The sequence below is a fragment of the Halomonas salipaludis genome (assembly GCF_002286975.1).
Taxonomy (GTDB): Bacteria; Pseudomonadota; Gammaproteobacteria; order Pseudomonadales; family Halomonadaceae; genus Franzmannia; species Franzmannia salipaludis.
The window spans coordinates 168,997-224,069 of the sequence record NZ_NSKB01000008.1 but is presented as its reverse complement, the minus strand read 5'-3'; the positions used below and the strand labels follow the sequence as shown (position 1 = coordinate 224,069).

General features: G+C 64.8%; 54 protein-coding genes (1 of these 54 running past the window's edge). 25 read left to right on the top strand and 29 right to left on the bottom strand.

The genetic code is table 11. The features are described from left to right. Positions 1 to 69 precede the first annotated feature (69 nt). The 5 genes from CK498_RS20570 (at position 70) to CK498_RS20550 (ending at position 7,560) form a co-directional block, all read left to right on the top strand. Positions 70 to 663, top strand: a complete 594-nt coding sequence (locus tag CK498_RS20570) for a hypothetical protein (RefSeq protein ID WP_095622737.1) — start codon at positions 70 to 72, stop codon at positions 661 to 663. Positions 664 to 680: 17 nt separating this feature from the next. Then, a complete protein-coding gene (locus CK498_RS20565; RefSeq protein WP_456064530.1) occupies positions 681 to 2,234 on the top strand; it encodes a DUF6094 domain-containing protein in 1,554 nt (517 codons plus the stop codon). A gap of 94 nt (positions 2,235 to 2,328) precedes the next feature. After that, positions 2,329 to 4,593, top strand: coding sequence for a DEAD/DEAH box helicase (locus tag CK498_RS20560; RefSeq protein WP_095622735.1), 2,265 nt, complete (start codon positions 2,329 to 2,331; stop codon positions 4,591 to 4,593). 271 nt (positions 4,594 to 4,864) lie between these two features. Next, the gene (mobH, locus tag CK498_RS20555; RefSeq protein WP_095622734.1) at positions 4,865 to 6,622 is read left to right on the top strand and encodes a MobH family relaxase; all 1,758 of its coding nucleotides are present in this window, start codon (positions 4,865 to 4,867) and stop codon (positions 6,620 to 6,622) included. Then, positions 6,619 to 7,560 (top strand): tyrosine-type recombinase/integrase, encoded by a 942-nt coding sequence (locus tag CK498_RS20550; protein ID WP_095622733.1) that lies wholly within the window; start codon positions 6,619 to 6,621, stop codon positions 7,558 to 7,560. Before mobH ends, CK498_RS20550 begins: the two co-directional genes overlap by 4 nt. A gap of 588 nt (positions 7,561 to 8,148) precedes the next feature. Here the strand turns inward: CK498_RS20550 and CK498_RS20545 are convergent. Then, entirely contained in the window at positions 8,149 to 8,598 is a 450-nt protein-coding gene (locus CK498_RS20545; RefSeq protein ID WP_095622732.1) for a hypothetical protein, read from the bottom strand. Positions 8,599 to 8,631: 33 nt separating this feature from the next. After that, complete coding sequence (locus CK498_RS20540; protein WP_217987821.1) at positions 8,632 to 8,925, bottom strand: hypothetical protein; 294 nt, start codon at positions 8,923 to 8,925, stop codon at positions 8,632 to 8,634. A gap of 503 nt (positions 8,926 to 9,428) precedes the next feature. Between CK498_RS20540 and CK498_RS26905 the strand changes: the two genes are divergently transcribed. Continuing rightward, entirely contained in the window at positions 9,429 to 9,713 is a 285-nt protein-coding gene (locus CK498_RS26905) for a helix-turn-helix transcriptional regulator (protein ID WP_095622731.1), read from the top strand. A gap of 298 nt (positions 9,714 to 10,011) precedes the next feature. On the opposite strand, the gene CK498_RS20530 is transcribed toward CK498_RS26905, so the two are convergent. The 5 genes from CK498_RS20530 to CK498_RS20510 form a co-directional block, all read right to left on the bottom strand. Further along, positions 10,012 to 10,836: an ATP-binding protein gene (locus CK498_RS20530; protein WP_095622730.1), complete on the bottom strand. Its 825-nt coding sequence runs from the start codon at positions 10,834 to 10,836 to the stop codon at positions 10,012 to 10,014. 6 nt (positions 10,837 to 10,842) lie between these two features. Further along, a complete protein-coding gene (locus CK498_RS25920; RefSeq protein ID WP_141246987.1) occupies positions 10,843 to 11,484 on the bottom strand; it encodes a hypothetical protein in 642 nt (213 codons plus the stop codon). Between the two features lie 554 nt (positions 11,485 to 12,038). After that, entirely contained in the window at positions 12,039 to 12,356 is a 318-nt protein-coding gene (locus tag CK498_RS20520; RefSeq protein ID WP_217987820.1) for a helix-turn-helix domain-containing protein, read from the bottom strand. A 17-nt stretch (positions 12,357 to 12,373) separates the two neighbouring features. Continuing rightward, positions 12,374 to 12,673 carry a BrnA antitoxin family protein gene (locus tag CK498_RS20515; protein ID WP_095622727.1) on the bottom strand — a complete coding sequence of 100 codons (300 nt, stop codon included), beginning with the start codon at positions 12,671 to 12,673 and terminating at the stop codon, positions 12,374 to 12,376. Further along, the gene (locus CK498_RS20510) at positions 12,633 to 12,917 is read right to left on the bottom strand and encodes a BrnT family toxin (protein WP_095622726.1); all 285 of its coding nucleotides are present in this window, start codon (positions 12,915 to 12,917) and stop codon (positions 12,633 to 12,635) included. Before CK498_RS20510 ends, CK498_RS20515 begins: the two co-directional genes overlap by 41 nt. 205 nt (positions 12,918 to 13,122) lie before the next feature. Between CK498_RS20510 and thpD the strand changes: the two genes are divergently transcribed. Both thpD and CK498_RS20500 read left to right on the top strand, forming a co-directional pair. Next, entirely contained in the window at positions 13,123 to 14,064 is a 942-nt protein-coding gene (thpD, locus tag CK498_RS20505) for an ectoine hydroxylase (protein WP_095622725.1), read from the top strand. 134 nt (positions 14,065 to 14,198) lie between these two features. Continuing rightward, positions 14,199 to 14,864 carry a fumarylacetoacetate hydrolase family protein gene (locus CK498_RS20500; RefSeq protein WP_095622724.1) on the top strand — a complete coding sequence of 222 codons (666 nt, stop codon included), beginning with the start codon at positions 14,199 to 14,201 and terminating at the stop codon, positions 14,862 to 14,864. Between the two features lie 75 nt (positions 14,865 to 14,939). Here the strand turns inward: CK498_RS20500 and speA are convergent, their stop codons facing one another. The 3 genes from speA to CK498_RS20485 form a co-directional block, all read right to left on the bottom strand. Next, positions 14,940 to 16,862 carry a biosynthetic arginine decarboxylase gene (speA, locus tag CK498_RS20495; RefSeq protein WP_095622723.1) on the bottom strand — a complete coding sequence of 641 codons (1,923 nt, stop codon included), beginning with the start codon at positions 16,860 to 16,862 and terminating at the stop codon, positions 14,940 to 14,942. Further along, positions 16,859 to 17,821, bottom strand: coding sequence for a homoserine kinase (locus CK498_RS20490; protein ID WP_095622722.1), 963 nt, complete (start codon positions 17,819 to 17,821; stop codon positions 16,859 to 16,861). Before CK498_RS20490 ends, speA begins: the two co-directional genes overlap by 4 nt. Positions 17,822 to 17,906: 85 nt before the next feature. Further along, complete coding sequence (locus CK498_RS20485; RefSeq protein WP_095622721.1) at positions 17,907 to 18,203, bottom strand: DUF2782 domain-containing protein; 297 nt, start codon at positions 18,201 to 18,203, stop codon at positions 17,907 to 17,909. Positions 18,204 to 18,387: 184 nt separating this feature from the next. On the opposite strand from CK498_RS20485, the gene polA reads away from it, so the two are divergent. Beyond that, positions 18,388 to 21,168 (top strand): DNA polymerase I, encoded by a 2,781-nt coding sequence (polA, locus tag CK498_RS20480; RefSeq protein WP_095622720.1) that lies wholly within the window; start codon positions 18,388 to 18,390, stop codon positions 21,166 to 21,168. 277 nt (positions 21,169 to 21,445) lie between these two features. Here polA and CK498_RS20475 read toward each other — a convergent pair whose 3' ends face one another. The 3 genes from CK498_RS20475 to CK498_RS20465 form a co-directional block, all read right to left on the bottom strand. Further along, positions 21,446 to 22,516: an ABC transporter ATP-binding protein gene (locus CK498_RS20475; RefSeq protein WP_095622719.1), complete on the bottom strand. Its 1,071-nt coding sequence runs from the start codon at positions 22,514 to 22,516 to the stop codon at positions 21,446 to 21,448. Next, the gene (locus CK498_RS20470) at positions 22,513 to 24,123 is read right to left on the bottom strand and encodes an ABC transporter permease (RefSeq protein WP_176475856.1); all 1,611 of its coding nucleotides are present in this window, start codon (positions 24,121 to 24,123) and stop codon (positions 22,513 to 22,515) included. Before CK498_RS20470 ends, CK498_RS20475 begins: the two co-directional genes overlap by 4 nt. Before the next feature lie 109 nt (positions 24,124 to 24,232). Further along, entirely contained in the window at positions 24,233 to 25,228 is a 996-nt protein-coding gene (locus tag CK498_RS20465) for an iron ABC transporter substrate-binding protein (protein WP_095622718.1), read from the bottom strand. A gap of 179 nt (positions 25,229 to 25,407) precedes the next feature. Here CK498_RS20465 and CK498_RS20460 point away from each other — a divergent pair, with 179 nt between their 5' ends. Both CK498_RS20460 and CK498_RS20455 read left to right on the top strand, forming a co-directional pair. Further along, positions 25,408 to 27,576, top strand: a complete 2,169-nt coding sequence (locus CK498_RS20460) for a tRNA(Met) cytidine acetyltransferase TmcA (protein ID WP_095622717.1) — start codon at positions 25,408 to 25,410, stop codon at positions 27,574 to 27,576. A 234-nt stretch (positions 27,577 to 27,810) separates the two neighbouring features. Next, positions 27,811 to 29,298, top strand: a complete 1,488-nt coding sequence (locus tag CK498_RS20455; protein WP_095622716.1) for an aminoacyl-histidine dipeptidase — start codon at positions 27,811 to 27,813, stop codon at positions 29,296 to 29,298. A 9-nt stretch (positions 29,299 to 29,307) separates the two neighbouring features. On the opposite strand, the gene CK498_RS20450 is transcribed toward CK498_RS20455, so the two are convergent. From CK498_RS20450 to CK498_RS20440, 3 genes are all read right to left on the bottom strand, one after another. Next, positions 29,308 to 29,649 (bottom strand): hypothetical protein, encoded by a 342-nt coding sequence (locus CK498_RS20450; protein ID WP_095622715.1) that lies wholly within the window; start codon positions 29,647 to 29,649, stop codon positions 29,308 to 29,310. A gap of 206 nt (positions 29,650 to 29,855) precedes the next feature. Then, a complete protein-coding gene (locus tag CK498_RS20445) occupies positions 29,856 to 30,329 on the bottom strand; it encodes a Dps family protein (protein WP_095622714.1) in 474 nt (157 codons plus the stop codon). A gap of 155 nt (positions 30,330 to 30,484) precedes the next feature. After that, a complete protein-coding gene (locus CK498_RS20440; protein WP_095622713.1) occupies positions 30,485 to 31,621 on the bottom strand; it encodes a glycerate kinase in 1,137 nt (378 codons plus the stop codon). Between the two features lie 136 nt (positions 31,622 to 31,757). On the opposite strand from CK498_RS20440, the gene CK498_RS26235 reads away from it, so the two are divergent. Genes CK498_RS26235 through CK498_RS20420 form a run of 4 tightly spaced genes read left to right on the top strand, consistent with a single transcriptional unit; the run spans position 31,758 to position 34,499 of the window. Beyond that, entirely contained in the window at positions 31,758 to 32,351 is a 594-nt protein-coding gene (locus tag CK498_RS26235) for a hypothetical protein (protein WP_176475855.1), read from the top strand. Continuing rightward, complete coding sequence (locus CK498_RS20430) at positions 32,348 to 32,719, top strand: hypothetical protein (protein WP_095622711.1); 372 nt, start codon at positions 32,348 to 32,350, stop codon at positions 32,717 to 32,719. Before CK498_RS26235 ends, CK498_RS20430 begins: the two co-directional genes overlap by 4 nt. A gap of 44 nt (positions 32,720 to 32,763) precedes the next feature. Beyond that, positions 32,764 to 33,441, top strand: a complete 678-nt coding sequence (locus CK498_RS20425) for a DUF1007 family protein (protein ID WP_176475854.1) — start codon at positions 32,764 to 32,766, stop codon at positions 33,439 to 33,441. Then, the gene (locus CK498_RS20420) at positions 33,429 to 34,499 is read left to right on the top strand and encodes a nickel/cobalt transporter (RefSeq protein WP_407645880.1); all 1,071 of its coding nucleotides are present in this window, start codon (positions 33,429 to 33,431) and stop codon (positions 34,497 to 34,499) included. Before CK498_RS20425 ends, CK498_RS20420 begins: the two co-directional genes overlap by 13 nt. On the opposite strand, the gene CK498_RS20415 is transcribed toward CK498_RS20420, so the two are convergent. Further along, positions 34,496 to 34,921: an HIT domain-containing protein gene (locus CK498_RS20415; RefSeq protein WP_095622710.1), complete on the bottom strand. Its 426-nt coding sequence runs from the start codon at positions 34,919 to 34,921 to the stop codon at positions 34,496 to 34,498. The genes CK498_RS20420 and CK498_RS20415 overlap by 4 nt on opposite strands. Positions 34,922 to 35,016: 95 nt before the next feature. Between CK498_RS20415 and CK498_RS20410 the strand changes: the two genes are divergently transcribed. The 4 genes from CK498_RS20410 (at position 35,017) to CK498_RS20395 (ending at position 36,672) form a co-directional block, all read left to right on the top strand. Beyond that, the gene (locus CK498_RS20410) at positions 35,017 to 35,763 is read left to right on the top strand and encodes a sulfite exporter TauE/SafE family protein (protein ID WP_095622709.1); all 747 of its coding nucleotides are present in this window, start codon (positions 35,017 to 35,019) and stop codon (positions 35,761 to 35,763) included. Positions 35,764 to 35,850: 87 nt separating this feature from the next. Continuing rightward, on the top strand, positions 35,851 to 35,982 hold the full coding sequence (locus tag CK498_RS20405; protein WP_095622802.1) for an entericidin A/B family lipoprotein: 132 nt from the start codon (positions 35,851 to 35,853) through the stop codon (positions 35,980 to 35,982). Positions 35,983 to 36,111: 129 nt separating this feature from the next. Then, positions 36,112 to 36,243, top strand: a complete 132-nt coding sequence (locus CK498_RS20400) for an entericidin A/B family lipoprotein (protein ID WP_095622708.1) — start codon at positions 36,112 to 36,114, stop codon at positions 36,241 to 36,243. A gap of 96 nt (positions 36,244 to 36,339) precedes the next feature. Continuing rightward, a complete protein-coding gene (locus tag CK498_RS20395; RefSeq protein WP_095622707.1) occupies positions 36,340 to 36,672 on the top strand; it encodes an I78 family peptidase inhibitor in 333 nt (110 codons plus the stop codon). On the opposite strand, the gene CK498_RS20390 is transcribed toward CK498_RS20395, so the two are convergent. Continuing rightward, positions 36,669 to 37,274 (bottom strand): LysE family translocator, encoded by a 606-nt coding sequence (locus CK498_RS20390; protein ID WP_095622706.1) that lies wholly within the window; start codon positions 37,272 to 37,274, stop codon positions 36,669 to 36,671. The genes CK498_RS20395 and CK498_RS20390 overlap by 4 nt on opposite strands. 95 nt (positions 37,275 to 37,369) lie before the next feature. Here CK498_RS20390 and CK498_RS20385 point away from each other — a divergent pair, with 95 nt between their 5' ends. Then, positions 37,370 to 38,758, top strand: coding sequence for an aminotransferase-like domain-containing protein (locus CK498_RS20385; protein WP_095622705.1), 1,389 nt, complete (start codon positions 37,370 to 37,372; stop codon positions 38,756 to 38,758). A 53-nt stretch (positions 38,759 to 38,811) separates the two neighbouring features. On the opposite strand, the gene CK498_RS20380 is transcribed toward CK498_RS20385, so the two are convergent. From CK498_RS20380 to CK498_RS20350, 7 genes are all read right to left on the bottom strand, one after another. Beyond that, entirely contained in the window at positions 38,812 to 39,807 is a 996-nt protein-coding gene (locus CK498_RS20380) for an ion transporter (RefSeq protein WP_095622704.1), read from the bottom strand. A 34-nt stretch (positions 39,808 to 39,841) separates the two neighbouring features. After that, on the bottom strand, positions 39,842 to 40,369 hold the full coding sequence (locus CK498_RS20375; RefSeq protein WP_095622703.1) for an acyl-CoA thioesterase: 528 nt from the start codon (positions 40,367 to 40,369) through the stop codon (positions 39,842 to 39,844). A gap of 93 nt (positions 40,370 to 40,462) precedes the next feature. Beyond that, positions 40,463 to 41,773: a short-chain fatty acid transporter gene (locus CK498_RS20370; protein ID WP_095622702.1), complete on the bottom strand. Its 1,311-nt coding sequence runs from the start codon at positions 41,771 to 41,773 to the stop codon at positions 40,463 to 40,465. A 62-nt stretch (positions 41,774 to 41,835) separates the two neighbouring features. Continuing rightward, a complete protein-coding gene (locus tag CK498_RS20365; protein ID WP_095622701.1) occupies positions 41,836 to 43,173 on the bottom strand; it encodes an MATE family efflux transporter in 1,338 nt (445 codons plus the stop codon). A 37-nt stretch (positions 43,174 to 43,210) separates the two neighbouring features. Then, a complete protein-coding gene (locus CK498_RS20360) occupies positions 43,211 to 43,459 on the bottom strand; it encodes a YfhL family 4Fe-4S dicluster ferredoxin (RefSeq protein WP_095622700.1) in 249 nt (82 codons plus the stop codon). Between the two features lie 49 nt (positions 43,460 to 43,508). Continuing rightward, positions 43,509 to 43,988, bottom strand: coding sequence for a pantetheine-phosphate adenylyltransferase (gene coaD / locus CK498_RS20355; protein ID WP_095622699.1), 480 nt, complete (start codon positions 43,986 to 43,988; stop codon positions 43,509 to 43,511). Positions 43,989 to 44,027: 39 nt separating this feature from the next. After that, complete coding sequence (locus CK498_RS20350; RefSeq protein ID WP_095622801.1) at positions 44,028 to 45,908, bottom strand: beta-ketoacyl synthase; 1,881 nt, start codon at positions 45,906 to 45,908, stop codon at positions 44,028 to 44,030. 323 nt (positions 45,909 to 46,231) lie between these two features. On the opposite strand from CK498_RS20350, the gene trmB reads away from it, so the two are divergent. The 5 genes from trmB (at position 46,232) to glnE (ending at position 52,323) form a co-directional block, all read left to right on the top strand. After that, complete coding sequence (trmB, locus tag CK498_RS20345) at positions 46,232 to 46,936, top strand: tRNA (guanine(46)-N(7))-methyltransferase TrmB (protein WP_095622698.1); 705 nt, start codon at positions 46,232 to 46,234, stop codon at positions 46,934 to 46,936. 29 nt (positions 46,937 to 46,965) lie between these two features. Continuing rightward, positions 46,966 to 47,295, top strand: a complete 330-nt coding sequence (locus CK498_RS20340; protein ID WP_095622697.1) for a DMT family transporter — start codon at positions 46,966 to 46,968, stop codon at positions 47,293 to 47,295. 14 nt (positions 47,296 to 47,309) lie between these two features. Beyond that, entirely contained in the window at positions 47,310 to 48,770 is a 1,461-nt protein-coding gene (dacB, locus tag CK498_RS20335) for a D-alanyl-D-alanine carboxypeptidase/D-alanyl-D-alanine endopeptidase (protein ID WP_095622696.1), read from the top strand. Positions 48,771 to 48,866: 96 nt separating this feature from the next. Beyond that, a complete protein-coding gene (locus CK498_RS20330) occupies positions 48,867 to 49,238 on the top strand; it encodes a diacylglycerol kinase (RefSeq protein ID WP_095622695.1) in 372 nt (123 codons plus the stop codon). Between the two features lie 94 nt (positions 49,239 to 49,332). Next, entirely contained in the window at positions 49,333 to 52,323 is a 2,991-nt protein-coding gene (gene glnE / locus CK498_RS20325; RefSeq protein ID WP_095622694.1) for a bifunctional [glutamate--ammonia ligase]-adenylyl-L-tyrosine phosphorylase/[glutamate--ammonia-ligase] adenylyltransferase, read from the top strand. Here glnE and CK498_RS20320 read toward each other — a convergent pair. The 4 genes from CK498_RS20320 to CK498_RS20305 form a co-directional block, all read right to left on the bottom strand. Beyond that, positions 52,320 to 52,988: an HAD family hydrolase gene (locus CK498_RS20320; RefSeq protein WP_095622693.1), complete on the bottom strand. Its 669-nt coding sequence runs from the start codon at positions 52,986 to 52,988 to the stop codon at positions 52,320 to 52,322. The two genes, glnE and CK498_RS20320, sit on opposite strands and share 4 nt — an antisense overlap. A gap of 11 nt (positions 52,989 to 52,999) precedes the next feature. Next, positions 53,000 to 54,502: a tripartite tricarboxylate transporter permease gene (locus tag CK498_RS20315; RefSeq protein ID WP_095622692.1), complete on the bottom strand. Its 1,503-nt coding sequence runs from the start codon at positions 54,500 to 54,502 to the stop codon at positions 53,000 to 53,002. A gap of 33 nt (positions 54,503 to 54,535) precedes the next feature. Continuing rightward, entirely contained in the window at positions 54,536 to 55,009 is a 474-nt protein-coding gene (locus CK498_RS20310) for a tripartite tricarboxylate transporter TctB family protein (protein ID WP_095622691.1), read from the bottom strand. A gap of 63 nt (positions 55,010 to 55,072) precedes the next feature. After that, position 55,073, bottom strand: partial view of a tripartite tricarboxylate transporter substrate binding protein gene (locus CK498_RS20305; protein WP_095622690.1) — a 1-nt sliver only. Its footprint extends 1,007 nt past the window's final position; just 1 of its 1,008 coding nucleotides falls inside the window; its start codon lies off the right edge, out of view; its stop codon straddles the right edge of the window (only 1 of its three bases is visible, at position 55,073).

Genomic DNA, 55,073 nt, shown 5'->3' with positions numbered 1-55,073 from the left:
CACCGGGGCATCTCGATGCCCTGGGCTCGGGATGTCCCCATCGATCTTCGCTAACCGATGGAGACCCTCATGCCCGAGCTCTACACCCTCGATGAGTGCCTGGACCTGTACGCCGACGCGTTCTGCCTTGGCCGGCAGCGTGAGTGCCTGTTTCTCTCCCTGTGGGGGCGGGATACGGCGCTCCAGGAGCTGCTGGCCAGGCTGACGCTACCAGCGGCAGACAATGGTCTGGATACCCTGCACCTCTGCCAGGGCGAGACTCGCCACCCCATGGTCTTTGGCGACATGGACCGCTACTCCCGGCGCTCCGCCCGGCTGCGGCAGACGCGCTTCGGCACCCTAGTGCACGTGTGGCTCTTCGACCAGCGTTGCATTACACCGGATCGCGCCAACCTGCACAGCATCGCCCTGCTCGACGACGAGGAGGGTACCTACCCGGTGGATGACCAGCTGTGGCCTCGTGTGCGGGAGCTCTGCCCGCTGCCCCTGCTGGATCACTGGCGGGCGCCGGTGATGACGCTGCTGCATGCCCAGCATGCGGTGCTGCCGGCCCCGTTCTCACAGGGGCCGATCCAGGCCTGGGAGATCTCACTCGATGAGAACGACCTGGCCCCACGCCTCAGCGGCATGATCCGCGCCGGCGTGCTCACCCCCGAGCCCTGAGCTCTTGCTCCACCGCGGTGCGGCCGTTCTGGCCGCGCCTACCACACCCAACCGACAGGAGGTGTCGCATGGCACTGATGTTTCAGCGCATTGCGCGCAACTTCGCCAGGAATGGCTACTTCCCCACGGACGAGGCGTCGCTCGAGCGGGTGCTTCAGGCGCTCAGCCCGGCGAGCGCCGGCCGGATGCGAGTGCTCGATCCCTGTGCGGGGGAGGGCGCTGCCATCGCCGAGCTGGCCCATCACCTGGGGCGCGAACGCGTTCAGGCCTGCGGCGTGGAGTATCACGCCGAGCGGGCCGCCTCGATGCATGACCTGGTGGATAATGGCCTGCAGGGCGACCTGATGGACACGGTGATCTCACCGCGCAGCATGGGCTGCCTGTGGCTCAATCCGCCCTACGGCGATCTGCTGGCCGACCACGCCGGCTATGACCTCTACCAAGGCAAGGGGCGCAGGCGCCTGGAGAAGCTGTTCTACCAGCGCACCATCGGCACCCTGCAATATGGGGGCGTGATGGTGCTGATCGTTCCCGACTACGCCCTGGACAAGGAGCTGACCGGCTGGCTGGTCAACCACTTCACCGAGCTGCGGGTCTTCCGCGCTGCCGTGGATGACTTCCAGCAGGTCGTGATCCTGGGCCGCCGGGTGCGACGCCGTGAGGTGGAGCGCCGTCAGGAGGCCAAGGCCATGCGCGCCCATTTGCTGCGCGTGGGGAGCAAGGAGGTCACGCCCGAGGTGATTCCGGAGGTGTGGCCCTTCGAGCCCTATGTGGTACCGGCGGCTCAGGGCGAGCTGCGCCACTTCTATCGCGTGTCGCTCGATGCCGAGCAGCTGGCCGATGAGGTCGTGGGGCTGCAGGGGCTCTGGCCCGAGGCGGGCAGCGTGTTCGGGAAGACCGGCCTTTCGCCGCGTCCCCCGGTGCGCCGACTCTCCTCCTGGCATCTGGCCCTGTCGCTGGCGGCCGGGGCGATTTCCGGCGTGGTGACGGCGCCCAACGGCCGCTGCCTGGTGGTCAAAGGCAACACCCACAAGGATAAGGTCGCCAAGACCGAGTTCACCGAGCGGGAGGACGGTTCCATCACCGAGACCCGCATGCTCACCGACCGCTTCGTGCCGGTGATCCGCGCCTGGGAGATGACGCCAGATTCGTCTCACTTTGGGCAGCTGCTGACCATTACCTCGACGCCGGCGGCCAACGACGGCGAGCAGGAGGAGGGTGGCAAGGCGGAAGACGCCGAGGCAGGCGATGTGCCTGCGCCGCTCAACCGGGTCGCCGAGCGTGCCGCGAGGCCGGATCCACGACACTTCGATGTAGGGCGCGTGGTGATGACTCGGGCCGTCAACGAGCTGGTGGAGCGAGGCGAGGTCTCGCCCATGGCGCTGCTCCGACGACACGTCACCGGCGACTGGGGGGACGTGCCGGAGGAGGACCGTCAAAGCAACGAGCAGGCCCTGGTTCACGGTGACAGGCTGCTCTCGTCCTACCGGATCGGTGAGTCACTCACGGTCTGGATCATCACCGAGGCGGATCGCAGCGCTACCACGCTGCTGCTGCCAGAGGACTACTGACCGGCGCCCCAAGGCGCCATTCCCCACGGCGGGTCTTTCCAACCCGCCAGGGGAGGGGAGTGCCCGCCTTTTTCTTGTGCACAAGGAGACGGACATGAACGATATCACTCAGCTGCCGGCGCCGGCCGGCATGGCGCAGTCTGGCGAGGTCTTCGGGCCTCAGGTGGACCTCAACGCCTTCGTGGAGGAGTTTGGCGATGGCCTGCTGGCCTCGCTCAACCGCTCCCATCCCCCGGTCTATGACGGCGAGGCCAACCCTCGTCGCCAGGCCGTGATGGCGGCCCTCAAGCGGGCGCCTTTCCCCGAGCAGGCCGAGGTGGTCCAGGCCATCTCGGCGCTGCTGCTCGACCGACATGAGCCGGCGGGCATCATCAACGCCGAGATGGGCACCGGCAAGACCATGATGGCCATCGCCACCGCGGCGGTCTGTCACGGCGAAGGCGATCGGCGGTTCCTGGTAATCGCGCCGCCTCACTTGGTCTACAAGTGGCGGCGGGAGATCCTGGAGACCGTCGATCAGGCCAGGGTCTGGGTGCTGAACGGCCCGGATACCCTTGTCAAGCTGCTCAAGCTCCGTGAGGCCCTGGGTCAGCCGTCCGATGGGCGGCCGGAGTTCTTCATCCTAGGGCGCGTGCGCATGCGCATGGGCTTCCACTGGCGACCCGCTCCGGCACGCAAGCGCGTGCCGGGCGGCGAGTTGGCGGCCTGCCCCCAGTGCGGCGGCACGGTGATTGACAGCGACAACGAAGTGGTATCGCTGTCGCAGTTTCTCCGTGAGGAGCGACGGCACAAGTGCCGGCACTGTCACAGCCCACTCTGGACGCTGATGCGGCCACAACGGGCGACGGGCAGCCTGCAGCGCGAGCTTGTACTCAAGGCGCTGCGCAAGCTGCCCACCATCGGCAAGGTCTCGTCAGAGCGCCTGGTGCAGCAGTTTGGCGAGGAGTTCCTGGCCACGCTGCTGGGCGACAACATCCACGAGTTCATCAACCTCATGGATGAGAACGGGGAGCTGGTGTTCTCCGACCGGCAGGCGGCCCGCATGGAGCGGGCCATGGCCACGATGGAGTTCGGCTTCGGTGAAGGAGGCTATCAGCCGACCGAATTCATCAAGCGGCAGCTGCCGGATCACACCTTCGATCTGCTGATCGTGGACGAAGGGCATGAGTACAAGAACGCCGGGTCGGCCCAGGGCCAGGCCATGGGCGTGCTGGCAGCCAAGGCGCGCAAGTCGCTGCTGCTGACCGGCACCCTGATGGGCGGTTATGCCGACGATCTGTTCCACCTGCTGTTCCGCATCCTCACGCCGAAGATGCTTGAGGACGGGTATCGCCCCAACGGGCGCGGATCGATGGGGCCTGCGGCCATGTCGTTCCTGCGTGATCATGGGGTGCTGAAGGACATCTACACCGAGCGCGATGGCGATTCGCACAAGACAGCGCGAGGCAATAAGCTGTCGGTGCGCACCGTCAAGGCCCCGGGCTTCGGCCCCAAGGGGATCATGCGCTACGTGCTGCCCTTCACCGTCTTCCTCAAGCTCAAGGACATCGGTGGCAATGTACTGCCGCCCTACGATGAAGACTTCATCGAGGTGCCGATGGACGACGAGCAGGCCTTTGCCTATCGGCGGCTCGAGGGTCAACTGACCACCGAGCTCAGACAGGCGCTGGCACGCAAGGACACCACCCTGCTGGGCGTGGTGCTCAATGCGCTGCTGGCCTGGCCGGATTGCTGCTTCCGACCGGAGACGGTCAAGCATCCGCGCTCGGGCAGCCTGCTGGCATTCGTGCAGAGCCTCTATAGCGAGCAGCAGCCGATGCCCAAGGAGCGGGAGCTGGTGGAGATCTGCCAGCGAGAGAAGGCCGAGGGTCGCAAGGTACTGGTCTACACGACCTACACCGGCAAACGTGATACCAGCAGCCGACTCAAGGCGGTGCTCACTCAGGCCGGCTTCAAGGTCGCGGTGCTGCGCTCCAGCGTGGAGACCCAACGGCGCGAGGACTGGATTGCCGATCAGGTCGACCGTGGTGTCGACGTGCTGATCACCAATCCGGACCTGGTGAAGACCGGGCTCGACCTGCTGGACTTTCCCACCATCGTCTTCATGCAGACGGGCTGGAACGTCTACACCCTGCAGCAGGCCGCCCGCCGTTCCTGGCGGATCGGTCAGCGGCAGCCAGTGAAGGTGCTCTACCTCGGCTATGCCGGATCGTCACAGATCGCCTGCCTGTCGCTGATGGCCAGGAAGATCGCCGTGGCGCAGAGCACGTCGGGAGACGTGCCCGAGTCGGGCCTGGATGCCCTCAATACGGACGGTGACTCCGTGGAGATGGCCTTGGCCCGGCAGCTGGTCAGTTGATACTCACCTTACTTAGCCCCTCTACGGAGGGGTTTTTTTGTTACCTGTGAGGGGTTCATAGACTTTGGTTGTAATCCAGAGCCTATGTCCGGTGAAGATGAAGATTACGTCATTTTAAATATTCCTGAAATACGATATGGGTATAATAAATGCAACTGGTTATCATCAGCATGTATGTCATGTGACATGACTTGGGCACGGATTGCCCGGTCGAAACCTCTCTCATCGCAGTTAACGTTTCTTCTGGCTCCTGAGAGGAGTCAAGTGTGTGATGCATGGAAAGTGTCACCTGGAGCGAGAATTGTTGAATCTCAGTTTTCTACGCGGCCGGCGTAGCTTGCCTGATACCGCTCAGGATCAGTGTGATCCCAGTTGGGAAGTTCCACGCACAGGAGTGGAGCTGCTGGCGACGCCATATCGACAGCAGCTGCTCAAAGCCATTCATGAAAGCACCTCGCTGACATCACCCGTGTTCGAGGCCTACGTCAAGGAGCCTTTACAGAGGTACGCTGAGCGTGTACAGCGGCTCCCAGCCTCAGAGTCTCATCACCACAGTTACCCGGGTGGCATGCTCGATCATGGGCTCGAGACCTGTGTGTTCGGGCTGAGACTGCGCCGACAACACCTGCTACCACCAAAAGCGTCCCCTGAGATGCAATCTTCGACCGGGGAGCTGTGGAGCGTCGCGATTATCTATGCCTGCCTGCTTCATGATATTGCCAAAGTCATCGTCGACGTCGATATCTACCTGAAATCTGGCCGCAGGTGGTGCCTCTGGGAAGGCGTGATTCCCGATGAGTATCGTTTTCGGTATGTCAAAGGGCGCGACTACTTCCTACACTCCGCTACCAACCTACTGCTGTGCAAGGAGGTGGTTGGCAACTCTGCCCTCGAGTGGCTGAGAAGCCAGCCGCAACTGTTTGGCCTGGTAATGTATACCATCAGCGGCCACTCTGAGCGCTCCGGCGTTGTCGGTGAAATCGTCAATCAGGCGGATCGAGCCAGTGTTGCCAAATCGCTAGGTGGGAAGGTCTTCAATGTTGAGAAAGCCCCCAGGGACTCCCTGCAGAGCAAGCTGAGGGGGGCAATCCGACACATTGTCAAACAAAAGATTAAGCTCAATGAAAAAGGGGCGCAGGGATTTGTCACCTCAGAAGCGCTGTGGCTGGTCACTCCTCTGGTACCCCGTGAGATAAAGAGTTACTTACTTTCCCATGGCATCGGGGGCGTGCCATCCAACGAGACTCGCCTCTACGATGAAATGCAGTCCCATGGACTGATTATGGAAAACCAGGAGGGGCGATCGGTATGGAAGTGCCGAGTTGAGCTGGGTGAATGGAGTGCTGAGCTCTCCATGGTGAAAGTCCATAAATCACTCGTTTGGAGTGGCGAGGAGGTTGCTGAAGAGTTTTCTGGCAGTGTTCAGGCCCTTGAGGGTAGCCAGGATCAGCAAGAAGAGCCTTCAACAACACCTCCAGACGAAGTTTCTGGAGCGCAATCACATGAATCTGATGAGGAAAAGTACCTGCCGGATGATCTGGAAGCATCCATCCTCGCTATCGCGGGAGGGAGCAAGGAGGAGCCACCGGCTCCAGATGAAAAGTCAGAGGGGGAGGGCAGTAACGAAAAAGTGGGCCCCGAGGCGGGCTCACCAGGGGAGGCTTTCCTGGAGTGGATGAGGAGTGGGCTCAGCTCTCACAAGGTATTGATGAATGACTCGAAGGCCCTGGTGCATACAGTAGATGGAAAGCTGTTTATTGTGAGTCCCAAGGTGTTCAAGCGCTACTGTCAGGAGGTTAGTGGAGAGGAGGGAGAGTGGAAGTCAGTTCAGGATTCATTCCAGAAGCTGAAGCTGCACAAGAAGAATAAGGATGGTGGAAGTTTTCACAAGGTGAAGGTGGTCGGTCCAAACAAGAAGTCGAGCACCCTTTGTGGTTATCTTGTGGATAAGGATGACCTGATGGAGGAGGGTAAGGAGGTTTTTGATAACCCCTTTATTGACCTGGTTGATGGGAACCCCGAAGAATGAAAACATTTACCTTTGACGACTTATTGCAATCCTATTTTTCTGAGCGCTGGCTAACGGAGCGGAGCAGAACTTCATATTTTGTTCCTGTAAAGCTTTTGCGGCGTTTCGTTGGTCAGGATAAGCTTCCTGAAGAAGTGACTCGTGATGATGTCAGGCAATGGAGAGACTTCTGCTTCTCTGAGACGGGGAGAAACCTTGCGCACTCTAGTTGGAATAACTACTGCCGTCATAACAGAATCCTCTTCAAGCATGCGATAGATCATGCCCTGATTCCTATCTCCTCGAATCCGTTTGCCAAGATGGAAGTGAGCTCCCCGAAGAAGAGGAAAAAGACCCTGAGTAAGCGCCAGGTTGAGATGGCCAGGGAAGCGATTGACCTGCATAAGAAAATAGAGCGTTACCGAAAAACTCCATCGGTGCTTCATCCTGTCTGGTTCTGGGAGGTGGTATTTGAAACGTTCTACCATACGGGAATCCGGCTGACTCAACTACTGCTGATGAAGCCAGAAGATATTGACTTGAAGTCGCGCGTGCTCACAGCTACCTGGCAGGGTGCAAAGAATAACCGCGAACACTTTGTTCCGATATCCAATGCTCTTTACCCGCACCTGGAGAACCTGATGAACTCGGCAAGGATGGTGGGGATCAAGCGTGGTGAGCAGATCTTCAACGTCAACCGGTTCAGCGTGCGGCACCGAATGGAGATGATGGACTCCTGGCAGGTGGAGAGCTTCTATCAGAAGCTTTCCCAGATTTGCGGCTATCAGATGAGCCCGCACCGATTCCGTCATACGTTGGGCACTGAGCTGATGAAGGAGCCAGACCGCAACCTGCACATCGTCAAGGCGCTGCTCGGCCACAGCAACATCAGCACGACGCTTGAGTACGTCGAGGTCGACATCGGCAGCCTGCGCAGCGCCATCGAGGGGCGTGTTTAGGCTCAGTGGCGCTCGAGCGCAAATCTGATCATGACCCACCTGCGGTGCCAGGGGCTGGCTTTAATGCCCCGGCACCGCTTTTGCCGTCCTCATGGGGCTATCCCCTCGGCTGCTGGCCCGCCTCCTACCATCGTCTGAATTAGACTGCCCTCATGCAGGTTGACAGCTGGAACCCTGTGCTCTTCAATAGCTACCTGATGATGCCGTGTGATGCTGATGATGGAGCCTGCCCTCAGGCCGCCTCTGTAAGCATTCCACGAAGATTTTTCCACGCAGTAGCGTGTTGATTTTTCGAGATTTTTTGGTGCTGTGACTTGTAATCAGTAGGTCCCGGGTTCGACTCCTGGTGCCGGCACCAAGCGAAACCTTTGATATATCAAGCATTTGCTCAATATTAAACCGCCCATTTTTGAGGCGGTTTTTTTGTGTCCTGAAACTCCATCCACTACAGGCGGCCGGTCTTTAACCTTGGGCGACAGGCTGGCTGTAACGGCGCGCCATATTTGGCATAGCTCGGCGCCGAATTTGGCACTGCTTCTACTTAGGGAAAGCACCTGAGTTTAGCGGGATACTTGGCACCTGGAAAAGCTAATGGTCATAGGGGTCCCAGTCGGACGTGAGAGATGGTGCCTGTGTGTGTGGCACGTTCGCCTTACAGGAGTGGCAGTAGTAGTGGGTATCATACTCTTGCAGCACGGACACCTTGCCATCCTCTTTGCAGTTGGTGCAGATCGCATGGCTCGGGTTCTCAGGGTTGAAGCTCCCATCCTTTAGCCGCAGTATGAAGCCGCCTAATGGCGTCTTCTCCAACTGGTAATCATCAAAGCGTCTGGCCTTCTCCAACAGCACCTTGAGCTCTCTATTCTCTTCTACAACCTTTTGATATTTCTCTTGAAGCTCAAACACCCCCAACTGAGCTGAAGACAGCTGCTCTAAAATTTCGCTGATGGCAGTGTTGAGGCGCACCTGGTCGTGTACGTCCTTGGCAGAACGGGCGATGTCGTATGCGGCTTTCAAGCCGCTCGCTATCTCAAGCATAACTGTCCCCCGGTGTTTAGCTGGTAAGCAAAGTTAGAAAAGTCCCGCCGGCTCCGCTGCCACGTCCCAGCTGAAGATCAGCACCTCGCGAGCATCTGATCCCTTGCCGCCGCCGACGGTGTAGCGGATGTCGGTGGTCTCGATGTGGAAGCCGGCGAAGATCCGCCGGATGTCGGGGTGGTCGTTGAGGCTGATGATAGCCTTGCCTTTGAGGGGGACCAGGATCTCTGCCATTTCCTCGTAGTGCTCGATGCCAAACCCGACGCCATAGCCCTCAGTCTGCCAGTAAGGCGGGTCCATGTAGAGCATGTGTGTTTGGGCGATCATGTCGGCGGAGGCATTCCTGCCAGGTGAGGAACTCGATTTAGGTGCTTGCCAGGCACAAGTAGGCTGCCGACAGGGTCTCCTCAAGGCGCAGCGGATTGAGGCCCGGCGGCGGGGGGGCGTCAGCGACGGGGCTCGAGGCTAAGTGCGGTGTAGTCGCCACGGTTTAGACGGTCAAGGCCGTCCTGGACGAGCGCCTGAGGGGGTGCATTGATGCGTGCCGGCTTTTAACGAGGCGCCGGCGGCCGACCTTGATGGGGGGAAGATTGCCTTACTGGAGCTGCCCACGAATGGTGTCGGGGGTGAGGCCTGAAGGCTCGGCGAACCGCTCGATGGTCATCAGTGGCACGGTGGCCGGGACCTGGGGCGTGTTGCTCGTTTCCATGTCGTACCTGCTCGTTTTGGCTAGTTGTGGTACTTTTTCTAAATGACCGTTAGGTGTCCGTGCTCAGTGTTTTCCGATAAAACAACACTTGTTAGATCGAGCTATAGGCGGTTCAGGCAACATGTCAAATGAGCTTGGAAAAAAAGTGCGCGAGATACGTGAAGCGGAAGGGCGCGGCCGGCAAGCATTTAGCGATCTGACGGGGATTCCGAAGCAGACACTGATCAATATCGAAAACGGTAGGAGCGCGCCGTCAGGGAAGCACCTAGAGCTGGTGTCGAAAGCATTCAGCAGGTACGCACTATGGTTAGTAACTAACTTGGTTGATGAAAGCTCTGGGCACATAAGCCCGGAGATCGAGAGAGCGCGGCAGATGCTCAAGCAAACAGGGACGGATACCGACTAGGCAAGGTGGCAGCGGCTAGGTGGTACCAGGGGGGAAAGGCTCCAGGATAAGGAGTGTCAGCCTTGAGCGGGCTTGATGGGGAGGTTGCTAAATCAGGTAAGCCTGAGGTCGATGTACAAGGCTAATCTATGCGTGCTACATGAATCACCCAGCGGCGTTGGCCATTTTCTTATATCATTTAGCTAATAAGCGATCATGGATATAATTGGGTGCAGCGATCTGAAGCGATATACTCATCCACGATAGGGTGGAAGATAATGTCCGGGCAGATCGCTTTTCTTGATGGTGTTTTTAGTTTTTATGCTTGCCTTTTGTTCCATGTTATTGTTATTTGAAATTCGCTATAGGCTATAGAGTTGTAAGTAAACTTCACATCTCTACTGGGGTTTATATCTAATTTTAGATCATGAAGATCACATAATGTCTTTGCCAAGTTCAAGCCTAAACCTTGACCATCTATATTTAAATCTTTCGCCTCTTGACCTTGATAACCTCGATCGAATACTTTTTCTTTTTCATCAGAATGTAGTAGAGGTCCTATGGATGAAACGGTCACACTAGCATGTTTATATGAGGGGTTATCATCAAAAATTATATTTATACTTTGGCCTTTGGGAGAGTATTTTATAGCGTTTTCTAATAGTACATAGGGTACAAGATCAAAGGCTTTGATGGCATCAATTTCAGAGAAAGATTCTCCAGTGAGATTAATATTAATTGCTTTCGTTCTGGCCAGAGAAGAAAGAACATGTCGTGATTTTTCGAACTTTCTATGGATGCCTGCTCGAAATAATTTTTGTCTTTTGATGGCTTCTGGATTAAGCTCTATGTCGGCCAAGCTTAAGCGGACGCTAATAAATCCTGCCAAATAAAAAACTGTGTCAATTTTCTCAGAGGCCTTTTTCCATTTTGCAGAGCTTTTTTGATTTTCCTGAAAATTTTTGCTCAGCTCTTCAGTTATAGATATAATGTCTGCACTGAATCTTCTCATTTCGTGCATTACATCATCAAGCGTGTTATTTAATTTTAAAATTTCACGTTTGGAGTGTTCATTTTTAGCCTTCAGATTTTGTATGGTAGCTTTTAGCTTTTGTTCCCTGTTATGCATTTTTTTATAGTTCATAATTTCTCAACTGTTAAAAAAGCTCATCAATATGGTTTTTGCTGTCAAGGTGAATAAATCTTTTATTTCAGGCGTGAGATCAATAGATGTAGTATCTAAAAGTTTGGGGTTCTTCTTAATGTACGCCTTCAGAAAGGTCTGCTCAAGCCTGTATATTTTGTATGCATCTATACCGCTTTTATCGAGTGTAAGCCGGAGCCTTAGCCAGCGCTTGTATGGGGTTGACATCACCATAACTGCATCATCTAGCTCTGAAACCCATTCCTCTATAAGGGCGGCTTTATCCATATGCCTATCTGCATATGACAGAGCTTTGTTGTGAGAAATAGAGTGCTGCATGCCTGTATAAGCAATAAGAAACTTATCGGGATATGTTTTTCTGATTTGCTCTATAAGGTGTGCACCTTCAAGTGAGCTACCAAACTCAGGAGCTACTCCACGGATATCACATATTATGACAGGATAATTAGAGATCTGTGAAAGAGAACGTATGTCTGGACCTAGCTCCTCAATTCTAAATCCATGGGTAGTTAAGCTTTTGCTTGGCTTGAAAGGATCGTCGTCTAGCACTGCTATTGCGGTCTCATTTTTTGCGTCAGGCAGCTTTTTAATTTCTTTCGATGACTCTAGTTGATATCGAAACATCATGCTACTCCTATAGTTCCCATAAGCATGATATCAGATGTTTAAAATTTTTCAAGGGTGTCGCGTTGCATTCAACTGTTGTAGTTTTTTATCGTTGATGACTGGGTGATGTAAATACTGAATAGTTTTATAAGCTCTCATTGAAATAAGTCATTGAGATAAGTTATTGAAATGACTTTGTTTGTATGGTGACTATGCTTAGGCTCAGTAACAGCCTAAAATAAAGTGGTTTAATGGTGGCTGATACATATGGCTGTGGTGTATGTAAGATGTGAAAGTTTTATATAGTTGTAGACGAGCGCCTCGTATTGTTAACTTTAATTTAATCGCCTGGGCCGATATGAAGGAAGGCCTCATATGCATTCTAATCTTCACGGATTTTGACTGGTACTTTTTTCTTGAGGAGAGAGAAGGTGATCACGACCACGCTTGATTAGGGTATCGCCATCGTACTGGTATGCATCTTCGAACCACTCCTCATTCAGGCCAGGGGTATCTTCGATATCAGTTCACTCAGCTTCAGACTCATTTAGCGGTGCGTCCATTCGTAGTGATCCTCAAGCCATTTCCAGTTCGACGTGTCCTGGAGAGGAACGGCGCCGTGAGGGGCCGATGACGATTTTGACGTCTCTTCCTAGGCGAGCGATCGCCTCGAGCATTTTGGCTTCGCTGATGCCGCGGAACTGCCCACGCAGCAGGGCAGAAACCTTAGGCTGGGGAATGCCCATTAGCTCTGCCGCTTTGGTCTGCGTGAGGCGGCGGCGCTTGATGATCTCGCCGATCTTGGCGGCCAACTGGGCCTTAATCAGCATTTCCTCGGCATCTGGCATGCCCAGGTCGGCATAGACGTTGGTGGAGCCGGTGTCGATGTTCATCACGGCCTCGCGATGGGCTAGTGGCGCCCGTCCATCTTGTTGACGTCATGCTCGGCCAGGAACTGGCGTAGCGCATCGTTCATGCGGGTCTGCCAGCCGGGGCCAGTTTGGCGGAAGGCTTCGATAACGTCCTGATCGTAGCGGACCTTGACGGGCACCTTGCGTTCTTTGGGTTCGAGCGGGGGACGGCCACGGCCACGCTTGACCAAGGTATCACCGTGGTACTGGTGGGCGTCGTCGAACCACTCCTGGTCGAGCTCTGGAGCGTCGTCAGGGTCAACCCATGTTGGCTTGGAAGTATCGGATTTCGCGTTCATTGGCGTGCCTCATTGAGATGATGCGCCGTCGTTGGCCTCTCCAGGTCCAGACAAGGACGACGAGGCGATGGTTCAGGTAGCCCAGGGGGATAATGCGCTCCTCACCGTAGTCGTGCCTGTTGTCGATCCGCATGATGGTGTCGCCGGCAAAGACTTGGTAAGCATGGGCAAAATCGAGCTGCCTTTCTTGTAGCGTCTTGAGGCGCTTGGCGTCGTCATACTCGATCTCTAGATCTTGGGGCATGAGGCGATCCTATTTGCCTATTTAATGTGCCCACGGAATATAGGGCTGTCAAACTGTGGTGGCTGGGTGGGGTGGCGAAAGTGTCGACAGCACTTGAATTGAGCACCCTCGCCCCTACGTTCTACATGGCTAGGCGGCATGCATCGCTGTCAGCCCGCTATTTCTGCATCAACAACCCGATCACAGGTTCCAGGAGGTGATTTGGATGTCGGTACAGACCGCTACCCGTAACGCTCACTACCATTCTCCCGCCGCGCAGCGGCACGATCCCTATCCGACACGGCTGTCGCAGCCGCTCGACATGCCTTGGCTCAAGCGCCGTGAGGCGGTGGTCAAGGGCAGCGCCGAGGATGGCCCCTTGAGCCAGGCGCAGCTCGATGCCTTCGAGCGCCAGGGCTTTCTATTCGAACCCAATTTCCTCAGCGGCGACGAGCTCGATGCCCTGCGCGAGGAGCTCAAGGCACTGATGTCGAACGAGGACTACGTTGGGCGCGATTTCAGCATCACCGAGCCGGGCGGCGAGGAAATCCGCTCGCTATTCGCCGTGCATTTTCTTTCTGAGCGCTTTCGGCGCCTGGCGCAGGATCCGCGCCTGAAGGGGCGCGCCGAGCAGATCCTCGGCGGCGAGGCCTATGTTCATCAGTCGCGGATCAACTACAAGCCCGGCTTCCAGGGCAAGGGCTTCAACTGGCACTCCGATTTCGAAACCTGGCACGCCGAGGACGGCATGCCGGAGATGCACGCGGTGAGCGCGTCACTGGTGCTCACCGACAATCACCACTTCAATGGCCCTTTGATGCTGGTACCGGGCTCGCACAAGGTCTTCGTGCCCTGCCTCGGCGAAACGCCGGACGATCATCACAAGCAGTCGCTGAAGATGCAGGAGCTCGGTGTGCCCGGCCGCGAGGCACTGGGCGAGCTGATCGAGCGGCACGGTATCGAGGCGCCGACCGGTGCGGCAGGGGGGCTGCTGCTGTTCGACTGCAATACGCTGCACGGCTCCAACGCCAATATGTCGCCGGATCCCCGCAGCAACGCATTTTTTGTCTACAATCGTCGAGACAACCGCTGCGTTGCCCCCTATGCGGCAAGGCGTGCACGGCCGGCATTCCTGGCCCATCAGCCAGATGCAGACTGGTCGCCGTGATGGCGAGAGACGTCTCGAGTGACGCATTAGGCGGGGGCGCTGGACTGGCGCGCCCGCTGCGGTAAACTGTGACGCTTATTATGTAAGCGGCGCCCGAGACGTCGCCTCCCTTTTATTCAGGAGAATATCCCGCCATGCGCTTTGTTCCCCGTTTTACCGATGGCCAGGAATTTCCTCACGCGCTGGGCAAGATCGTCTGCGTTGGTCGCAACTACGCCGACCATGCCAAAGAGCTGGACAACCCGATTCCCACTGAACCGCTGCTGTTCATAAAGCCGTCGACCTGCGCGGTGCCGCTGGACGAGCCGATCGATGCGCCGTTTTCACGCGGCGACGTGCACTTCGAGACCGAGTTGGCGCTGCTGATCGGCGAGCCGCTGACCCATGCCACCGCCTCGGAAGCCGAGCGTGCGGTGGCCGGTATCGGCCTGGCGCTGGACCTGACCCTGCGCGACGTGCAGTCGCAGCTCAAGGAGAAGGGCTACCCCTGGGAGATCGCCAAGAGCTTCGACGGCGCCTGCCCGCTGTCGTCGTTCCTGGCACTCAACCGCGTGCCCAACTGGAGCGCACTGACCTTCAGCCTGGACATCGACGGCGAGCGGGTGCAGAGCGGCGAAGGCTCCGACATGCTGTTCCCGGTGGCGACCCTGCTGGCCGAGATGAGCCGTCACTTCACGCTGCTGCCGGGCGATGTGGTGCTGACCGGTACCCCACCGGGGGTCGGCGAGCTGCCGCGTGGCGCCGAGCTGCACTTCACCCTGACCGGTGGGCTGGAAGTGGCCACTCGGGTAGTCGACTAAGCTTTTGCAAGATCAACACCAATGCGCCCCCGCAGCCTGGCTGCGGGGGCGCATTGCGTTGGGCCAGTGGCCGTATCACTCGAGGTAGGTGTAGCCCTGCAGCCCGGCGGAGAGGTCGGCGAGGAAGTCCTGATGCTCCTCGACGCTGAGTTGGCTGGCGTCCAGCTGGCTGGCCAGGTGGCGGCGCAGCACTTCGGCATCGAAATTGACGTGGTCGAGGACCTGGGCCACGGTGTCGCCCTGGATGGCATGCGACAGCACCCAGTCGCCATTGGCATCGAGGGCGGCGTCCACCGAGTCGGTGTCGCCAAACAAGTTGTGCAGGTCGCCGAGGATCTCCTGATAGGCGCCGACCAGGAAGAAGCCGAGCAGCTTCTCGTCGCCGTCGCGCCACTCCGGCAGCGGCAGGGTGCTCTCCACGCCCTGGCCGTCGACATAGTTGTCGATGCGCCCGTCGCTGTCGCAGGTGATGTCCTGGATCACCCCGCGACGGCTCGGCGTACGCTCCAGGCCGCTCAGCGGCATCACCGGAAAAATCTGCTTGATGCCCCATACGTCGGGTAGCGACTGGAACAGCGAGAAGTTGACGAACAGCTTGTCGGCGAGCTTCTCGGCGAGTTCGTCGAGGATCTCGCGATGAGCGCGATTGCGCCCGTCGAGGCGCGCCTTGAGTCGCGCGCAGGCGGCGAAGTAGACCGCCTCGCCCTCGGCGCGCGCGACCAGGCCGGCCAGTCCCAGCACGAAGCGATCCTGCAGCTCGCCCATGGCCTGCACCAAGTCATGGTAGGCCTCGACCAGGCCGCGCGGCTCGTGCATGTCGGCCAGGCGGCCGTGGACGCGCCACAGCTCGTCGATCTGCGGGTCATCCTCGACCTGGCGCGGCGGTGCCTGGTCCTCGATGCGCTCCTCGCCGATCACATTGGTGATCAGCACCGCATGGTGGGCGGTCAGTGCGCGGCCCGATTCGCTAATTAGGTGTGGGTGCGGCAGGCCTTCGGCCTCGCAGGCCTGGCGGAAGGCCCACACCACGTTGCTGGCGTATTCGCGCATCGAGTAGTTGATCGAGAACTCGCTGCGCGAACGGGTGCCTTCGTAGTCGATGCCCAGGCCGCCGCCGACGTCGACGGTGTCCACTGGTGCACCGAGTTCGCGCAGGCTCTGGTAGAAGCGCGCGCACTCGCGCAGGCCGCGCTGGATATCGCGAATATTGGCGATCTGCGAGCCGAGGTGGAAGTGCACCAACTGCAGGCTGCCCAGCGCATCGCTGCGCTTGAGCCGTTCGATGACGCCGAGGGTCTGGCCGGCGGTGAGGCCGAACTTGGACTTCTCGCCGCCGGTGTCCTGCCACTTGCCGCGACCCACCGAGGCAAGCCGGGCGCGCAGGCCGATGCGCGGCGTGACACCGAGGGTGGCGGCCTCCTCGAGGATGATGTCAAGCTCGGAATACTTCTCCACCACCAGGTAGACCCGATGACCGAGTTTCTCGCCCATCAGCGCCAGGCGGATGTATTCGCGGTCCTTGTAGCCGTTGCAGACGATCAGCGACGAGCCGTCGCCGGAGAGTGCCAGCACTGCCAGCAGTTCCGGCTTGCTGCCGGCCTCGAGGCCGACCCGGCCGTGGCCGCGCTCCTGGGTAGCGAGGATCTCCTCGACCACCCGGCGCTGCTGGTTGACCTTGATCGGGTAGACCGCGGTATAGCCGCCGGTATAGGCCTCTTCGCGAATCGCCGCGTCGAAGGCCGCGCACAGCTGCTCGACCCGGTCGTGGAGGATATCGGTGAAGCGCACCAGCACCGGCAGGCGCAGGCCGGCCTCGCGCAGCTGGTCGACCAGTGCATCCAGCGGCAGCGCCGGACCCTCGGTTTCGCTGCCCAGCGGGCGCACCACGGTGTGGCCGCCGTCATCGACGTCGAAATAGCCGCTGCCCCACTGGTCGATGTTGTAGGTGTGGCGCGCCAGGCGTGAAGGCGACGGTGCGCCGGCATCGAGCAGACTCATGCGGGGTGGGCCTCCGGCAGGGCCAGCGCGCCGTGTTGCAGGCGGCTGAGCAGAATGGTCCGGAACTGCTCCGGGTCATGGGGCGTCAAGTCGTGGGCCGGCGGGTCGACATAGACCACCAGCAGCCGCGACAGCCAGTAGCGCAGCGCGGTCATGCGCAGCATCATCGGCCACGCCGCGCACTCGGCGTCGGTCAGCGGGCGGCGCGCCTGGTAGGCGCGCAGGATGGCGTCGTGGCGCTCGGCGTCGAGGCTGCCGTCGGCGTTTACCGCCCAGTCGTTGATGACGATCGCCAGGTCGAACAGCAGGTCACCGGTGCAGCCGTTGTAGAAGTCGATGATGCCGCCCAGCCGCTCGCCGTCGAACAGGGTGTTGTCGCGGAACAGGTCGCCGTGCAGCGCGCCCTGAGGCAGGTCCGGGGCGTCGCCGAAGAACGCCTGGTAGGCGTCGACCTCGTCGCTCATCAGCGCCTGGTCGTCGGCGGAGAGGTAGACCAGCACGCGATGATGCATGGCCACCAGCCAGTGCAGGTCGCGGGGATTGGGGCGGTGGCCGTCGAAGTAGCGCGATACCGCGTGCATATGGCCGAGGGCATCGCCCAGCGCCTGGCACTGGGCGAGATTTGGCGACCTGGGATACGTCCCGGGCAGGCGCGGAAACAGCAGCGCCGGCTTGCCGGCCAGGCTCTGCAGGGCGATGCCTTGACGATCATGCACTGGGCCGGGCACCGGCAGGCGATGGTCGGCCAGGTAGTCGAGCAGATCGACGAAGAACGGCAACTCCTCGTGCTCGCCCTGCTCGAACAGCGTCAACACCAGCGTCTGGCGCTCGGTGGTGACGAAATAGGTGGTGTTCTCGGTGCCGCTGGCTACGCCCTCGAGCTGCGTCAGCGTGCCAACGTCGAAGCGTTGCAGAAACTCTGCGACCTGAGCCTGGCTCAGCGGGGTAAATACGGCCATGTCTCTCTCGCCCGGGGTTGCCAAGCGGCACATTGTACCGTCTTGCTTGTGCGATGCACGAAAAGTGTCGCCGGCCGGAGCGGGCTCAACGCCCGGTATTGACCCAGTCGGGTACCTCTATCGCATCACCGCTGACACGGCTGAAATTGCCATCACCACGGCGATCGAGCAGGTGGTAGCGGTCGCCGTCGCGGGTGCGGATCTCGATGGCGTAGAGCTGTCCGTTGATGCGGAATTCGCGCAGGGTGCGATCCCCCTCCTGGCGTTCGGTGACCTGGGGTTCGGGCGATGACTGGGCGTGGCTTACGAGGCTTGCCAGCAGCAGGCTCGAGCAAAGCAGCGCTGCCAGCAGCGCGGCACGGGGCAAGGGGAGTCGCGACATGTAACCTCCTGCCGAAAGCGGCATGGTATCTGTGCGGTTGGACACTGACGGTGGGCGGTAATTCACTGCCACTGGCGGCAGGATAGTATAAATCTGGGAGGCTCTCTTAGCGAGGGAAGCCTGACGCGGCGCGGCGAGCTGCGTATCATGGAGGCATTGCTCATGCCCAAGGGATCGCTTCACCATGGCTGACAGCCCCATCGTCCTCGTCGACGGCTCCTCCTACCTGTATCGCGCCTTTCACGCCCTGCCACCGCTGACCACCTCCCAGGGCCAGCCCACCGGGGCGGTCAAGGGTGTGCTCAATATGCTCAAGCGGCTGATCAAGGACTACCCGGACAGCCCCATGGCAGTGGTGTTCGACGCCAAGGGCAAGACCTTCCGCGACGAGCTGTATGCCGAATACAAGGCCCAGCGCCCGCCGATGCCCGACGACCTGCGCAGCCAGGTCGAGCCACTGCACGCCTGCGTGCGCGCCCTGGGCCTGCCGCTGCTGTGCATCGAGGGGGTCGAGGCCGACGATGTCATCGGCACCCTGGCGCGGCGCGCCACCGAGGCCGGCCGCGATGCGGTGATCTCCACCGGCGACAAGGACATGGCGCAGCTGGTCAACGGCCATATCACCCTGGTCAACACCATGAAGGACGAGACCCTCGACGAGGCCGGCGTGGAGCAGAAGTTCGGCCTGCCGCCGTCGCTGATCATCGACTTCCTGGCGTTGATGGGCGACAAGGTCGACAACATCCCCGGGGTACCGGGGGTCGGCGAGAAGACTGCGCTGGGCCTGCTGCAGGGCATGGGCGGCGGCCTGGACGCCATCTACGCCGATCTCGACAAGGTCAAGACGCTGGACTTCCGCGGCGCCAAGACCCTATCCAAGAAGCTCGAGGAGCACCGCGACCAGGCGTTTCTCTCCTACCAGCTGGCCACCATCAAGACCGACTGCGAGCTGCCGGTAGGCCTCGACGACCTGGAGATCGCCCACCCCGACCGCGAGGCACTGCTCGAGCTGTATCGCGAGATGGAGTTCAAGGCCTGGCTGTCGGAGTTGCTCGAGGGCAAGGACCAAGGCGTTGACGACGTGGCCGGCGGCACCGCCACGCCCCAGGCCGATAGCGGTGAGCCCGCCGCGACTCCCGCCGCACGCGACGACCAGGTGATCGTCGACCAGGCCGCGCTGGACGCCTGGCTCGAGCGGCTGCGCCAGGCCGAGCGCTTCTGCTTCGATCTCGAGACCACCAGCCTCAACTACATGGAGGCCGAGATCGTCGGCGTGGGGCTGGCCCTGACGCCCGGCGAGGCGGCCTATATCCCGCTCGGCCACGACTACCTCGACGCCCCGGCCCAGCTCGACCGCGCGGCGGTGCTGGCGGCCCTCAAGCCGCTGTTGGAAGACACGGCCAAGGGCAAGATCGGCCAGAACCTCAAGTACGATATCTCGGTGCTGGCCAACTACCAGATCAGTGTGGTCGGGCCGCTGGCCGACACCATGCTCGCCTCCTACGTGCTCAACTCCACCGCCACCCGCCACGACATGGACTCGCTGGCGCTCAAGTACCTTGGCGAGAAGACCATTAGCTTCGAGGAGATCGCCGGCAAGGGCGCCAAGCAGCTGACCTTCAACCAGATCGCCCTCGAGCAGGCCGCGCCCTACGCCTGCGAGGATGTCGATATCACCCTGCGTTTGCAGCACGAGCTGCGCCCGCGCCTCGAACAGGAAGGCCGGCTCGCCGCGGTGCTCGATGAGCTGGAGCTGCCGCTGGTGCCGGTGCTGTCGCGCATGGAGCGCACCGGGGTAGCCCTCGACGCCGAGCGGCTGCACACCCAGAGTCAGGCCCTGGCCGAGCGCATCCGTGAGCTCGAGGCCGAGGCCTTCGAGCTGGCCGGACGCGAGTTCAACCTCAGCTCGCCCAAGCAGCTCGGCGAGATCCTGTTCGAGGAGCAGAAGATCCCGGTGCTCAAGAAGACCCCCAAGGGTGCGCCGTCCACCGCCGAGGCGGTGCTCGAGGAGCTGGCGCTGGACTATCCGCTGCCCAAGGTGATCATGCAGCACCGCGGCCTGGCCAAGCTCAAGTCGACCTACACCGACAAGCTGCCGCGGCTGGTCAATGCCACCACCAAGCGCCTGCATACCAGCTACCACCAGGCGGTCACTGCCACCGGACGGCTCTCCTCCAGCGACCCCAACCTGCAGAACATCCCGATTCGCACCGAAGAGGGGCGCAAGATCCGCCAGGCCTTCGTCGCCCGGCCCGGCTACCGCATCGTCGCCGCCGACTACTCGCAGATCGAGCTGCGCATCATGGCCCACCTCTCCGAAGACAAGGGCCTGCTCGAGGCCTTCGCCGAGGGCCGCGACATCCACGCCGCCACCGCTGCGGAAGTATTCGGCGTGCCCCTCGACAAGGTCTCCGCCGACCAGCGGCGCAGCGCCAAGGCGATCAACTTCGGGCTGATCTACGGCATGAGCGCCTGGGGGCTGTCGCGGCAGCTGCACATCGAGCGCAACCAGGCCCAGACCTACATCGAGCGCTACTTCGACCGCTACCCCGGGGTGGCGCGCTACATGGACCGTATTCGCGCCCAGGCCGCCGAAGACGGCTACGTCGAGACGGTACTCGGCCGGCGCCTCTACCTGCCCGAGATCAAGGCCCAGAACCACGCCCGCCGCCAGGCCGCCGAGCGCACCGCCATCAACGCGCCGATGCAGGGCACCGCGGCGGACATCATCAAGCGCGCCATGATCGAGGTCGACACCTGGCTACAGGGCAGCGCCAAGACGCCCTGCGAGTTCGACGCCTGGATGGTGATGCAGGTCCACGACGAGCTGGTCTTCGAGGTCAAGGAGGCCGACGTCGACGGCTTTATCGAGGCGGTCAAGACGCATATGCGCAATGCCGCCGAACTGCGCGTGCCGCTGATCGTCGAGGCGGAGAGTGGGGCCAACTGGGACGAAGCGCATTGATAGCGCCCAGCAGGTCTACGACGGGTAGCCGACGTGAATTCCAGCAGGTAGGGCAATCGCAGTTGCCACTAAGCGAAGGACGCCGGGGACAGACCGAAGAGGAGGTTCTACGCCATGGATGGCGTAGGTAGCGCCCAGGGAGGGTTTACAGCGCCTCCTCGTAGGTCTGTCGACGGATCAGTTCCGAGCGGTGCTGCCTATCTTCGATGGCCTTGTCCAAGCCTGCCTTTGCTCGTGACGCAACTCCCGCCTTCCCCCTGAGATTGGGTGAAAAAGCCTAGTACTGCAGCACCGTGGCGGTGCGCTGGGGCTCGAGGCTGACCTGTTCACCGATCTGCCACAGGGTGTGGCTGGGGGTGATGGCGCAGAAGCGCTGGCCGTGCTGCTCGAGCAGGTAGAAGCAGTCGTGGCCGCGGAACTCGCGCTCGACCACGGTGGCGCCATGGCCGTCCGGGGCGGTGGCCAGGGCCAGGTGCTCGGGGCGCAGCGAGACACGCACCGGGCCGCGGCTGGCCGGAGTGATGGCCACTGGTCCCAGCGCGGTCTGGGCGATCTCGCCGTCGGCATCGCCGTCGAGCAGGTTGGTATGGCCGAGGAACTCGGCGACGAAGGCGGTGGCCGGGTGCTGGTAGACCTGCTCGGGGCGGTCGACCTGGATCAGCTTGCCGGCGTGCATCACGCCGACCTGATCGGCGAAGGAGAGCGCTTCGGCCTGGTCGTGGGTGACCAGGATCACCGAGGTACCGGCGGCCTTGAACAGCTGGCGGACCTCCTTGCGGGTCGACTCGCGCAGCGCCGCATCGAGGTTGGAGAAGGGCTCGTCGAGCAGTACCAGCTGCGGCTCGGCGGCCAGCGTCCTGGCCAGTGCCACGCGCTGCTGCTGGCCACCGGAGAGCTCGTCGGGCATGCGTTCAGCCAGGTCGGCCAGGCCGACCATATCGAGCCACTCGCGGGCGCGGGCGGCGCGCTTGGCCTTGGGCAGATGGCGCATGGCGAAGGCCACGTTGTGGCCCAGGCTCATGTGCGGAAATAGCGCATAGTCCTGGAATACGATGCCGATGCGGCGCTGCTGCGGCGGCTGGTCGAGGATGCTCTTGCCGCGCAGCACGATATCGCCGGCCTCGGGATGCTCGAACCCGGCAATCATGCGCAGGGTGGTGCTCTTGCCGCAGCCGCTGGGGCCGAGCAGCGCCAGGATCTCGCCGTTGCCGAGGGTGAAGCCGACATTCTCGACCGCCAGTGGATCCCGGGACCGATAGCGCTTGCTCAACCCGCTGACGCTGAGCAGCGGAGCAGGGCGCTGCGGCGCACTGGCCTGGGGAGTGGCATTGAGATTGAGGGTGGTCATCGCTTGCCCTCTTTGGTTAACAGGAAGCCCACCGACAGGCTCGAGAACACCACGATGGCGGCGGCGAAGGGGGCGGCCTCGGCCAACATGCCCTCGGAGGTGCGGGTGAACACGGTCACCGCCAGGGTGGTGTAGCCGGTCGGGGCCAGCAAGAAGGTGATCGGCAGCTCTTTCATGCACAGCACGAAGACCAGCGCGATGCCGGCCAGGATGCCGCGACGCAGGCGCGGAAAGATCACCCACAGGAAGGTGCTCAGCGGGCCGTGGCCCAGCGAATGGGAGGCCTCTTCCATGTTGGGCCGCGTCTGCAGCAGGGCATTGCGAATCGGGCCCAGGGCCAGGGCCAGCGAGGCCATCGCCCAGGTCACGATCAGCAGCGTCAGGGTCTGGTAGAGGAAGGGCGCGGTGCGCAGTGAGAAGAACACCATCGCCAGGGCCAGAGTCAGCGGCGGAATCGCGTAGCCGATGTACGCCGAGCGCTCGATAAGGGTCGCCGCGGTGGAGCGGTAGCGCACCGTGAGATAGGCGATCGGCAGGGCGAAGGCCGCCGCCAGCAGGGCGGCGGGCAGTGCCGCCCCCGCCGAGCGCAGGAAGGTGCCGGGCACTCGCGCGAAGAAGCTCAGGTCGGGCGGTGCCAGCACCAGCCAGTAGCCGAGGATCAGCGCCGGCAGGCCCACCGAGGCGCCGAAGATCAGCGCCAGATAGGGGTAGGCCAGCCAGCGCAGCCGGCCCAGGCGCATCGGCTTGACCGGCCGCGCCACCCCGGTGCCGACCCGCGCCAGCTTGCGCTTGACCACCAGGCTGTCGAGCATCACGAAACTGGCCGCCACCGCCAGCAGCATGATCGACAGCCAGGCGGCATAGATACGGTCGAAGGCGCCGGAGTACTGGGTGTAGATGGCGTAGCTGAAGGCCTCGTAGCGCATTAGCGCCACCGCGCCAAAGTCGCCCAGTACGTAGAGGGTGATCACCAGCCAGCCGGCCATCAGCGAGGGCGCCAAGTGGGGCAGGATGATCTTGAGAAACACCTCGCGATTGCCGTAGCCGAGGCTCCTGGCACTCTCTTCGAGGTTACCGTCGAGGCCCGCCAGTGTGGCGCGCAGGTTGAGAAACAGATAGGGGAAGGTATACAGCGAAAGTGCCAGCAGGGCGCCGACGTAGCCGTCGATGCGTGGCAGCTGTACGCCGGTGAGCTGGGCCAGCACGCCGTAGTTGCCGCCCAGGCCGATCAGCGCATAGGCCATCACGTAGCCGGGCACCGCCAGCGGGATCACTCCGAGCACGGTCAGCAGGCGCTTGAAGCGGATATCGGTGCGTACTACCAGCCAGGCCAGCGGTAGCGCTATCAGGGTGGTCATGACCACCACGCCTGCGGCGAGCGACAGGGTGTTGAGCAGCAGGTCGAGGTTGCGCTGGCGCAGCACTAGGTTGGCGAGGGTCTGCGGGTCGGCCTCGAAGGCGCGCAGTGCGAGGTAGAACAGCGGTACCAGCATCGCTGCCGCCGCCACCAGCGAGGGCAGCAGGATATGCAGCGGCACGCGCCGCGCGCGGCCTTTCGGCAGGGCGCGACGGGCAGCAGGGCTGGCTAGCTCGGCGCTGTGGCTCATTGTCTCTCGCTGTTCAAGTCACGACCGATATTGGCCACCATTAAAACGCACAAGACCAGGGTGGCAATGCCACCCTGGTCTCGACTCGCTCGCTTGACGACGCTAGGGCTTACAGCAGCTCGGCGTCGCGCAGCAGGTTCAGCGTGCCTTCGAGATCTTCCAGGTCATCCAGGTCGATCTGCGGGCTGACCTCCAGCAGGCGGTCGAAATCCTCGAGTTCCGGGTTCTGGATCACGTCGCGGGTCACCGGGTACTCATAGACATTGCCGGTGAAATACTGCTGGGCGGCCGGCGACAGCAGGAAGCGCACGAACTCCAGCGCCTCTTCCTTGTTGTCGCTGCTCTCCAGCACCGCGATGCCGGCGACGTTGACCAAGTTGCCGATATCGCCTTCGGCGAAGAAGGCCTGCTCCACCGGGAAGTCTTCATCGGTAGCCAGGAACCGCGGCAAATAATAATTGTTTACGAGGCCGAAGTCGATTTCTCCGTCGGCGATGCCCTGCACCTGAGTGGTGTTGTTGCGGAAGGTCACGGCGCCATTGTCGCGCATGCCCTCGAGCCACTCCTGAGTACGCTCGTCGCCATGCTCGACGCGCATCGCGGTGACGAAAGATTGGAAGGAGCCATTGGTGGGCGCCCAGCCGACACGGCCTTCGTAACGCTCGTCGGTGAGATCGAAGACGCTCTCGGGATACTCCTCTTCGCTGACCCGTTCCGGCGAGTAGGCGAACACTCGGGCGCGGCCGCTGGCGGCAACCCAGTTGCCGGTCTCGCTGGTATAAATGCCGGGCAGGCCGTCATAGATATCATCGGGCAGCTCAGCGAGCAGGCCGGCCTGGCTGATCGCGCCCATGGCGCCGGCGTCCTGGCCCCAGTAGAGGTCGGCGGGAGAGCGCTCGCCCTCTTCCTGCAGCAGTACGGCCAGTTGTGCGGTATCGCCGTAGCGTACGTTGACGTTGATGCCGGTGTTTTTCTCGAACTGGGCGATGATCGGGTCGACCATCGACTCGCCACGCCCTGAATAGAGGGTCAGGTCGGCAGCAGCCAGGGGGGCTGCCAGCAGCGTGGAGACAAGCGTGGCGGAAGCGATGAGCGTCTTTTGCATGGCGATATCCCTTGTCGTATTGGCATGGGGTGGCGAACGTTATGGGTACGATAGCAAGAAACAATCTGATTGCAAATGATAATGATACGCAAAGTTTTTGCGTTGTCGTGTTGCTAGGTGCTGGTGCGGTGAGTGCCAGGTTCTCTACACTGGAGGGCTCGACGAGACAGGAGCCGAGCATGACGGAGGCCCGCAACCTGCAGGCGCTGTTGGCGTGGCGGGCGCAGCTGGCCGCGCAGCGCTGGCGCGGTCTGCTGTGGATATCCGCCAGCCCGGACCAGGGGCTGGCGCGGGCGCTGGCGATCTGGCGGCAGGATCCGGCACGGGGGCTATGGGTCGCGCCCGTGTGCCCCGCGGGCATCACCGAATCGGCTTGGCTACCTGCTGCCAAGGCGCGCACCCGGCTCGGCGGCGAGCAGACGCTGGTGGTGTTCGATGCGGCCAGCGAAGGGGCCGGCTTCGACCCGGACGCCTTCGGCGCGCTCAGCGGCACCCTGGTGGCCGGCGGGCTGCTGGTGCTGCTCACGCCGCCCGACTGGGGCGCACGGCCGGATGCCGACTACCGCCGTCTGGCCGACCATCCGTACCGACCGGCGCAGCTGCCGTCGCGTTACCTGCAGCGCCTGGCGCGGCAACTCGAGGCCGCCCCCGACGCGGCGCGCTGGTCGAGCGATGGCGACCTGACGCTGCCGCCCCTGCCGCCGCCTGCTGAGGGCGGTGCGGGTGGTTCGGAACCCGCGGATAGCGCCTGCGCCACCCCGGACCAGGCCCAGGCGGTGGCGCGGCTGCTGCGCTTGCGCCGGCGCCGGCCGCTGGTGATCAGCGCCGACCGTGGCCGCGGCAAGAGCGCCGCGCTAGGCATCGCCTGCGCGCGCTGGCTGGCCAAGGGCGAGCGCGAGATCCTGGTCACCGCGCCGCGCCCGGCGGCGGTAGAGACGCTGTTCATGCACCTGCAACGCCACTGCCCAGACGCACGACGCCACGGCCTCGAAATCAGCCTGCTGCGCGACGGCGATACTCAGCGGGTACGCTTCGTGGCCCCGGACGCCCTGGCCGAGAGCCACGGCGCCACGACCGGCCCCGGCAGCCTGCTGCTGGTGGATGAGGCAGCGGCGATCCCCGCGGCGCTGCTGGCCGACTGGCTGGTGCGCTTTCCACGGATTGCCTTTGCCACCACCGTGCACGGCTACGAAGGCTCGGGGCGCGGCTTTGCACTGCGCTTCATGCCCCACCTGCAGCGCCATGCCCCGGATTGGCGCGCCTGCACGCTGACGACACCGGTGCGCTGGGCCGAAGGCGACCCGCTCGAAGCGCTGACCCGCCACCTGCTGATGCTGGATGCCGAACCGGCGGCCACGCTGCCGGCACCGAGCGTTGCGACGCTGGCGCTGCGGCGCTGGAAGCGGGCATCGCTGGCGGTCGACGAAGCGCGCCTCGCTGAGCTGTTCGGCCTGCTGGTGCAGGCCCACTACCGCACCCAGCCCAGCGACCTGCGCCGCCTGCTCGACGGCCCCGGGGTATCGATCACCACCCTCGAACAAAGTGGCAACACCCTGGCGGTGTCGCTATGTAGTGAGGAGGGCGGCTTCACCGCTGAGCTGGCCGAACGCGTGGCCCGCGGCGAGCGCCGGCCACGTGGCCATTTGCTGGCTCAGTCGCTGGCCGCCCACGCCGGCAGTCGCCGCGCCCTGACCTCGCGGGTACGGCGTATCATGCGCATTGCGGTACATGGTGAGGCCCGCCGTCAGGGTATCGGCCGGCAGCTGCTGGCCGCCGAGGTCGAGCGCGCCCGGCACGACGGCATCGACCTGCTGGGGGCCAGCTTCGGTGCCGACCCCGAGCTGATGGCCTTCTGGCATGCCGCCGGCTTTCGCGCCGTACGCCTGGGACTGAGCCGCGAAACCGCCACCGGCGAGCATGCGCTGATGGTGGCGATACCCATCAGCGACGCCGGACAGGCACTGGTCGACAGCCTCACAGCGCACTTCCAGGCTCTACTGCCGACCCTGCTGGCCTATGAACTCAAGGGCCTGGAGCCGGCGGTGGCCGCAGCGCTGCTCGCCGAAGGTCAGGCGCCGCCGCTGGATGTCCAGCAGCGCCGCGATCTCGACGACGTGACCCTGGGCCGCCGCGAGCCGGCACTGGTGCGCCCGGCGCTGCAGCAGCTGGTGCGGCGCGGCCTGGCCGGCGACGCGCCCCGCGACGACGACGCCTGGCTGCTGGTGGCCTGGTTGTTCCAGGCCCGCGATAGCGCCTGGCTGGCCGAGCGGCTGGGACTCAGCGGGCGGCGCGAGGTGCAGGCACGGCTGCGCGAGGCGCTGACCCGCTGGCGCGACTGGGCACAGTGATGGCCATTATTGGAGCGAGGGACGCTGGAGGCAGGTCGACGAGGAGGTTTCGATGCCATGGATGGCATCGGTAGCGCCCACGGATGGTTTACAGCGCCTCCTTGTCGGCCTGCCGACGGGTCAGTCCCGAGCCGTACTAATATCCGTGACACTCTTGCCTGTGAAGAGCCTAGGCTTTCCCTGGCAGCGAGCGGTCAGTAAAGTGATGAAGGTTATCCCTTATGTAGACCCATCATGAACGCACATCTCGACCAGTTGGCGCCGCAGGCGCTGTGGCAGCACTTTCGCACGCTGTGCAATACCCCGCGGCCGTCGGGGCACGAGGCGGCGCTGGTAGCCACCCTCGAAGCCTGGGCCGAGGCCCAGGGCCTGGCCCACGACCGCGACGCCTATGGCAACCTGCGGCTCAAGAAAGCCGCCTCGCCAGGCTGCGAGGCAGCTCCCGGGGTGATCCTGCAGGGCCATCTCGACATGGTCGCCCAGGCCAATGCCGACCATCCCCACGACTTCACCCGCGACCCGATCAAGACCTACATCGAGGATGGCTGGCTGCGCGCCCGCGGCACCACGCTTGGCGCCGATAATGGTCTCGGCGTGGCGGCGGCGCTGGCCATCCTCGCCGATCCCACGTTGCGTCACGGCCCGCTCGAAGCGCTGTTCACCCTCGAGGAGGAGACCTCGATGGGCGGCGCGCTGCAGCTCGCCGAGGGCTGGCTGGAGGGCCAGCTACTGCTCAACCTCGACTCCGAGGATCGCGGCGAGGTGTATATCGGCTGCGCCGGTGGCGCCGACGTGGTGGTCGAGGCGCAGCTGCCGACCAGCGCGCTGAGCGAAGGCGAGCACCCCTACCGGCTGGCGCTGACTGGCCTGCGCGGCGGCCACTCGGGGATCGATATCGCCACGGGCCGTGGCAACGCCAACCGGCTAATGATGCGCGTGCTGCGGGCGCTGGCACCCTGCGGCGCCAGGCTGATCGACTATCGCGGCGGCACCCTGCGCAATGCCCTGCCGCGGGAAGCCTTCGCCACCCTGGCCCTGGCCGAGGATGAACTGGCGGTGGCCCAGGCGCGGCTCGCCGCGCTGGGCGAGGAGCTGCGTAGCGAGCTTGCTGGGGTCGACGAGGGTCTGACGCTGAGCCTGACGACGACCGATGGAGCCGCCGATGAGGCGCTGACCGCCACCGCCAGCCATCTGCTGGTCGACGCCCTGCACGCCGCCCCCTGCGGCGTCGAGCGCATGAGCAGCGCTGTGCCGGGGGTAGTCGAGACCTCCAACAACCTCGGCGTGGTGGCGCTCAGCGAGGGGCGTTTCCGGCTATGTGCGCTGGTGCGCTCGCTGCGCGATAGCGCCACCCAAGACATGGCTGACCGCTTCAGCGCGCTGTTCGGGCTGATCGGTGCCCGCACCCGGGTCGAGAACGCCTATCCCGGCTGGGCGCCTGCGCCGCATAGCCCGCTCCTGGAGCGTTTCAAGCGGCTGCATCGCGACCAGCTCGGCACCGAGCCGGCGGTCAAGGTGATCCACGCCGGCCTCGAATGCGGCATCCTCGGCGGCAAGTACCCGCAGCTGCAGATGATTTCCTTTGGGCCGCAGATCCGCGGCGCCCACTCGCCGGACGAGCGCGTCGAGATCGACTCGGTGAACGAGTTCTGGCTGCTGCTGCGCGGGCTGGTGGAAGATCTGGCCATGCCTACCGCACCTGACGCGGCGGGCATGGCCTGAGGCGCGTCGTCAGTCGACCCGCACGCTGACGATAGGTACGTTGCCCAGGCGCACCAAGGGTACGCTGCTGGAGGAGCTATGGTAGTGGTGATGTTCGACCCGCCGTGGCGGTGCCGGGCGATAGCGTGGCGCGTGATGGTGGACCACCACCGGTCGGCGATGATGCTTGGGCCGCTTGGCATGGCGCGGTGCGCGGTGATGCTTGCCGCCGCGCGCCTGGGCGCCATAGTAGTGGTGATGCACGCCGCCGTGATAGCCGCGGCGGTCGTGGTCGGCCATCGCCGGTGTGCCGGCCATGGCCAGCGCCAGGCCGATGCCGAGCAGCAGGCCGCTCAAGGTAATGCGTTGCATGGGGTGTCCTCCGTTGTGTCGATGGGATGATTCACCCTGCAGTTCCCGCATCAGTATATTCCGCCCAGGCGGCGCTGCACGGCGACCCTGGCGACTTCCATCGAAGCTGCACGGTTACGCCGCGGCGACGCCAGATGCCGACACCTGAAACGCCAGCGGCCGCCCGTGGGCGGCCGCTGGCAATCTCGTGCGCCGAAGGCTGGTTATCAGCCCAGGTAGGCGCCCAGCATCCACACGGTCTTCTCCTGTTCGCGGATATAGTCGCCGACCTGGGCGGCGGTGCCCTCGTCGTCGGCATCCGAGGCCAGCGAGAGGATCTCGCGCTGCAGCTCGATCAGTGTCTGGTAGCCGGTGAGCACGCCACGCACGCAAGTCGCGCCGTCGTGGACGTTCTTGTCTTCCTTGAGGTTGGCGGTGGCCACGTAGTCGCTGTAGGCGTGGATCGGCTGGTGGCCGAGGGTCAGGATACGCTCGGCGACCTCGTCGACCTTGGTCAGCAGGTCGGTGTAGAACTCCTCGAACTTGGCGTGCAGCTCGAAGAACTCCGGCCCCTTGATGTTCCAGTGGTAGCCGCGCACATTCATGTAGAAGACTTGGTAGTTGGCCAGCAGCGCGTTGAGCTTGTCGGCCAGCTGGCTGGCGCTGGCCGGGTGCAGGCCAATGGCGTTGGTATCGGACATGCGGTTGCCTCCTCTCTCCCTGATGGTAACGCCCATGAGTCTAGCGGCCGGGGCGCGTGACGGTTAGCGAATTATCGCCATGGCGGCCATAGCGCCAGGCAATGGCACCATGACAGCGCCTCTGCATGTTGAGATGCCGATCCTCGCGGCGTTTTTCAACCGCGCTGTGCATTGAACAGCCGCACCACGCCCTCGGCGCGGTCGCTGAGCAGCTCGGCGCAGCGCGTCAATGCGTCGTCGAGGGCCATGGGGCCGTCGGCCAGGGCGAAGGCGGCAGTGACGCCCTCCGCGTGGCAGGCCTGCCAGCCCTCGCCGAGACGCCCTACCAGTGCCACGCAGGGCACGCCGTTGGCCGCGGCGCGGCGCGAGATCCCCACTGGGGTCTTGCCCGCCAGGCTCTGGCCGTCGAGCTGGCCCTCGCCGGTAATCACCAGGTCGGCCTCGGCCAGCAGTGCGTCGAAGCCGACCTGCTGCATGACCAGCTCGATACCCGGCCGCAGCTCGGCGCCGAAGAAGGCGCGGGCGGCGAAGCCCATGCCGCCGGCGGCACCGGCACCGGGCAGGTTGCGGTGATCGTCACCCAGCGTTGCGGCGGTCGCGTCGGCGAAGTGCGCCAGGGCGGCGTCCAGGGTCGCCACATCGGCGTTGCTGGCGCCTTTCTGGGGGCCGAACACGGCGCTGGCACCGCGCTCGCCGAGCAGCGGATTGTCAACGTCCACGGCGGTCTCCACGCGCAGCTTGGCGAGCCGCGGGTCGAGGCCACTCAGGTCGAGGGTTTGCAGTTTGGCGAGCGCCGCCCCGCCGGGCGCCAGCGGTTTACCCTCGGCATCCAGCAGCCGCGCGCCCAGCGCCTGCAGCATGCCGGCGCCGGCGTCGTTGGTGGCGCTGCCGCCGAGGGTCAGCAGCAGCGTTTCGGCGCCGGCATCCAGCGCCGCCAGGATCAGCTCGCCGACGCCATGGGTGGTGCTGTGCAGGGCGCTACGTTGGTCGCGGGGGATCTGCTGCAGGCCGCTGGCCTCGGCCAGCTCGATGAAGGCGCTGCGTGATTCGGCGTGCCAGCCCCAGGCGGCCTCGCAGGGGCGGCCGAGGGCGTCCTGGACGCGCTGCTCGCGGCGCTCGGCGCCGGTGGCGTCGAGCAGGGCATCCAGGGTGCCCTCGCCGCCGTCGCCCATCGGGCAGCGAATCAGCGTGGCCTCGGGCAGGACGCGCTGGATGCCGTAGGCAATGGCGCGTGCGGCGTCGCTGGCGGGTAGCGCATCCTTGTAGCTATCGGGGGCGATCAGAATCTGCATGGGCGGCTCGTCAACGGATCATGGAAAGGAGTACTGAGCTTATCCTATCTCGTTGGGGTCATAGCAACGCGAGTGACGAAACTGCAAGGGCGCTGTTTTCGACGTAGACTGCCCGCAGCAACGTGGAGGAGAGCCAATGCAACACGGCGGATGGCGATACTGGTGTTGGGTGCCGTTGCTGGCACTGGCGGGTTGTGCTAGTGGCCCCGCGACGCTGCCGGCGCAGACCGCCCAGGTGCCGGCGGAGTGTCGCTGGGCCCTGGGCGAGCATGAGCGCCTCGTGGTGACGCGGGGAGCGGTGGATGCGCTGGAGCGCGAGGGTTACCGCATCACCCATACCGATACCGAGCTTGGCGTGGTCAGCGGCGAGCGCAGCCGGGTGCTGCCGGGCTATGGGGCGCGCTATGATGACCGCTGGTCGCGCGGTAGCGGCGTGTTCGGCAGCATCGGTGGTGGTGTCGGCGGCGGCGGTCGTGTGTCGGTCGGCTCTGGGGTGGGAATCGGCATCGGTATCGGCGGTGGCCGCGCCGGCTACGGCGGTGGTTTCCCGGCCGATGCTACCCGCATCGAACGGATCTCGGTGGTGGCGCCTGGAGAGCGGGTGCTGGTCTCCCAGGATAGCCGGGTGGTCGACGCCGAGGGGGCGGTACGCGAATCGCGCAGCGGCGGCGACGCCGCACTGTGCCGGGCCATTCGGCAGGCCATTGCGGCCGAGCAGGAGGCGCCATGAAGAGCAACCTATCGAAGCGATTGCTGATCATCGCCCTGCTGGCCGTACTCGGCGGCTGCGCCGCCGCGCCGATGGCACCCGAGCCGCGTGCCTTCGTGCTGCCGGTGGAGCGCCAGGCGGCGCTGGCGGCGGGGCTCGAACTGCTGGTCGAGCGTGGCTACGTGATCCGCCATGCCGATGCCGAGCTGGGCCGCGTCGAGGCGGTGTCGGCGGCCTGGCCGGGCTATCGACTGCGCCTCGAGGTGGATGAGAGCCCCCACGGCGCCTTGATCTCGTTCAGCGGCCAGCGCGGTAATCAGCCGCTGGCCCCGCACAGCCTCGACCCGCTGCTGGTGGAACTGCAGGCGGCACTGGGGCTGGCACCCTGAACCCACGCACTCGATCTGGAATTCATCAGCGGAACATGAAACGCATGACAGCAAGCAAACGATGTGTCTGGTGGCGGCGACTGGTGCTAGGCGCCGCGCTGTCGATGCTGCCGGGACTGGCGCTGGCCCACCCCCACGGCTGGATCGACATGAGCATGCGGGTAATCGTCGATGATGATGGCCGCGTCGAGGCGCTGCATCAGCGCTGGCGGATGGATCCCTTCTACAGCCTGGTGCTGCTCGAGGAGCTCGGCCGCGCCGAGGGCGAGGAGAGCCTCGAGCAGCGCCTCGACCTGCTGGGCATGGAGATCCGCGACACCCTGGCGCCACAGGGCTATTTCACCGAGCTGTACCACGGCGAGGCTGCGATAGGGCTGGGCGAGGTTCGGGAATACACGGTGATGGAACGCGACGGGCGCGTCGAGTTCATCTTCCTGCTGCCGCTGGAGACGCCGCTGCCGCTCGATGGTGAGCCGCTGGTCTATCGCGTCTTCGATCCCACCTATTACATCGAGGTGCTGCACGAAGAGAACGGCGATGGACCCAGCGACGACGCCCTGGTGGTGACCGGGGCCGAGTCGCGCTGCAGCACCCGGATCCTGCCCGCCGACCCGGATCCGGCGCAGGTCGCCCAGGCGGCGCGCCTGGATATCACCGACGAGGCCCCGGACGGCCTGGGCCGCTACTTCGCCGAAACCGGAGAGATCCAATGCGACGCATGACCGGTGCTGTGTGGCTAGGTGGCTTGGCCGGCATTCTCGTCGTGGCAGGGTTGATCTGGCTGTTCCAGGGCGGTGCCCAGGCGATCAGCTTGCAGGTAGTGGCTTGGCAGCGCGACCTGCATCGTGCCCTGACATTGGCGATCACCGAATTGTCCGGGGCGCCGTCGCCGGCGGCCTGGGTGACGCTGCTCGGCATCAGCTTCGGCTACGGGGTGTTTCATGCCGCGGGACCCGGCCACGGCAAGGCGGTGCTGACCACCTACCTGCTCTCCCAGGGGGGCGCCCTGCGCCGCGCCCTGGCGCTGTCGTGTGCCGCCTCGCTGCTGCAGGCACTGGTGGCGATCACGCTGGTGGCGGTGCTGGTACACGGCCTGGGCTGGTTGACTCGCCAGGCGATGGGCTCGGTGGCATGGGTCGAGCAGGCCAGCTTTTTCATGGTCACGCTGCTCGGCCTATGGCTGTGCTGGCGCGCGCTGCGTCAGCTGCGGCGCACACCGGCGGCCGCCAGTGTCGGGGCCGCAGCGACCCGCCCGACTGGGGCTATCGCGAATCACGACCACGAGGCTCATCAGCACCATCATCATGAACACCATCATGATCACTGCGGCTGCGGCAGCGCTCACCATGTCGACCCTCGGCAGGCCGCCGACTGGCGCACCGCGCTGGCCACGGTAGTGGCGATCGGTATTCGCCCGTGCAGCGGCGGTGTGCTGCTGCTGGGCGCGGCATCGCTGCTCGGACAGTTCTGGGTCGGGGTCAGTGCGGTACTGGTGATGGCGGCGGGCACGGCGTTGGCGGTCTCGGCGTTGGCGCTGGCCAGCGTGATGGCCCGCGGCTGGGCCGAGCGGCGCCTGGCGCGTCAGTCGAGTGGCAGCGGCGTGCAGAGGATGGTGGGCTGGGCCGCCCTGGCGGGTGGCCTGACCATCGTGCTGCTCGGCGTGTCGCTGTCGGTAGCTGGCGTCAGCTCGCCGAGCCGCGACCCGCTGCTGACGCCGGGTGCCGAACGCAGCGGCCAGCCGCAGGAGAGCGAGGCCCCGCGGCAGTCGCCCTTCGGTTAAGCATCGAGGGTCAGACCCTCGACCAGTGCCAGCACCCTGTCGCGCAGCGCGGCCAGGGCGTCGAGGTCGTAGGGCTCGGCCTCGCCGTGGCCCCATACCGGCGCCGGCCAGGCGGCATCGTCGCGGTGGCGCACGATCACGTGTACGTGCAGCTGGGAGACGACGTTGCCGAGGGCGGCAATATTCAGCTTGTCGCCGCCCAGCGCCTGCTTGAGCGCGTCCCCCAGCTGCGCGGCCTCCCTCCACAGCTGCGCTTGATCCGCCTCGCTGAGGTCGCTGACCTCGCAGGCGCCGCCACGCCGCGGCACCAGAATCAGCCAGGCGAAGCGTGCATCGTTCATCAGCAATACCCGCGACAGCGGCAGCTCGGTAATCGGGAAGGTGTCGGCGTCGAGCCGCGGGTCGAGGGTCAGATCGTGCATGTCGTCTCCTTGGCAAGGGGGCAGACGGGCCTAAGTCGCCTTCGCGCTGGCGGCGGATTATGCCATGCTATGGCGCGGCAACATCGGGATACTTCATGACTTTACAGGAAGCGCTGGCGCTGGTCGCGATCGGTGGCGTGGCGGGGTTCATCAACGTACTGTCGGCGGGTGGCTCGATGCTGACCCTGCCGCTGCTGATGTTTCTCGGGCTCTCGCCGCAGGTGGCCAACGGCACCAATCGGGTCTCCATCGTACTGCAGAGCGTGGCGGCGGTGGGCAGTTTCCTGCGTGCCGGCGCCTCCCATGTGCAGCTCAGCCTGCTGCTGTCGCTACCGGCGGTGGCCGGGTCACTGCTCGGCGCCTGGCTAGCGCTGTCGGTCAGCGATGCGCTGTTCGAAGCGGTGCTGATCGCGGTAATGGCTGGCTCGGCAGTGTTGATGTTGCTGCCCCAGCCGCGCCTCGAGACCCGCCCGCTGACCCGCGAGCGACTGACCCCGCTGATCTACCTGGCGATGTTCGGCATCGGTCTCTACGGCGGCTTCATTCAGGTTGGGGTGGGGATCCTGTTTATCGTCGTGCTCTACCGCATGCTCAAGATCGACCTGGCCCAGGTCAATGTCTTCAAGGTGCTGATCATCCTGGTCTATACCCTGCCGGCGCTGCTGATGTTCATGGCCTTCGATCAGGTGCGCTGGGGCTATGGTCTGCTGCTGGCGCTGGGCAGCATGGCCGGCGCCTGGGTCGGAGTTAAGGTCAACATGGGCCCGCGCGGTGCGGCCTGGGTCAAGTGGCTGACTCTGGTAGTCATCGTCGCCATCCTGCTGCGTCTACTGCTGAGCTGAATAGCTCTCGCGGTTGCTTGAACAAGTGCTAGATTGATAGCAGCGCGGGCCTTTCCGCCAGACCAGTCAAGGAATGAGGATATGACCATGAAACGGCTATCAGCAGCTATTCTACTCTCGCTGTTTACCCTAGCGCTGCTCAGCGGCTGTAACACCATGCGTGGTGCGGGCGAGGATATTTCGGCGGGCGGCGAGGCCATTCAGCGCTCGGCGGACTGAGCGCGTAGCGGTTGTGCAAAGTCGGGGTATGGCTGTTAGGCTGATTGAGGCCATTGCTTCAAGGAAGGAATGGACGACACGGATCCCGATCCCGTTGTTTGCTATGCACCAGTGTTAAGGAGAACACAAATGCAAAAAGCGATTGCCCTCAGTTTTGCCCTGCTCATGACCGCTGGCGCATTGGCGGGCTGCAACACCATTGACGGCGCCGGCCAGGATGTCGAGCGCGGTGGTGAAGCGGTGCAGGATGCGGCCAACTAAGCATCCCGCGCACCTTAGATGCGCAGTAGCGGGCGGGCCTGGTGGGCTCGCCCGCTTTGCGTCGGGTTCTATCGATGATGATGACAAGGAGTCAGCATGCTCACCCTCCCACGTTACCTGCCGGCGCTGGCGGCGAGCCTGGCCCTGGCGGCTTGTACCAGCGCAGGCCCTTCCGGCGTACCGCGTGAGCCGGCACCGGAGCCGCCCAGCGTGACCCAGCGCGGCGATACCTGCGGCGCCCGCGCGGTGCAGGATCGCGTCGGCCGCGATTACTCCGAGGCGCTGCGTGCCGCCATCGAGGAGGAGAGCGGTGCCGCGTCGCTGCGTGTGCTGCGTCCCGGCGATGCGGCGACCATGGATCATCGCCCCGACCGCCTCAATATCCGCCTCGACGACGACGATCGCATCGCGCAGATCACCTGCGGCTAGCGCAGGATCAGCACCACGCAGGCGGCGGTCATGGCGCCCATGCTGGCATTGAACAGCCGCCAGGCGCGGGGCGTCTTGAGGATGCGGCCGATGGCGGTGCCAAAGCCGGCCCACAGGGCGATGCAGGGTAGCGCCACCAGCTCGGCGAAGGCGGCCAGCAGCAGCGCATTGAGCACTGTGTCGCCGCCTTGGGGCAGGAAGCCGGCCATCAGTGCCAGGCCCATCACCCACGCCTTGGGATTGGCGAACTGGAAGGTGGCGGCCTGCCAGAAGGTCAGTGGCCGGCCCTCGCCGCGCAGGCGCAGGTCCGGCGGCGGGGCGCTGGCGATCTTCCAGGCCAGATAGAGCAGATAGCCGCTGCCCACCAGGCGCAGCGTGGTCTGCACCAGCGGGTAGCGCTCGAAGAGTAGCCCCAGGCCCAGCGCGATGCCGGCAAACAGCGCGAAGCAGCCGCCCAGAATGCCCAGCATGTGGGGCATGGTGCGCCAGAACCCGTAGTTGGCCCCGGAGGCGGTGAGCATCACGTTATTGGGCCCCGGGGTGATGGTCATCGACATCATGTAGAGCGCTGCCGGGCCGAGAAATGCCAATCCTTCCAGCATGATTGTATCCATTCAATTTGAGTTTTTCTGCTTGATTGTGCTGCTTTTGTCAGCATAATCTTGCAGTAATTAACGTCAATGGATTTATTGTCACCATGACAATCTGGGTGCCACAGCTTCCCCCGCAGGGGCCGCGTTATCGCGCCTTGAGCGAGGCCATTGCCACGGCCATCGAGGACGGCGAGCTCACTACCGGCGAGCGCCTGCCGCCGCAGCGCCGTTTGGCCGATGCGCTGGGCGTCACGGTAGGCACCGTGACCCGCGGCTATGCCGAGGCCGAACGCCAGGGCTGGTTGGTGGCCAGGGTCGGTAGCGGAACCTACGTGCGCGGCGCTGCCGCAACGCCGGCCTTTCCTACTCCGGGTGCCGAGTGCGATGCCGGCCTGATTGATCTCAGCCTCAGCCTGCCGCCGCCGCATCCACTGCGCGCCGAGGCGCTGGGCCGCGCGCTGAGCAGCATGGCGCGTCAGCCGCGGCTACTGCAGGCGGCGGTGGAGTACCAGGCCGCCGAGGGCCTGTTCGAGCAGCGCCGGGTGCTGGCCGACTGGCTGGCCACACTGGGCATGACCTTGCCCGCCGAGGAGCTGCTGATCACTCAGGGCGGGCAGCACGGCATCAGCCTGGCGCTGGCTACGCTGCTACGCCCCGGCGAGCGGCTGGCCGCCGATGCGCTGACCTACCCGGGGCTGATCGGTGCCGCCCAGCAGGCGCATCTCAAGATCGACGGCATCGCCATGGACGCTGATGGCATGGACGTCGAGGCGCTGGCACGGCTGTGCGCGCGCCAGGCACCGCGGCTGGTATACGTCACCCCGGATCAGAACAATCCTACCGGGGCCAGCCTCAGCGAGGCGCGTCGCCGGCGGCTGGTGGCGCTGGCCCGCGAATACGATATTTGGCTGCTCGAGGACGGCGTGCAGTATCTGCCGGCCGAGGCGCGCGGCACGCCGCTCTACCGGCTGGCCCCTGAGCGTACGCTGTTCGTGTTCAGCACCGCCAAAGTGCTGGCCGGGGGACTGCGAATCGGTATCCTGCGAGCCCCCGAGCGCCTGCGCGAGCGGCTGGCGGCGAGTCTCAGGGCACAGAGCTGGATGGTGCCGCCGCTGATGATCGAAGCGGTCTGTCAGTGGTTGGCCAGCGGTGACGCCGAGACGCTGCTGCGCTGGCAATGCGACGAGCTGGCGGCGCGTCAGGCGTTGGCGCGCTGCCGGCTGGCCAGATGGGATATCAGCGGGCAACCGCTGGGTGCCAACCTGTGGCTGCGCCTGCCCCATGGCGTGCGCAGCGCGGCACTGGTCGAGGCCTTGGCGAGCCGCGACGTGCGCGTCACCAGCGCCGAGCCGTTCTGCGTGGGCAGCGAGCCCGCGCCCCAGGCGATTCGCCTGTGCTTGAGCGCGGCGGCCTCCCGCGAGGCCCTCGACCAAGCCCTGCAGGCGCTGCTCGAGGTGCTCGAGGCGCCGCCGCTGGCGCCCGCCACGTTATAACGCCCCAGGTTCTGTACGAGAAGTCGGCGAGCGCAGGCAGTTTTCGACAGAATCTATTCGTAGCGGTCCTTCCAGCGCTGCCTCCGCACCTGCTCTTTGAGCACCTCGAGCATATCCACCAGCACCTTCTCGGTCACCGCGTCGCTGTGGCTGTCGACCTTGAGCCAGGCTTCCAGGCCGCTGTCGGCAACCCGCTCCAGCAGCTGCTCGAACTCCGGCGAGCGCAGTCCGTTGGCGGCCTCTTCCACCAACCGGCAGGCGATATCGCTCAGGGTGTCGTCCAGTGCCACGCTCAGCTGGCGGCCCATCGGCAGCCGTCGCAGGCGCTGGATCTCGGGGCTGCTCTCCAACGTACGCCCGACCAGCGCGCTGACGTAGCGCATCAGGTCGCCGCGATTGCGCTGGTAGGCGCTGCCGGCCATGTCCTCCAGCCGGCGGGTGATCTCATGGACCAGCGCCTGCTTGCGCGGCATCACCACCTCCTCGATCACCCGCCCCGACAGCGAGTCGCTGGCCTGCACCTGCTGCTGGATATTGCCCAGCAGGCGCAGCGCAATGCGGTCGGAAAGCTCCTCGAGCAGGATGTCGTAGTACTTGGCGACGAAGGCATAGAGCTGCCACTGGCGCACATCGATCAGCCCCAGCCGGTGCAGGCGCTGGACCAGCGAGATCACGCGCAGCACGCGCAGCAGCCGGAAGCCGCCCACCGGGATGCAGCCCAGCACGTCGTACCAGTGCACGAAGGGGTAGAAGAACCAGCGGTGATAGCGGCGCTCGATGATCGCCACTGCCCAGCCGAGCAGTACGTCGGCGACGAACACCGCCACGAACATCAGGTCGATGGCGATGAAGTTGGCGTGGATACGCTGGTCGTAGGCCTGGTGAAGCCCCGGCGCCAGCCGCTCGAAGGCGGCATTCAGCGGGTCGAGCAGAAACAGCCCGTCGACCAGCAGCAGGCTCAGGTTGGCGATCACCAGCAGCATGATCAGCACATCCCACACCAGGTGCAGGCGCTCCAGGGCGGGGCTCAGGGCGTGTCGTGCGGGCATGGCGTCTCCTTCGCCTGGGGGGCACGCGCGGGCATCAGCCCGGCGTATCGCCCGCCGGCTGGGTCGCATAGTGGTGCGCATGGGTGCGCCGGGCCTCCTCTTCGGCCTGCTTGCGCAGCTTCTTGCGCAGTGCGGCCTTGTCGAAGCGCAGCTTCTGCAGTGGCGTGTCGAGCCTGAGCGGCGGCACCAGCGCCGGCGTGCCGTCCTCGTCCACCGCGACCATGGTCAGGTAGCAGCTGTTGGTATGGCGGATCACCTTGTCGCGGATGTTCTCGGCCACCACCTTGATGCCGATCTCCATCGACGAGCGACCGACGTGATTGACCATGGCCAGGAAGGTGACCAGCTCGCCGACATGGATCGGCTGCTTGAACAGCACCTGGTCCACCGACAGCGTCACCACATAGCTACCCGAGTAGCGGCTGGCACAGGCGTAGGCCACCTCGTCGAGCTTCTTGAGGATCGCCCCGCCGTGCACCTTGCCGCTGAAGTTGGCCATGTCGGGGGTCATCAGCACGGTCATCGAGAGCTCATGCTGACCGGGAAGGGCGTGTGCGTCCATCGAGGGTATCCTTGTCAGGGTCATTTACAGCATAACGCCTAGCCCCCAGCCGGCGACAAGGCGTTTCGTTGGCGGTGGAAGGCTGCCGCTGGCCTAGAACCAGGTCAGCCCCACCGAGATGATCGCCCCGGTGACGAACAACTGGATCAGGCAGAAGCCCATGATGTCCTTGGCCTTGAGGCCGGCGATGGCCAGCACCGGCAGCGCCCAGAATGGCTGTAGCAGGTTGGTCCAGGCATCGCCCCAGGCCACCGCCATGGCGATCCGCGAGACGTCGGCGCCGAGTGCCTCGGCGGCAGGCAGCATCACCGGTGCCTGTACCGCCCACTGGCCGCCGCCGGAGGGCACGAACAGGTTGACGATGCCGGCGCTGATGAACGACCAGAACGGCAGCGAGGTCTCGGTGGCAAACGACACCAGCCCCTCGGACATGCTCTGGGCCAGCCCCGACTCGACCATGATCGCCATGATGCCGGCGTAGAAGGGAAACTGGATGACGATCCCGGCACCACCCTTGATCGCCTCGTGCAGGCAGTCGAGCAGGCGCCGCGGGGTGCGGTGCAGGACGATGGCCAGGAACAGGAACAGGAAGTTGACGATGTTGAGGTTGAGGCTGCCGCCGCGCAGCAGGAAGTGGTCGGCGAGGAAGATCAGCCCGGGAATGCCCACCAGCCAGGCCAGTGCCTGGCTGTTCTCGAGCCGCTCGGCGGGGCGCGTGACGCGGCTGCGCGCCGGCGGCGTGTCATCGAGCTGGGCGGGATCGATGTAAACGCTGTCCTTTTCGTCGGGCAGCATCATGCGGTTGACCAGTGGCACGGCGATGAACAGGCAGACCACGATCGCCAAATTGAAGAAGGCGAAGATAGTGCTGCCGGTGCCGATCACGCCGATCTGCTCGACGCTGAAGTGGCCCTCGGTGGCGATGGTCAGCGGGATCGAGCCGGCCAGGCCGCCGTGCCAGACCACGAACCCCGAGTAGGCGCTGGCGATCAGCAGCCGATAGTCAACGCGGATCTGGCGCGCCAGCTCCTTGGCGAACAGCGCCCCGACCACCAGCCCGAAACCCCAGTTGATCCAGCTGGCGGTCAGCGATACCACGGTGACCAGCAGGATCGCGCCGCCGGCGTTATTGGCCTTGCCGGCCAGCCGCTCGAGCAGGCGCTTGACCGGCGGTGAGCTGGCCAGCATGAAGCCGGTCACCAGCACCAGCAGCATCTGCATCGAGAAGGCCAGCAGTCCCCAGAAGCCGTCGCCCCAGAAGCGCATCACCGCCAGCGGCGTCTGGCGCTCCACGGCGATGGCGGCGGTGGCGGCGATCAGGGTCAGCAGCAGCACGAAGATATAGGGATCGGGCAGGTAACGCTCCACCAACCTGACGGCGGGGCGTGACAGGAACTTGAGCATGGCATGATCGCTTTTATTGGTTGGGTAGATCCAAGCTAGCGCATTCAGCCTGAACTGGCAGCTCAGGCCGGGTCAACGCTGGCTCGCCAACGCTGGCGCCGGTAGTGCAGGTAGTAGCCGCCGAGGGTCGCCGAACGCACCAGGGTGAAGGCCGTGAAGGCCAGCCACAGGCCGTGGTTGCCGAGGCCCTGGGTCAGCCACCATAGCGGCAGGTAAACGGCCAGGCCGATAAAGATGCTGTTGCGCATTTCGCGGCTGGCGGTGGCGCCGATGAACACCCCGTCGAGCAGGTAGCTCCACACCGCCAGCAGCGGCATGACGATCATCCACGGCAGGTATTGCGCCGCCGTGGCGCGTACCTCGGGGAGATCGGTAAGCAGCGCGATCAGCGCCTGGCCGCCGAGCAGGAAGGCCAGCGAGGCCGCGCCAGCGGCGAACAGCGAGAAACGCGCCGCGGCGCGCACTGCGGTGGCGAACTCATCCCAGCGGCGGCGCCCCACCGAGCGTCCGACCAGCGCCTCGGCGGCGTGGGCGAAGCCATCCAGGGCGTAGGAGGTGAGCATGATGAACTGCAGCAGCACGGCGTTGGCAGCGAGCACGGTGTCGCCCTGGCTGGCGCCCTGGGCGGTAAAGAAGGCCATCGCGAACAGCAGCCCCAAGGTACGCACGAACAGATGGCTGTTGACCTGGAACAGCTCGCGGTAGGCGACGAGCTTGAGCAGCCGCTGGCGCAGGAAGCGTCCCTCCAGCAGGCGCAGCTGACGCAGCACCAGCCAACCGCCGAAGGCCAGCGCGGTATAGTCGGCAATCACCGTGGCCCAGGCCACACCGTCGCTGGTCATGCCCAGGCCGACCACGAACAGCAGGTCGAGCACGATGTTGACGCTGTTGGTGAGTACCAGGATGGCCAGCGTTACCCGGGCGTTCTGCTGGCCCAGGAACCAGCCGAGGATGGCGTAGTTGGCGAGCACTGCCGGCGCCGAGAGAATGCGGATCTGGGCGTACTCCCGGGCCAGATCGGTGGCCACTTCGCTGCCGTCGAGCAGCCACAGGCCGAGCTCGATCAGCGGCGTCGAGAGCACGATCAACGCCACGCCGATGGCACCGGCCATCAGCAGTGACTGGCCGAGCAGGTTGCGCACTTCGCTATCGTTCTCGCGACCCACCGCCTGGGAGGTCAGGCCGGTGGTGCCCATGCGCAGGAAGCCGAAGCCCCAGTAGAGGAAGCTGAACAGGGTGGCGCCGAGGGTCACCGCGGCCAGGTAGCGCGAGTCGGGCAGGTGGCCGACCACGGCGGTATCCACCAGGCCGAGCAGCGGCACGGTGATATTGGAGAGAATGATCGGCCAGGCCAGCAGCCAGATACGGCGGTCGGCGCTGCGCGGCGACGGGGAGCTCATTGGCGTCCTTGCGGAAATGGAGAAACTGCCAGGCGTCTCAGGCGGCGGTGATGCGCTGGTACTTCTCCATCAGCTCGGCGCGACTCTCTTCGCGCTGAGGGTCGAGGGGAATGCAGTCCACCGGGCAGACCTGCTGGCACTGCGGTTCGTCGAAATGGCCGACGCACTCGGTGCACAGGCCGGGGTCGATGACGTAGATCTCCTCGCCCTGCGAGATGGCGCCGTTGGGGCATTCGGGTTCGCAGACGTCGCAGTTGATGCACTCGTCGGTGATCATCAGGGCCATGGGGCTACCTCGGGATTGCCTGAGCTGAGCGTAAATCTTAGTACGTTACTCAGGTATTGTAATGCCTGTCGAGCGCCTCGACGACCGTGGGATGCACGTGCTGGGAAATATCGCCACCCAGACGGGCGATCTCGCGCACGATGGTCGAGGAGATATAGGAATTCTCCACCGCCGGGGTGAGAAACACACTCTCCACGCCGGGCGATTGGGCGCGGTTCATGTTGGCCAGCTGCAGCTCGTATTCGAAGTCCGACACCGCGCGCAGGCCGCGCAGGATGATCCGCGCACCCTGCTGCTCGAGCAGCTCGGTGAGCAGGCAGGCGAAGCCGGTGACTTCGACGTTGGGCAGCGGCTCGACCACCGTGCGAGCCAGCGCCACGCGGGTGTCGAGGTCAAGGGTGGGGCGCTTGCCGGGGCTCGCCGCCACCGCGATCACCACTTTGTCGAACATCTTGGCGGCACGCTCGATCAGGTCGTAGTGGCCGTTGGTGATGGGATCGAAGGTGCCGGGATAGACCACGATATTCATGCCAGCGCTGCTTCCCTGAAGTTTGTGTATGGATGGCGCTCAGTCGTCGAGCGAACCATAGGGGTTGTCGACATCCAGCGAGACCGGCCGTGCATAGCCGGGGATCTCGATCTGCGTGGCGTTGATGGTCAACTCCGGCCCCTCGAGCACGCCCTCGCCGAAACGGTACAGTGCCCGGAAGTGGCCGCGGTCGGCAAGCCGTGCGTAGGTGGCGCTGATCGCCAGGGTCGCCTCGCGGCGAGTGCGCCAGGCGTCCATCGCGGCCGCACCGTGGCGCTTGGTCAGCAGCCGCTCGGTGGCGGCCGGCGACAGCACCAGGCCGGTGGCGTTGTTGCCACCGAAGCCCTTGGCATTGATGAAACAGGCGTCGGCGTCGAAGGCCTGGGGCTCGCGGGAGAAGCGCAGCCGCTCGGCGTGGACGTCATCGGCCACCGCATCAAGGGTGGGGATGCCCGGCAGCCAGCCGTGGGCGAAGCTGCCCAGGGCGCTGGCCAACTGGTCGCCGGCGGCGCTGCCCTGGGAGTGGCCGACGAAGGCCTTGACCGCGACCACCGGCCAGTCGTCGATGGCGTTGGCCGCGGCGATGCGGTCGAACACATGCGACTCGGTGACCCGGTTCTTGGGCGTGCTGGTGCCGTGGGCGTGCAGGAAGCTGCGTTCGCGCACCGCCTGCTCGCCGAGCATGGCGTTGGCCAGCGCCACCGCCTTGCCCAGGGTCACGTAGTTGCCGATGCCCGGCGCCGAGATCGAGCGCTTCCAGCCGTCGGCGTTGACGAACACGCCGGGCACCGCGCCGAGAATCTGGGCGCCGGTCTCCAGCGCTAGGGCGTCGTCCATCAGCAGCACGAACTGGCTGGCCTCGGCGATGGTGAAGCCGCAGTTGCGGGCGAACGGCCGGCAGGCGCGCTGGTAGTCGGCGTCGGTCAGCAGTGCCAGGGCGTCGAGAGCCTTGAGGCTGTCGTCGTCGGCCAGCGCGCCCATGGCGCGGAAGCCTTCGATGATCTCGGGGGTGATCGGTGCGTCGGCGGTACCCACCATCACCACCCGGCGGCGGCCGCTGGCGATGTCGTCGACGCCTAGCCGCAGGTTGTAGAGGAAGCTCGCGCAGGCGCCCTGGACCGCACCGGTGGCGCCGACGCTGCCCAGCACGTAGGCGTTGAGAAAGTCGGCCGGCATCTGGCCATAGCCCAGCGGCATCTGCTTGGACGTGGCGCGATTGCCGGACACGAAGCTCTTGAGCAGCCCGCCCCAGCCCGGGTCGTCGAGCTGGCCGATGGAGTTGCCGGCATAGACCGCGATGTCGTCGGGATCCAGGCGGTCCTGCAGCGACTGCCAGTCGAGGCCGCTCTGGCCGAGGCAGTCGGAGGCGCCGAAGATGCTCATCGACAGCCCGCGGGGGTGGTGCACGCTGCGATAGAAGCGGCTGGGGTCGAAGCCGCTGGGCAGCTGGCCGGCGGCGCGTACCTGGGCCGGGCGCCGCTCGGGCAGCATCACGTCGAGGCTGCCGGCAGGGACGCTGACCTCCAGTTGGTGGCGGTCGATCTCACGTACCTGCCAGGTCTCGGGCAGTGCGTCGGGTAGCTGGCGGCGGCGCACGCGAAAGGTCAGCGGCGCGTCGAGGGCCAACTGGGCCTGGCGATTGGCTGGGATGCCGTCCTCATTGAAGCGTGGGTCTTCGATGCGCCGGATCAGAGTGTGGTCGAGGACCCGTTGGCGGAAGCGGTCGACCAGCGCCGCGGCGTCCAGCGGCTCGCCGCTGGCATCCTGCCAGGTGTCGTCTTCGCTCGGCTGGGCGAGACGCATCATGGCGGCCAGGCCCAGCAGGGTCTGTTCCTGGTCGTCCTTGTGCAGGGCTGCAAGCACCGTGCGACGGTAGGCCTGGTGGCCAGAGGTTCTGCCGGCGGCGTTGACTCCGCCCATGCCGACGATCACCGGTAACTGTGACAAGCCGCGTTCCTCGTTGTGCTGTGGGTGTCTACGAGTCGTTTTTTATCGAATGGCGCGATGATAGCACCGGGGTCGGCGTGGCGTCATGCCGCCGCCATGAGCGGGCGCCAGAGCGGTGTTAAAACAAATGTTTGAAAATGGTGCGCTGCGGCGCTAAGATGAGATGGCTGTTTGAGTCATACGAGTTGGTAGTTGGCGTGTCCTCCGGGATGCGCCGTTTTTTTGCGCGCCCACTGGCCTGTACGCGAGCTGCCAAGTGCTACCATGGTCGCTGATTTCACCACCTTAGCGCTGCCATGTCCGACGAGTCTCGCCGTATCCAGTCCCGTCAGAGCGGGCCCCACGATGATCTGCAGCGCCGCGTGCAGCGTGCCCTAGACCACCCTTGGCGCAAGCCGATTGCCGAGCACACCCGGGTCGCCTTCGACGCTGCCTCGGCCTGGCTGGCCGAGCAGCGCAAGCCGCTGGTGCTGGATGCCGGCTGTGGCGTGGGGCTCTCGACCCGGCAGCTTGCGTTGCGTCACTCCGGGCATGCGGTGCTGGGCATCGACCGCAGCGCCGATCGCCTGTCGCGGGACCACGGCCCGTTGCCACCCAACGCCCGGCTGGTGCGTGCCGATCTGGTCGACTTCTGGCGGCTGGCGCTGGCCGCGGGCTGGCAGCCTGACTACCACTACCTGCTCTACCCCAACCCTTACCCCAAGTCGGTGCATCTCAAGCTGCGCTGGCAGGGCCACCCGGTGTTGCCGCATCTGCTGGCTTTGGGCGGCCAGTTGGAACTGCGCTCGAATTGGGCGATCTATGTCGAGGAGTTCGGTCAGGCGCTGTATCAGGCCACCGGCGTGACGGCGACGATCGACGCCTTCGATCCCGCTGGCGACCCCCTCACCCCGTTCGAGCGCAAGTACCACGCCAGCGGCCAGACGCTGTGGCGTCTTGCGGCCTCGCTGGCCTGGCGGCCTGATCTGGTCCCGCGGGACATGCCAGGCGTCGAGCGCTAGACTGGCGTGTCGATTTGCAGGAGCAGGCCATGACGTATCTCTTTCTGGCGCTGGCGATCATTGCCGAAGTGATCGCCACCAGTGCCCTCAAGGCATCCAACGAGTTCACCCGGCTGTGGCCCAGCGTGCTGGTGGTGGTGGGCTATGCCACGGCGTTCTATATGCTGACGCTGGTGCTGCGCACCCTGCCGGTGGGCATCGCCTATGCCTTCTGGGCCGGGCTCGGCATCGTGCTGGTCACGCTGATCGGCATCGTGTTGTATGGCGAAGTGCCCGACGTACCGGCGCTGCTGGGCCTAGCCATGATCGTCGGCGGAGTGGTAGTGATCCAGGTGTTTTCCAAGGTTTCGGCCCACTGATTCAGGAGTCGCGCATGCTGCGTCGCGTTATCGCCCCGCTGGCGGGCCTGTTGCTGTCACTGCTGGCGCTGCCGGCGCTGGCCGCCGGCTTTGCCAACCTCGAACGCATGACCGAGCAGGGCTTTTTGATCAGCGCCGAGGCGCGGCTGCTGGATGGCGGCGGCGAACTGCTGGGCGCGATCGAGCCGCAGCGTCAGCTGTCGCCGGCCTCGGTGTCGAAGATCTACCTGGCGGCGGCGGCGCTGGAGCGCTGGGGGCCGCAGCATCGCTTTACCAGCGAGCTGAAGAGCGCTGGCGAGATCGACGCCGACGGCATCCTGCAGGGCGACCTGATCTTCGAGGGCGGCGGCGACCCGGCGCTGGTCTCCGAGGAGCTGTGGAAGCTGGTGCAGCTGCTGCGCCAGCACGGCGTGCGCGGCGTCAACGGCCAGCTGGTGGTCAGTCAGTGGCGTTTCGGCCCGGTGGCGTGCGTGACCCGTGACCGCTGCGATACCGCCGAGCGCTCGGCCAACACCTACAGCGCGCTGCTCAGCTCGGCGGGGGTCAACTACGGCAGCTGGTGCATGAACGTGCATCCCGCTGCCGGCGTCGGCGAGGCGGCGAGGGTGGTGAGCTGCGATACCGTGGAGCCAGTGATCGGCATCAACAACCAGGTCACCACCGTGGCCGCCGGCAATGCCACCGAGCTCAATGCCGAGCGCGTTACCGATGCCGGCGGTGACACCATGATCCTGCGCGGTCAGATTGCCGCCAACGCTTCGCCACGGGAGATCTACCGGGCCAGCTCCGATCCCGCCGGGCAGACCGCCCAGACGCTGCTGGCGCTGCTTGGCCAGGCGGGCATCGAGGTCGGCGGCGACGCCGCCGGAGTGCCCTATGTCACCACCAGCGTGGCGCCCAACGGCGCCGCGCGCCGGCTGGCGGCGGTGGACGGCAAGCCGCTGCAGGAGCTGGTGCTGCGAACCATGAACTACTCCAACAACTTCATGGCCGACGTACTCAACCTGGGGCTGGTGCCGACGCCGCAGACCTCGCTGGAAGAGGCCGCCCAGGCGCTCGAGGCCTACGCCGCGGCGATTCCCGGCCACGGCCCGTTGACGCTACACAGCGGCAGCGGCCTGACCACCACCAATCGCACCTCGGCGGCGGGGGTCAATGCGCTGCTCGAGCATGCCTACCATCGGCCGGCGCTGTTTCCGCACCTGCTGGCCAGCATGCAGACCCCGGTCAACGGCCCGTCGCGCTTCATCCGCCGTGGCGGCGAGCGCTTCCAGAACAACGTGATGCTCAAGACCGGCACCCTGAACGAGCCCTTCGCGGTGCGCTCGGTGGGCGGCTATTTTCGCACCGACAGCGGCCGCTGGGGCGTCTTCACGGTACTGGTCAACGGCACCTCGAGCACACCCTGGCTGAACTGGACCCAGGTCCTCGATCCACTGACCGAGGACCTCGATGCCATGATTCGCGCCCACTGAACTGCGTCGGCGACCCACGCCGGGGGCGCGTGGGATTTGCTACTATCGTCACTCGTGCCGCCGTGGCGGCATCGATTCCATAGCAAGAGCGAAACGATGAAATCTGGGCATACCGGTTGGCGCCATCTGGTGCACTCGACCCGCTATTCACTCAAGGGCCTCAGGGCCGCCTACCGCAACGAGACGGCCTTTCGTCAGGAGGTGGCGCTGTGTCTGGTGCTGCTGCCGCTGGCGATCTGGATCGGTCGCAGCCCGCTGGAGTGGATCCTGCTGATCGGCAGCTGCCTGCTGGTGCTGATCGTCGAGTTGCTCAACAGCGCCATCGAGAACGTGGTCGACCGTATCGGCACCGAGCATCACGAACTCTCCGGCCGCGCCAAGGACATCAGCTCGGCGGCGGTGATGCTGGCGCTGCTGTTCGCCGGAATCACCTGGCTGCTGCTGATCGGCCAGCGGCTAATGGGGTAAGCCCGCGGATTAGTCTCTAGCGATGTTATTGGGTGACCCTCGGCGCCGGGCTTCGCTATGCTGAAGGCAATTTGCCGCTGACTGCGAGAGCCCCATGGCGCTGCCCGATGACTTCCTGCCCCGCGACGACCTGCCTAAGGCGCTGCATGCGCGCCGCGACCAGCTGAGCCAGCGCCTCGACGAGACCTTGAGCCAGGCCGACAACCTGGCCGAGATGCAGCAGCAGGAGGGGCCTGGGGCCAGTTGGGCGGCGCTGTCCGAGTCGCGCCGCGCCCAGCTGGCGCGGGTGCTGTGTATCTCCGATTTTGCCACCGACACCCTGACCCGCTACCCCGACTGGCTGATGCAGCTCGACGCCGCCGATGAACTCGACGCGCCGCCCAGCGCCGAGGACCAGACCGCCTGGCTCGACGAACTGCTCCAGGAGGCCAACGACGAGGCGGCCATGCAGCGGGTGATCCGGCGCTTTCGCCGGGCGCGCATGCTGGGCATCGTGTGGCGCGACCTGACCCGCCCGCCGGGGATCGATATGTGGGCCACTGCGGCCAGCGTCTCGCGCCTCGCCGAGGTGTGCCTCGAGGGCGCGCTGGGCTGGCTCGAGGCCCACCACGCCGAGCGCTGGGGGCTGCCGGCCGAGCGCGACGGCGAGCCGCAGCGCATGGTGGTGCTGGGCATGGGCAAGCTCGGCGCCGGTGAACTCAACCTATCGTCGGACATCGACCTGATCTTCGCCTTTCCCGACAAGGGCATCACTCAGGGCGGCAAGCGCGAGCTCGACCACCAGGAGTACTTCACCAAGCTCGGCCAGAAGCTGATCGGCGCGCTGGATGCCGTGACCGCCGACGGCTTCGCCTTTCGCGTCGACATGCGGCTGCGCCCGCTGGGCGACGGCGGCCCGCTGGTCGGCAGTTTCAGCTCGCTTTCCAGCTACTACCAGGACCAGGGCCGCGAGTGGGAGCGCTACGCCATGCTCAAGGCCCGCCCGGTGGCCGGCGACCGCCAGGCCGGCGACGAGCTGCTGGCAAGCCTCAGGCCGTTCGTCTACCGCCGCTACCTCGACTTCGGCGCCATCGAGTCGCTGCGCGAGATGAAGGGCATGATCAACCGCCAGGTGCGCCGCAAGGGCATGGATGACAACATCAAGCTCGGCCGCGGCGGCATCCGCGAGGTCGAGTTCGTGGTCCAGGCTTTCCAACTGATCCGCGGTGGCCGCGACACCGAGCTGCAGGTCACCTCGCTGCGCCAGGCGATGCAGATCCTGCCGGCATTGGGCCTGCTGCCCCAGGCGGTGGTCGACGAGCTGGAGCCCGACTACGCCTTTCTGCGCGACCTGGAGCACGCTATCCAGGCACTCGAGGATCGCCAGACCCAGGCGCTGCCGGAGCATGACGAGGAGCGTGAGCGGGTCGCCCTGGCGCTGGACATGGAGGGCTGGCCGGCACTGATCGCGCGTCTCGATGAGGTCCGCGGGCGCATCCGCGGCCACTTCGATGCGGTGATTGCCGACCCCGAAGAGGAAGTGGGAGACGCCGCCGAAGGCGACGACGAGCCTGACCTGGACGAGTGGCGCGGGCTGTGGCGCGGCGTCATGGATGACGATGATATCCTGGCGCTGTTCGAGGGGGCCGGTTTCGACGATGCCCCGGCCGCCGCCCGGCGCCTGACGGCACTGCGCGAATCGCGGGCGGTGAAGAGCATGCAGCGCATCGGCTACGAGCGCCTCGATGCGCTGATGCCGATGCTGCTCGCGGCGATGGCCGACAGCGAGGCCCCGGACCTGGTGCTCGAGCGGGTGCTGCCGCTGATCGAGGCGGTGCTGCGGCGTACCGCCTACCTGGCGCTGCTGCGCGAGAACCCCCAGGCCCTCAGCCACCTGATGCGGCTGTGCGCGGCCAGCCCCTGGATCGCCGAGCAGCTCGCCCGCCACCCGATCCTGCTCGACGAGCTGCTGACCCCGGCCACCCTCTACACCCCGGCTGACAAGCAGCACCTGGCCGACGAGCTGCGCCAGGCGCTGGGGCGCATCCCAGAAGACGACGAGGAGGCCCAGCTCGAGGCGCTGCGGATCTTCAAGCACGCCCAGGTGCTGCACGTGGCGGCCTCGGATATCGCCGGTGCCCGCGCGCTGATGAAGGTCAGCGACTTCCTCACCTATATCGCTGAGGTGGTCCTCGAGCAGGTATTGGCGATGGCCTGGAAACACCTGACCCGCAAGCACGGCCGCCCGGCACGGCGCGACGGCGTGCCCGGCGACACCGACTTCATCATCGTCGGCTACGGCAAGCTGGGTGGCATCGAACTCGGCTACGGCTCGGACCTCGACCTGGTGTTCATCCACGACGCCGCCTCCCAAGGCACCACCGACGGGCCGCGGCCGATCGACAACCCGGTGTTCTTCACCCGCCTCGGCCAGCGCATCATTCACCTGCTCACCGCGGTGACCCCGGCCGGTGCGCTCTACGAGGTCGACATGCGACTGCGGCCGTCGGGCAACGCCGGGCTGCTGGTCACGCCGCTGGAGGCCTTCGCCGACTACCAGCGGCACCAGGCCTGGACCTGGGAGCACCAGGCGCTGGTGCGTGCCCGGGTGGTGGCCGGCGACCGCCATCTCGGCGAGCGCTTCGAGGCCATTCGCAGCGAGATTCTCGGCGCGCGGCGCGACCTCGCCTCGCTGCGCGAGGAGGTGGTCAAGATGCGCCACAAGATGCGTGAGCATCTGGGCAGCAAGGCCAGCGCGCGCCAGGCCGGGCGTTTCGACCTCAAGCAGGACGCCGGGGGCATGGTCGATATCGAGTTCCTGTGCCAGTTCGCGGTGCTGGCGATGAGCGCCGATGCCCCCGAGCTGCTGCGCTGGAGCGACAACATGCGCCTGCTCGAGACCCTCGAGGCCTGCCAGCGGCTGCCCGCCGACGAAGCCCAGGGGCTGCGCGACGCCTACCTGGCCTACCGCCACGCCACCCACCGCGCCGCGCTGACCAAGGCTGAGCGGGTCGTCGATGCCGATGAGGTGGCGGCGCACCGCGAACTGGTGCGCCGGGTCTGGCAGCGCTGGATGGGCGAGGCGGAAAACAGCACGACCACCTAAGCCGAGAGCCTGGCCAGTGCCGCCTCCAGGCCGTGCAGGTCGGGGGTGGTGACCACGTCGTCGGGGAACGGTGAGGCACTCGGGGCGGCGCAGATGCCGACGAAGTGAGTGCCATTGCCGCGGGCGGTGCGGTAGTCGTTGTAGGAGTCGCCAATCATCACCGTGTGCGCCGCTGGGTGGCGGTAACGCTCGAGCAGGTTGCGCATGCCGGTGATCTTGTCCGGCGGCGCGCCGATCACCGCCTCGAAGTAGCGCGCCAGGTCGCGCTGCTCGACGATCTCACGCAGCTCAACCCCAGGCGTCGCCGACAGCAGGTAGAGCGGCAGTCGGCCGTGCCAGCGGCTCAGGAACTCGAGCGCCCCGGCGATCGCCGGGGCGACCTGGATGCGCGCCGCGACCACTGCCTTGAAGCGGGCGCAAAGGGCGTCGATATCGGCCGGACGCACGTCGCGGCCCAGAATGTGCGACTCGATATGGCGGAACTTGACCTCCCGCGGCTGGCCGCCGCGGCGCCCCAGGTAGGCCCTGATGGCCTCCTGTTGGGCGGCGGGGTAGTCGTCATATAACGCGGCGAAGGCTTCGCGCTTGAGGCTTGCCGAGTCGAGGATCACCCCGTCGAAGTCGAATACCAGCGCGGCACGCGGGTGGGTTAGAAGCTCAACCATCCTGGTGTCACTCAGCGCCGCGACAGGCGTTCCAGCAGCAGCCGCTTGGCCGGTGTGTTGCCCAGCAGCACCAGGACGATCACGCTGGTCAGCACCAACGACAGCGGATTGACGACCAGTGCCAGCAGGAATTCACCGATGTTATCGCCCACCGACGACATCGCCTGGCGGTAGGTCTCGTCGAGCAGTGGGCCGAGAATCACTCCCAGGATGATCGGGCCCATCTGGAAACCGAACACCTTGAGGAAGTAGCCGAGGATGCCGAAGCCGAGCATCCAGTAGACCTCGGTCATGTTGCTGTTGATCGAGTAGGTGCCAACTACGCACAGCACCAGGATCAGCGGGATCAGCACCGCCTTGGGCAGCTCGACGATCTTCGAGAACAGCTTGATGCCGGTCAGGCCGAACACCAGCAGGAAGATATTGGCCAGCGCCAGGTTGCCCACCGTGAACCAGAAGATATGCGGGGTCTCGACCATCAGCATCGGACCGGGGTTGAGGCCGTGGATCACCAGTGCACCGATGATCACCGCGGTCACCGCATCGCCGGGCATGCCCAGCGTCAGCATCGGCACATAGGCGCCGCCTACCGCGGCGTTGTTGGCGGTCTCCGGCGCCACCAGCCCCTCATAGGCGCCTTCGCCGAATGGCCGCGAGGGGTGCTTGACGGTGCGCTTGGCGTGGTCGTAGGCGAACAGCGAGGCGATGTCGCCGCCGGTGCCGGGCAGGGCGCCGACGATCACCCCGATCACCGAGGTGCGGATCGATAGCGGCAGGTACTTGGCTACCATGTTGAAGGAGGGCACGATCTTGTCGACCTTCTGCTTCACCGGCACGGTATTGAGATGGTGCAGTTGGTAGAAGGCCTCCGCGACGCCGAACAGGCCGATCATCACCACCACGTAGTGGATGCCGCCCAGCAGGTTCATGTTACCCATGGTGAAGCGGCCCTGGGCGGTGACCGGGTCCATGCCCACCAGGCCGATGACCCCGCCGAGGGCTACGGCGAAGATGCCCCGCGCCAGCGACTTGCCCGACAGCGTGCTGACCAGCAGCAGGCCGAGCAGCGCGATCAGGAAGTAGTCGCGGGGGGCGAAGCGCAGTGCCAGGTCGGAGAGCATCGGCGCGGTGGCGGCAAGGATCGCCACCCCCACGAAGCCGCCGATCACCGACATCACGGTGCTCAGGCCGATGGCGCGGCCGGCTTCGCCGCGCTGGGCCAACGGGTAGCCATCGAAGGCGGTGGTCAGCGCCGCCGGAGAGCCGGGGATATTGAGCAGGATGGCGGTACGCGAGCCGCCGTAGACCCCACCGACGTAGATGCCCACCATCAGCGCCAGGGCGTTGTTGATGTCCCAGGAGAAGGTGAAGGAAATCAGGATCGACACCGCCATGGTCACCGACAGCCCGGGAATGGCGCCGACGTAGATGCCGGCCAGGGTGCCGAGGGCGGTCAGGGCCAGCAGTTGGGGGTCGAGCCAGGCCATCAACAGATAGGAGAAGGTATCACTCATGCGATGCCTCGTTGGGTCAGGGGGCTGCGCCGTTTACGGCAGGTAGACGCGGAACACCACGGTGAACAGCACGTAGATCACGGCAATTGCGCCGGTCGCGGTGAGCAGCGAGGTGACCGCCTTACCGCGGCGCAGGAAGATCATCGCCAGCACTAGAAAAACGAAGGTGCTGAGGAAGAAGCTGGCCGGCTCGATGGCGATCAGGTAGGCCACTGCCAGCGCCGAGAACACCAGCACGTTGAACGGGAAATGCTGCCGCAGGAACGCCTTGAACTCGTCCAGTGCGCCTTGGGTGTCGGGCCGTTGCTTGCGGCGGTGGCCGGCCAGCACGGCGATCGAGGAGGCGATCAGGATCAGCGATAGGCCGATGGGAAAGGCCCCGGCCGAGTTGATCGAAGAGAAGCCGGTGATCTGGTAGGCGTGGTAGAAGACGGCACCGCTGAACAGCAGCAGTAGCCAGTCGAAGACGCGCTCGCCGACCTGTAGCTTGTCGGGTTTGTTGTCCATGCGAAACTCCGTCGGGCAGGCCCAGCAATGCTGGGCCTGCCCAGGCTGCGACCGGGGGAAAGGT

Excerpts from the sequence above, each read along its gene's own strand:
- CK498_RS20570 (WP_095622737.1), top strand. The coding sequence starts at position 70 with ATGCCCGAGCTCTACACCCTCGATGAGTGCCTGGACCTGTACGCCGAC.
- CK498_RS20560 (WP_095622735.1), top strand. The coding sequence starts at position 2,329 with ATGAACGATATCACTCAGCTGCCGGCGCCGGCCGGCATGGCGCAGTCT.
- mobH (WP_095622734.1), top strand. The coding sequence starts at position 4,865 with ATGCATGGAAAGTGTCACCTGGAGCGAGAATTGTTGAATCTCAGTTTT.
- CK498_RS20550 (WP_095622733.1), top strand. The coding sequence starts at position 6,619 with ATGAAAACATTTACCTTTGACGACTTATTGCAATCCTATTTTTCTGAG.
- CK498_RS20545 (WP_095622732.1), bottom strand. The coding sequence starts at position 8,598 with ATGCTTGAGATAGCGAGCGGCTTGAAAGCCGCATACGACATCGCCCGT.
- CK498_RS20540 (WP_217987821.1), bottom strand. The coding sequence starts at position 8,925 with ATGATCGCCCAAACACACATGCTCTACATGGACCCGCCTTACTGGCAG.
- CK498_RS26905 (WP_095622731.1), top strand. The coding sequence starts at position 9,429 with ATGTCAAATGAGCTTGGAAAAAAAGTGCGCGAGATACGTGAAGCGGAA.
- CK498_RS20530 (WP_095622730.1), bottom strand. The coding sequence starts at position 10,836 with ATGAACTATAAAAAAATGCATAACAGGGAACAAAAGCTAAAAGCTACC.
- CK498_RS25920 (WP_141246987.1), bottom strand. The coding sequence starts at position 11,484 with ATGATGTTTCGATATCAACTAGAGTCATCGAAAGAAATTAAAAAGCTG.
- CK498_RS20520 (WP_217987820.1), bottom strand. The coding sequence starts at position 12,356 with ATGAACATCGACACCGGCTCCACCAACGTCTATGCCGACCTGGGCATG.
- CK498_RS20515 (WP_095622727.1), bottom strand. The coding sequence starts at position 12,673 with ATGAACGCGAAATCCGATACTTCCAAGCCAACATGGGTTGACCCTGAC.
- CK498_RS20510 (WP_095622726.1), bottom strand. The coding sequence starts at position 12,917 with ATGCCCCAAGATCTAGAGATCGAGTATGACGACGCCAAGCGCCTCAAG.
- thpD (WP_095622725.1), top strand. The coding sequence starts at position 13,123 with ATGTCGGTACAGACCGCTACCCGTAACGCTCACTACCATTCTCCCGCC.
- CK498_RS20500 (WP_095622724.1), top strand. The coding sequence starts at position 14,199 with ATGCGCTTTGTTCCCCGTTTTACCGATGGCCAGGAATTTCCTCACGCG.
- speA (WP_095622723.1), bottom strand. The coding sequence starts at position 16,862 with ATGAGTCTGCTCGATGCCGGCGCACCGTCGCCTTCACGCCTGGCGCGC.
- CK498_RS20490 (WP_095622722.1), bottom strand. The coding sequence starts at position 17,821 with ATGGCCGTATTTACCCCGCTGAGCCAGGCTCAGGTCGCAGAGTTTCTG.
- CK498_RS20485 (WP_095622721.1), bottom strand. The coding sequence starts at position 18,203 with ATGTCGCGACTCCCCTTGCCCCGTGCCGCGCTGCTGGCAGCGCTGCTT.
- polA (WP_095622720.1), top strand. The coding sequence starts at position 18,388 with ATGGCTGACAGCCCCATCGTCCTCGTCGACGGCTCCTCCTACCTGTAT.
- CK498_RS20475 (WP_095622719.1), bottom strand. The coding sequence starts at position 22,516 with ATGACCACCCTCAATCTCAATGCCACTCCCCAGGCCAGTGCGCCGCAG.
- CK498_RS20470 (WP_176475856.1), bottom strand. The coding sequence starts at position 24,123 with ATGAGCCACAGCGCCGAGCTAGCCAGCCCTGCTGCCCGTCGCGCCCTG.
- CK498_RS20465 (WP_095622718.1), bottom strand. The coding sequence starts at position 25,228 with ATGCAAAAGACGCTCATCGCTTCCGCCACGCTTGTCTCCACGCTGCTG.
- CK498_RS20460 (WP_095622717.1), top strand. The coding sequence starts at position 25,408 with ATGACGGAGGCCCGCAACCTGCAGGCGCTGTTGGCGTGGCGGGCGCAG.
- CK498_RS20455 (WP_095622716.1), top strand. The coding sequence starts at position 27,811 with ATGAACGCACATCTCGACCAGTTGGCGCCGCAGGCGCTGTGGCAGCAC.
- CK498_RS20450 (WP_095622715.1), bottom strand. The coding sequence starts at position 29,649 with ATGCAACGCATTACCTTGAGCGGCCTGCTGCTCGGCATCGGCCTGGCG.
- CK498_RS20445 (WP_095622714.1), bottom strand. The coding sequence starts at position 30,329 with ATGTCCGATACCAACGCCATTGGCCTGCACCCGGCCAGCGCCAGCCAG.
- CK498_RS20440 (WP_095622713.1), bottom strand. The coding sequence starts at position 31,621 with ATGCAGATTCTGATCGCCCCCGATAGCTACAAGGATGCGCTACCCGCC.
- CK498_RS26235 (WP_176475855.1), top strand. The coding sequence starts at position 31,758 with ATGCAACACGGCGGATGGCGATACTGGTGTTGGGTGCCGTTGCTGGCA.
- CK498_RS20430 (WP_095622711.1), top strand. The coding sequence starts at position 32,348 with ATGAAGAGCAACCTATCGAAGCGATTGCTGATCATCGCCCTGCTGGCC.
- CK498_RS20425 (WP_176475854.1), top strand. The coding sequence starts at position 32,764 with ATGACAGCAAGCAAACGATGTGTCTGGTGGCGGCGACTGGTGCTAGGC.
- CK498_RS20420 (WP_407645880.1), top strand. The coding sequence starts at position 33,429 with ATGCGACGCATGACCGGTGCTGTGTGGCTAGGTGGCTTGGCCGGCATT.
- CK498_RS20415 (WP_095622710.1), bottom strand. The coding sequence starts at position 34,921 with ATGCACGATCTGACCCTCGACCCGCGGCTCGACGCCGACACCTTCCCG.
- CK498_RS20410 (WP_095622709.1), top strand. The coding sequence starts at position 35,017 with ATGACTTTACAGGAAGCGCTGGCGCTGGTCGCGATCGGTGGCGTGGCG.
- CK498_RS20405 (WP_095622802.1), top strand. The coding sequence starts at position 35,851 with ATGAAACGGCTATCAGCAGCTATTCTACTCTCGCTGTTTACCCTAGCG.
- CK498_RS20400 (WP_095622708.1), top strand. The coding sequence starts at position 36,112 with ATGCAAAAAGCGATTGCCCTCAGTTTTGCCCTGCTCATGACCGCTGGC.
- CK498_RS20395 (WP_095622707.1), top strand. The coding sequence starts at position 36,340 with ATGCTCACCCTCCCACGTTACCTGCCGGCGCTGGCGGCGAGCCTGGCC.
- CK498_RS20390 (WP_095622706.1), bottom strand. The coding sequence starts at position 37,274 with ATGCTGGAAGGATTGGCATTTCTCGGCCCGGCAGCGCTCTACATGATG.
- CK498_RS20385 (WP_095622705.1), top strand. The coding sequence starts at position 37,370 with ATGACAATCTGGGTGCCACAGCTTCCCCCGCAGGGGCCGCGTTATCGC.
- CK498_RS20380 (WP_095622704.1), bottom strand. The coding sequence starts at position 39,807 with ATGCCCGCACGACACGCCCTGAGCCCCGCCCTGGAGCGCCTGCACCTG.
- CK498_RS20375 (WP_095622703.1), bottom strand. The coding sequence starts at position 40,369 with ATGGACGCACACGCCCTTCCCGGTCAGCATGAGCTCTCGATGACCGTG.
- CK498_RS20370 (WP_095622702.1), bottom strand. The coding sequence starts at position 41,773 with ATGCTCAAGTTCCTGTCACGCCCCGCCGTCAGGTTGGTGGAGCGTTAC.
- CK498_RS20365 (WP_095622701.1), bottom strand. The coding sequence starts at position 43,173 with ATGAGCTCCCCGTCGCCGCGCAGCGCCGACCGCCGTATCTGGCTGCTG.
- CK498_RS20360 (WP_095622700.1), bottom strand. The coding sequence starts at position 43,459 with ATGGCCCTGATGATCACCGACGAGTGCATCAACTGCGACGTCTGCGAA.
- coaD (WP_095622699.1), bottom strand. The coding sequence starts at position 43,988 with ATGAATATCGTGGTCTATCCCGGCACCTTCGATCCCATCACCAACGGC.
- CK498_RS20350 (WP_095622801.1), bottom strand. The coding sequence starts at position 45,908 with ATGGGCGGAGTCAACGCCGCCGGCAGAACCTCTGGCCACCAGGCCTAC.
- trmB (WP_095622698.1), top strand. The coding sequence starts at position 46,232 with ATGTCCGACGAGTCTCGCCGTATCCAGTCCCGTCAGAGCGGGCCCCAC.
- CK498_RS20340 (WP_095622697.1), top strand. The coding sequence starts at position 46,966 with ATGACGTATCTCTTTCTGGCGCTGGCGATCATTGCCGAAGTGATCGCC.
- dacB (WP_095622696.1), top strand. The coding sequence starts at position 47,310 with ATGCTGCGTCGCGTTATCGCCCCGCTGGCGGGCCTGTTGCTGTCACTG.
- CK498_RS20330 (WP_095622695.1), top strand. The coding sequence starts at position 48,867 with ATGAAATCTGGGCATACCGGTTGGCGCCATCTGGTGCACTCGACCCGC.
- glnE (WP_095622694.1), top strand. The coding sequence starts at position 49,333 with ATGGCGCTGCCCGATGACTTCCTGCCCCGCGACGACCTGCCTAAGGCG.
- CK498_RS20320 (WP_095622693.1), bottom strand. The coding sequence starts at position 52,988 with ATGGTTGAGCTTCTAACCCACCCGCGTGCCGCGCTGGTATTCGACTTC.
- CK498_RS20315 (WP_095622692.1), bottom strand. The coding sequence starts at position 54,502 with ATGAGTGATACCTTCTCCTATCTGTTGATGGCCTGGCTCGACCCCCAA.
- CK498_RS20310 (WP_095622691.1), bottom strand. The coding sequence starts at position 55,009 with ATGGACAACAAACCCGACAAGCTACAGGTCGGCGAGCGCGTCTTCGAC.